Below are 54,486 nucleotides of genomic sequence, written 5' to 3' on the forward strand. Positions count from 1 at the left end.
GGCGAAGCCATAGAGACAGTGGAAGAGTGTGAGGCCCTCCAGGCCTGCGGCGTACACCTGATGCAGGGATTTTTCTTTGCCCAACCCCTCTTTGAGGGGTTGCCTGAAGTGACGTGGCGTTAGGCGCTTCCCAAACTTGTGCGATAAAGTTGGTGCATGCGTTTGAGTAAGGTTTTCGCTTTGGTAGTCTGTGCTCTTTCTGTAACTGCTGTGCGTGCGCAAGTGGGCGTATATCTCCTGGCGACTGGGCAGCATATGTCGAGCATTAACTACACGGACACGTTGAGTACGACAACGCCCCAGGCCACCGGAAGCGGACATATTTCGCCCTTGGGTTTTACGGGCGGTGTTTACTACGACTTCCACACCTTTGGTCCGATCCGGGTAGGCGCTGACCTGCGTGGTGGCATAACGTCGAGCCAGAAGAGCGCGCTTGGCGTGGAAAATGCCGCCGGCGGTCACGTAGGAACGGTGCTGGGCGGAGCCCGAGGCAGTTTGGCGACGCATATTGGGCCAGTGAAGGTCGACCCCTATGTTCAGGTCTCCTTCGGTCTGGTGCAGACCAACTACGGCATCTACACCCCTGTGGCCAACCAGGGAACGAACCGTCTGAACAACTTCGGTATGACGGGCTACCTTGGAGCGGATGTTCACCTGGCTCCCATCGCTTCCCTGCGCTTTGAGGGCGGATCGGGCGCTGTGCTCGCGGGATCGCGACCCAACAGCCTGAGTGGGCAGCGATACAGCGTCAGCTCCGGCGCAATTCCGCTGCAGACGTTCAGCATTGGGATTGTGTTCCATGGACGTCCACGGACCGATTAGGTCTTCACTTTCCTTCTGAGATCGGCGCCGCGCTCCAAGTGAGACCTCCTGACCGTACTTGAATTTGCATGCCTGACCACCTATACTGATTCATGCAGACGAACTTGCTGCCGCAGTAGGCGCGCCCTGAATGCACGGGCAGATGTGGCGGACGAGATGAGTGGGCGAAAGCCCACTTTTTATTTGCTCTAAAACGCACGAAAGGAGGCACGGCCATGGCCCTTGAACTCGACAAAATTCGCGATGCAGCCGACCGTGTCGCTGCCTCGCATCAGCTTGAAATCGTTGAGGTTTCCTTTACCGGTGCAGGCAAATTCAGCGCCCTGCAGATCTTCGTAGAGAAGAATGCCGAGGGACGCGCTGCCATGCTGCGCGAGGCGGAGACAGACGAGAGCAAAGCACTTCCCCGCGGTGTTCCCGTGGAAGCGCTTTCGGGCGTAACCCACCAGGATTGTGCGGCCTTTGCCACCGATTTCGGAACGCTTCTGGACGTGGAAGAGCTGGTTCCGGGAACGACCGAGTACACGCTGGAAGTCTCTTCTCCAGGCATTGAACGCAAGCTCTTCAAAACGGCCGACTACGAACGCTTCGCTGGCAGCCTGGTCACGCTGAAGACCTTCCAGGCGATCAACGGCACAAAGAACTTTACCGGGCGGATGACGTTTACGGACGGCACCGCCACCCTGGACCTTGCCGCCGTGAAGGCCAAGGGAAAGAAAAAAGGAACAAAGGCTGAGGCTCCGCAGACGGTTGAAATTCCCTTCAATGCCATCGAAAAAGCCCAGCTTGTGGCGGAAATTTAAACGCCGAAACCGGTTCTAGTAAGACGACACGCTCCACACAACTGAATAGAAGGTTTTGAGGTAACAGACCATGGCAAGCGCACTGTATCAAGCAATTGAATTGATGAGCCGGGACAAAGGGATTGACCCGCAGATCGTTGTGGGCGCGGTAGAAGACGCGATCGCACTGGCAACACGCAAGTTTTACAAAACGCAGGAGAATATGCGCGGCGAGTTCGACAAGGAGTCGGGCGAGATTCGCGCGTATGTCTATAAGACAGTCGTTGAAGGTGCGGAGCAGGTCGAGGACGCCGAGAACCAGCTCACGCTGGATCAGGCGAAAGAACTCGCTGGAGAAGTAGAAGTAGGCGCGGAACTGCGCTTCTACAAGGACACGTCGCCTTTGGGCCGCATCGCCGCCCAGATGGCAAAGCAGGTCATCTTCCAGAAGGTCCGCGAAGCCGAGCGCGACACGGTCTTCAACGAGTACAACCACCGCGTCGGCGAGATCCTGAACGCCACGGTGAAGCGCGTCGAGCCGATGGACGTCATCGTGGACCTGGACAAGGCCGAAGCCCGCATGCCGAAGCGCGAGCAGTCGCGCCTGGAGCAGTTCGCCGTCGGCGAGCGCATCCGTGTTGCTTTGATCCGTGTGGATCGTGCTGCCAAGGGACCGCAGGTGATCGTCAGCCGCGCCGCTCCTTCGCTCGTGCAAAATCTTTTCCAATCCGAGGTCCCGGAGATCTACGATGGCACCGTCATGATTCGTGCCATTGCTCGTGAAGCCGGAGAGCGTACCAAGATTGCCGTCGTCTCGCGCGACAAGGATGTCGATCCGGTCGGCGCCTGCGTGGGCATGAAGGGGATGCGCGTGCAGTCGATCATCCGCGAACTGCGCGGCGAAAAGATCGACATTATCGAGTTCTCCGAAGAGATTACGACCTTTGCCGAAAAGGCCCTGCAGCCTGCCAAGGTCGCCCGCGTGTCGATTACAGACCTCGCGGAGAAGCAGATCGAAGTGATTGTGGACGACACGCAACTCTCGCTCGCGATCGGGAAAAAAGGACAGAATGTTCGCCTTGCAGCCAAGCTCCTCGGCTGGAAGATCGACATCAAGAGCGAGGAAGAGAAGCGCCAGGAGGTCGAGCAGCAGATGTCGGCCATGCAGGGTGCGCCTCAGACTCCGATCGAACAGGTTACCGAACTGGGCGAGTCTGTTCTGGAGAAGCTGATCGCGGCGGGAATCACCACCGTGGAGAGCCTTGCGGACATGACGGCGGAAGAGCTGGAAGAGGTTCCCGGAATCGGCGAGAAGTCCGTCGAGAAGATTACGGTCGCGGTTCGCCACTACTTCGGTCAGTACGAAGAGGGTGAAGAGCGTCCGGCTGCTGCGGCAGAAGCCGCATCGACCGATGTTGCGCCTGCCGCGGAAGAAGCATCTGATGTCGAGACGGCCGAAGTGGATACGACCCTGGCCGAATCTGCAGACGAATCCTTGGAAGAGAACGCCGAGGATGAGGAGAGTTCCATGAGCAAGACACCGGAAGAGATCTTTGCGGCGGAGAACGCGGGTACGGGCAATGTCCCGATCGAAGTCGATGAGTCGACCGAGGACATCCTGGACGAGGAAGATCGCGCCTCCAACGAAGACGGATTTAGCGATGCGGACAACCGCGAGGGAGACATTGAACTGGACAACCAGACGATGGACGACCTGGTGGCTGAATCGCAGGAAATTTCAGACGAAACGATCGACTCGGATGAGCACGACCGTGGTTAGCCTGATCGCTAGCCACACCGTGCTTTCCGCTGGAAATAGTCCGTTAGTTGCATTTTCGGGCGATAATAAATTTATAGGCCTTCTAAACCTGCACCGCGGAGCCGCTATGACGCGTTGAGGGTGCAGGGGAACAAAACGAGGATTGATTGAGCAAAGTACGCATTAACGATCTGGCACGCGAGCTGGAAGTGAAGAGCAAATCCATTCTGGATGCTCTGACGGCTGTGGGCGTGGCAGAAAAAAAGACCCATTCGAGCTCCATTGAAGCCGGCGAAGCCGAGCTCGTGCGACGCCACATCACCGGTGGCTCGTCCAACTCTCGTTCGTCCTCCTCCGCCTCCGACACACGCGGACGGATCGATCTCTCCAAGGCCTCCAAACCGGGAGACATCGCGCGCGCTATCCTCGAGCGCAAACAGGCAGAAGCTGCAGGTGCCTCTGCACCTCCCTTTGCTCAGCGCCCTGTCGTAGCACGGCCTCCCGTGGTGGCTGTACCACCACCGTCCGCTCCGCCCGTCGCCGTAGCGCCAACGCCTGTGGTGGCAACTCCTCCTCCCTCTGCGCCTGTTGTGGCAAGGCCCGTAGTGACTCCTCCTGCGGCCCCCGCACCGCCTGTCGTTGTGGCTCACCCTGCTGCGCCAGTACCTCCGCCAGCTCCTGTCGTCGCTCCTCCGACACGCGCACCCAACACGCAGCCGGTCATGCCGACGCTGACGTTCTCCTCGGAGCGCACCTCGTCTGCACCGCAGACGACAGGTCGCCGCATCGTTCCGCAGACGCGCGCCGCTTCGCCGGTCATCGTTGCACCGGCACCTGCGATTGCCTCCCGCGTTCCGATGGGAACGGTCGTTGTGAAAGCGCCGGTTGCTCCTGCAGCTGGAACCGTTCCTCCGAAGCCGGTGGCAGCGACTCCCGTTCCGGAGCCTGTCGCAGAAGTGGCAGCTCCACCACCGCCGCCTCCCGTTGTGGACGCTCCGCCGGTGCGTCGCGTGATTATGCCGCAGACTGGCCCGCGTCCCGTTTACACAGCGCCCCCTGGAGCGGCACCTGTCGCTCCGCGTGGACGTCCCATCTTCCAGCGCCCCGGCGCAAGTGGCCCCGGCAGCACAGGTGGATATCAAGGCAATCGTGGACCGATGGGTCCCGGCGGTCCCAGCAGCGGCGCCGGCGGACCGATGGGTCCCGGCGGAGTTCGCCGTCCCATGCATCCCACACGCACTTATCCGGGTGGACCGCCTCCTGGAGCACCGGGTGCGCGTCCCTTCACGCCTGGCGGACGTCCCGGTTTCGGTGCACGCCCCGGATTTGGCGGACCGCCCCGTCCAGGTGGCGGCTTAGGCGCGCCTGGCGATATGGCCGGAGCTCCAAAGCCGGGTATGCGTCCAGCAGCACGCAAGGGCGCAGCAGGTAAGAAGCGTTACGAGAAGAGCAAGGAAGGCCCGATGAAGGGCTTTGCGCCACCGTCTCGTTTTGGTGGACCGCAGATTCCGCAGGGAGAAGTGCCGATCACGCGCACCATTACCGTGACCGAAGGCATCTCCGTAAAGGACCTTGCCGAGAAGTTGGAAGTACGCGGTAAAGATCTCATCGCCATGCTCCTGATGCGCGGCATTTTCGTCACCGTGAACCAGTCGCTCGACAACGAGCTGGTCAAGGGCATCGCCGCAGCATTCGGCGCGGACGCCCAGATCATCTCCGTCGAAGAGCAGCTTGAGAACGAAGCAATCGAGGGCCTGCTCGAAGACACTACCGGCATGATCGAGATCACGCGTCCCCCCGTCGTTACGGTCATGGGACACGTCGATCACGGCAAAACATCACTCCTCGATGCGATTCGCTCTACCGACGTCGCCAGCGGCGAAGCCGGCGGCATTACGCAGCACATCGGCGCGTACAAGGTGCACGTCACGAAGCCGGACTCTCCTGCCTTTGGCCGCGAGATCGTCTTCCTGGATACGCCTGGTCACGAAGCCTTCACGCGCATGCGTGCACGCGGAGCGAAGGTCACGGACATCGTCGTCGTGGTGGTTGCAGCGGATGACGGCGTGATGCCGCAGACGATTGAAGCCATCGATCACGCGAAGGCGGCGAATGTGCCGATCATCGTTGCGGTCAACAAGATCGACAAACCCGGTGCGGATCCGTCGCGCGTCAAGCAGCAGCTTGCCGAGCGTGGCCTGCAGTCGGAAGATCTCGGCGGCACCACGGTCTTCGTGGAAGTCTCCGCGAAGAAGCGCATCGGTCTCGATCTCCTGGAGGAGATGATCCTGCTCACAGCGGATCTCGCCAACCTGAGAGCGATCCCCGAGCGTCCCGCAGTCGGTACGGTCATTGAAGCCAAGCTGGATCGCGGTCGCGGTGCAGTCGCCTCCATCCTCGTACAGAACGGAACCCTGAAGACGGGCGACAGCTACATCGTCGGCAACACCTTCGGTAAGATCCGCGCCATGTTCGACGATCGCGGACGTCCGATCGAATCCGCTGGACCTTCGACCCCGGTCGAGATCCTCGGTCTCGAAGGCATCCCGGACGCCGGTGACACGTTCATCGTCATGAGCGATCGCGACAAGGCCAAGGGCATCGCACAGTACCGCAAGATGAAAGAGCGCGAGGCGCAGCTTGCCAAGAGCAGCCGCGTCTCTCTGGAAGGTCTTGCCGAACAGATCAAGCAGGCAGGCGTCAAGGACCTCAACATCATCCTCAAGGGCGATGTGCAGGGTTCGGTCGAAGTTCTGGCAGACAGCCTGCAGCGCATGTCGACCGAGAAGGTACGCGTTCGCGTTCTTCACTCGGGCGTCGGCGCCATCACGGAGTCGGATATCCTTCTCGCCTCTGCCTCGAACGCGGTCGTTATCGGCTTCAACGTTCGTCCGGAGCGCAAGGCACAGGAGCTCTCCGAAGCCGAGAACGTCGAGATTCGTCTGCACTCGATCATCTACGAGCTTCAGGACGAGATCACGAAGGCGATGCTTGGTCTGCTCGACCCCGTGTTCAAGGAAAACTACCTTGGCCGCGCGGAAGTGCTCAACGTCTTCAAGATCACGAAGGTCGGCCAGATCGCCGGTTCCATCGTTCGCGACGGCGTCATCCAGCGCAATGCGCAGATTCGCCTGATGCGCGATGGCGTGGAGATCTACAAGGGCAAGATCGCCAACCTGAAGCGCTTCAAGGAAGATGTGAAGGAAGTCACCAGCGGCATGGAGTGCGGTATCGACCTCGGCAGCTGGAAAGACATCCGCGTCGGGGACACGATCGATGCCTTCGCCACGGAGAAGATGGCGGACGATCTCGGAGGCAACACCGCCGAGATCAAGAAGGCAGCAGCCAAGGCTGCGGCGAAGGAAGCCGCAGACAAGGTCGCCGAAGATGCCGCCAAGGCCGCAAAAGAAGCAGCCGAGACGACCAACGCATAACGCTCTTCTCCAAATCAACGCAAGGCCGGGATCATCTCCCGGCCTTTTTGTTTGTGCGCTATTGATTCTTCAAAATGGCGATTTAATAGGTTCTAGATGAATGGCGTTTTGTAAGTGCCGATCGAAGCGCAGCTACAGGAGAAGCTAAACAGCGCGAAGCTGAATTATATCTAGATAGCGTTGCAATTCCCTATTCGGGAATCTTCAAAAAAATCATCGGTTATTAAGTTGTTCGCGCGTGTTGCTCATCATAAGCTCGGCAACTGAGTTACAAGAATCTCTTCGAGGATCTCCGATGCGTGTAGAACTGCAAATCACTTTTCTGTCTCTGATCTTTACAACAAGCGTCATAGCGCAGAGCACGTTGCCCGCCAGCGTAATGCCAAATTGGAAGTAACTCTCCTTCTATGAGAAAGCCACGCAGGATAAGTTGCGCACGCAAATACCATTTCGCTAACTGCAATGGGTGTGGAAAGCGACCGCTGCAACCAAAGGCGGAGATATAAATTAACGTCACCGCAATGGGAAGGAATCGAATAGATGACAAAGTACATGAAGCTTGCATGGCTGGCCTTGGCCCTCATGACTGCGGACACGGCCGCGACACAAACATATAACGGTACCGCATTCACTTTGGCCCCGCCCAGCGGTGTTGGTCCCGGCCAATTCATCAACGGGAACGGAGATGCCGCAACCTTCTCAACCGTCGATAACGAAATTGATAGCTGGTGGGGGTTAGGAATCAAGTCTCAGTGTTGTAGTAACTACGTTGGTTATGGGATTGTGTTTGATGCTCGGGCTGGTTCTATCTATACACAGGGCAACGTCGGGATCGGCACGACGACGCCTGGACTGTATCCATTATTCGTCAAGAATAGCGGTCACTGGCAGTTGCTAAATCTGCAAAACCCATCAACTTCCCCTGGTGCGGCTGTTATTCAATTTGATAGGAGTGCCGCAACGGCCAATCCGGCTGTTTGGACAGTCGGATACTCAGACTATAACGCCGGGGACTGGCCTCTTGGCTTTACCGTTATGGATGCCACCAGCGGCTCTAACCTGACAAGACTATTGATCAATGCATCAGGCAATGTTGGCATAGGCACGACGAGCCCTCAATATAAGTTATCCGTCAACGGCACGATTCAAGCGAAAGAAGTCCTCGTGAACACCGGATGGGCGGACTACGTGTTCCAACCGAATTATCGAGTCAGGCCATTAGCCGAAGTCGCGGCGTTTATTAAAGCGAATCACCATCTTCCGGATATCCCATCGGAGTCGGAAGTCAAAGAGAACGGCGTGAGCCTGGGCGACATGCAGGCGAAGCTCCTGGCAAAGATTGAAGAGCTGACGCTGCAGATGATTCAACTCGACAAGAAAAACAGGGCGCTCGCGAAAAAAGTGGCACAACTCAAAGGCCGTTAGGTCTCCAGATCCGGGAAGAACAGTGGAAAGGATTCGCGTCATGGAACATCTCTCATCCGCTTCACTTGTATGGATCAGGCGCTCTCGTCCGGGACTCTTGATCCTGGCTCTCGCCGTTTCGTGCATCCGTTGCTTTGGACAACTACCCGCCGATCTGGACCTACCGTCCGAGACGGTGACCTCCGGCTCTTCCGTGTTTCAAGCTTCAAATTCCATCACAAGCAGCGCCAGTTTTGTGGTGCAGGATTCGGCAACCGTCACTCTCACCGCAGGCAGTTCCATTCGAATTGAACCAGGATTTGACGCTATAGCCGGTACCGCACCCTTTACCTTTTTTGCAGTCATCGACCCAAACGTAGGCCAAGGGCCACCCGACGAAGGGAATGGACCGCCCAGTATCCCCTTTTCGTACACAGCACCAGACCACGCCCCCAGCTGTGACAACATCTCCGGCCAGTGGATCGATTCCGATAATGTTGGCAACTCTATCGGTTGGGATCTGAATCAGAGCGGCTCCTCTATCACCGGAACGCTTTCCTTTGACGACTATCGCGACTTTGGAGCGGGATTAACATATTGCGGTACGATAAACTACTCCGCGTCAGGTGTTTCCAATGGCAATTCCTACTCTCTGTCTGCCGTCAATCCCGTGCCATCCATCGATAGTTGCGGTCTTCCACTAGCTCCTTCGGAAACTGAAACGGTCACGCTGTCTGGTCAGGCCTGCGGCAGCGGAAATGGCGCATACACCATTGCAGGAGGCGGTCCCACGCAGGGCCTCTCCCGCGCCGCTCCTACTTCAGCCAGCGCGAGAAGTAAAAGAGTTATGAGTGCATCGGTGCGACCAGCCTTAACAAGTGGTGTCTCTACGTGGACGACCTACAGTCCGCGCTTCAATGTCTCTTATTCCACGTACATTCCCGTGGACCATATCGCTGGGCCTACACCCTGTTATGTCTACCCTGGTAACGGCCAGGAACCATTTCCGTATTGGCCTTTATATTATAAAGGCGATGCAAATCGTGGTACCTATCGCACCACCCAGGCGATCTTCGTTGTTCCGGACAAACAAGTCGATAATAACTTCTATGTGGATGCTGGCGCCACACGGAATTACAGCAGGGGGTCACCTGCAAATGGTCCGAATGCGAATCTCTCATCTGTTCCCGCCAGTCCCAATATCTATGACGGTCCCTATGTCGGTGCCGACGAAGACAACAAGCAGTATGATTGTCTACTTTGGAATGACAGAGGTAAGGCAAACCTCACCACGATGCAAACTCATAGCGTCTCATTTCCCGGAGGCCACCAAGCAGTAGTCACTTTAAGCGGATTGGGCCAAGATCCTCTTGAGCCCCAACTCGGTGGAATTAAGTGGAACGGGACTATTACATTGGACACCACTGACCCGAACAATCCAACGGCTCAGGCGGCAATATCCCATACATGTTACCCAGCACATATTGTGAAGGTTAATGGTGTAACAATTATCGATGACAACAAGGTTACAAATACCACAGGGAATCTATTCAAATGCTTAGCAGACCCGACCCACGCAACATGGAAAACTACGACTACGGGCGCTATCCCCGTACCAAGCCACTAGAACTTAGAAGACGACATCTTTCACGGAAAGCAGAAGATCTATGACAATTCTGAGGACCGTTGGTCTGTTCATACTATTCGCGATGTCGGCTTCTGCTCAGGAGACCCCGATGCATGAACGATATCGAAAGATACTCACCCAGCCGGGCGGAAACCTCGCCAAAATGGACGAAGTCTACGGCGATGTAAACGAAGTCACGGTTGGGGCATTATCGCAGGCTGAAGTCGGCACGATACTTCCTTTGGCCTTTCAGTGTGTCCACTCTCCGAATAGGGAGACCAGCGAAGCTGGATTCAACTTTCTTATCGGTGTAATGATTCGACTGGACAGTGCCAAATTATTGGCACCTTATATCGATGAGCTGGGAAAACTGTTAGATGAAAAAGACAATTCTCGGCGACAGCTAGTTTTTCTCATACTCGGAAGTCTGAACCCCAAACCCCCAGAAAAAGCGATCGAATACCTGAAGGCCAGTCTGGAGAACACTCGCAATTCCAACGAAGAAGCTTTAGCCATTGCGGCATGCTTGTTGAGAGCCGCCCCCACTGACGCTCCGACCGTGCATAGAGTATTAGCGTTTGTGTCGGCTCATCCCGACGCCGTTTTAACAAACGGTGTGATACGCCAGCTTGGGCTGAGCAGGATACGGCTTCCGGAGGCTGTGAACTTTATCTCGACCAATCTCGATCAAGAGGATGAAGGCTTTCGTGCCTCGGCTGTCGATGCCGCATCTCGGTTAGACAAGGAGACAAGAGCACAGATTTCTTCTCAGTTGAAACGGATTGCTTCCGATCCCAAAGAATCGCAGTATGTGCGTCAACAAGCAACAGAGGCTGTGAAGCCGTAGCCGAGCTTCCATGAAATTTATGAACCCAACACCCTCAGCCCGCATTATCAGCTCTCTCGAAGCATTAGGCATTTGTTGGTTGGTATCTTCTATAGCTCCCGGGCTATACAGTCTGGACGCCAGGGTAACATTTTATTTCTTTTTTGGAGCTTGCCCTTCTTTGCGACTGGCTGGGCATTGGTCGGCATACCCATGTTCATGTTGGGCAATAGGATCTTCAAAATTCCAAAGATAATTCTTGGTCTCGTCGGAGGAATTGCTGGAGCCTCTGTCACGCTACTCCCGACAGTGATCCTCTGGACGATTTCTTTAGGTAGAGAACATTTCAAATTGGACTGGGCTTACATGAGAGGCTGGCCGCTTTTTGGCGGCTGCATTGGGGCTGCAGGATTGATTCTTTACAGTTGGCGACTTGCACGAGCTATTCGGCAGACAAGGGCCAAGCTTAAAACTGATTGAGCTCGACGCTGAAATCAGTCCATACTGTACTTCACAAAGGCCTATGAGAACGATCAAGATTTTCGGTTTGCTTATGCTCTTCGCGATCTCGGCTTCTGCTCAGGAGACGTCGATGCATGAACGGTATCGCAAGATACTCAACCTGCTGGCCGGAAGCCTCACAAAAATGGACAAACTCTACGGACATGTAAACGAAATCACGGTTGGGGCATTGTCGCAGACGGAAGTAGGCGCGGTACTTCCTTTGGCCTTTCAGTGTGTTCACTCTCCAGATGATGAGATTGTCGAAGCTGGATACGACTTTCTCATCAGCGTAATGCTCCGATTTGATAGCGCCGGTTTATTAGGACCTTATATCGATGACTTAGGGAAACTCGCAGAGGAGAAAGATAACTCTCGGCGGCAACTCGTTCTTCTTATTCTCGGCAGCTTAAAACCGAAACTCCCGGAAAAGGCTATCGAATACCTTAAGGCCAATTTGGAGAGCACTCGCAATTCGAATCAGGAAACCTTGGTCATTGCGGCAAGTCTGCTGCAAGCGGCCCGCACTGACGCTCCGACCGTGCATAGAGTGCTTCTAGTGGTGTCCAGTCGCTCGGACGCCGACCTTACGAGCAGTGTGATACGCCAGCTTGGCTTGAGCAGAATTCGACTTCCGGAGGCTGTGAATTTTATCTCATCCAACCTCAATCAAGAGGATGAGTTCCTGCGCGCCTCAGCTGTTGATGCCGCATCTCGGCTGGATAAGGACACGAGAGCACAGTTTTCTTCGCAGCTAAACCGGATTGCTTCCGATCCCAAAGAAACACAGTATGTGCGTCAACAAGCAGCCGAAGCTCTGAAGCCATAACGCAGCTCCCTCCGATGAAGAATGCCCACTCCAACCTGCCATTACGCATCGCGATTTCGTTCGCAGCATTGGCAATCTGCTGGTATACATCCGCCGTTGCTGCAGGATTACGTTTTCAAGACCCCGGTATGACTGCTTTACTCTTTCTCTGGAGCCTACCGTTCTTCGCAGTTGGTTGGGTATTGGCGGGAATTCCTATGATCGCAATGGGCAATCGAATCCTCAGGATACACACGATACTTCTGGGTTTCGCAGGTGCCATTGCCGGGGCCTTCGCCATACTCATTCCATTTTTCGTCTCTGCCGTCATTGCGAATGGAACAATAAATTCTTCAGAATGGCGCTGGTCCTCCTTGGAAAGCTGGCCAGCTTTTGGTGCGGGAAACGGCACTTGTGCAGTAATTCTTTATCGTTGGATGCTCTCACGAGCTACTAAGCGAACAGAACCCAAACTTAGCACTGATTGAGTTCTCGTCGCTAGATTAGCGCGAACGCGCTGGAGATTGCCCTTGCTCAATAAGCGAATCCATCTGTACATAGTCAGCGCGCTGCTCAGCGCCCCGACCGCCCTTTTCGCTCAGATCTGCCCCGCGCCCCCTATCCCGATCTGGTCAGGCGAAGGGGGCGTTCCCACAGGCTATGGCAATCGAAAGGTCTTTCTCTCTCCGAACCAGCACAGCATAACTATTCCCTGGCCCAATCCGGACGGCACGGAAACAAAGCGAAGGTTTAACCTGCACAATGACATTGATCCCAATTTGCGCGTTCAAATCGAGGACACCTCCAGCGGCTTTCGATACACCTATCATCTCGAAAACGGAAAGCAGTCCAAAGATTCGTTGAACTCATTTAACCTCGCGATCTACCCGGACACCGAAACGCAGGCTGAGGCTGAGTTATGAAAGGGAGGGATTGCGATTTCAACGGTAAAAGAAAGGGCTGGACTCCCTGGAGCGCCTCCCGGGAGACTCGCTCTCTGGATGGAGCCTCTCGTGGGAGGCGTTGAGCACCCTCTGCCGCCTGGCGCGGCGACTAATTTCACGCTGGTAACGCGGGGCAGACCTGGATTCACGACGGCTGAGACAGAGCACTTTCCTCACCTCGATTTGACGGACGAATGGCCGGAGAATATTTTGTACGACCTCGGTGACGTGATCGGGCCCAGGTGCGTTGCCGATCATAGAATTACCCTGGGTCCGCGCTATGGCCCTGAGAACTCGGTAGCCCAAATTGCATCCGATTACATCGTCGGTATTCAGGAACTGGTCCGCACACATCGGCTTGAATCGAACTCACCCTTCCTCAAGGAAGTAATAGCGAGTTTGGATGCCATCGCCTCCGGCTCTTCCGCGCAGATCCCGATTACGCAAAAGGCACATTCCGAGATGGAAGCTGAGATTCTCAACGCCCTACAACTGTCCTTGCATGTCACTTACAAAGGTCCTCAATAGGCGTGCCGATCTCCACTCTTTTCCCGAGGTGCTATAACAAATCAAACCAAACAATCAGTGGAGATCCCTCGGATGGCCAAAGTTCCCCCCACGCCTCAGATAGACCGTCGTACGTTTCTGCACCGCTCTGGTGCGCTTGCCGGTCTGGGAGCTCTGGGACTTTCGGGTTGTGCCAGACAGGTACGCACTGCGGCCGCGCCTGCACTTCCCTTCTACGACGCCGTGGGTCCGATCCCGCCGATTCGCGCGCATGAAGATCGCATCTTCCGCATCACCGTCTGCCTGCGGCCCTTCCGCGCGGCGGGGCCTCGGTTGGATGCGGAATGGGTCGGCGACAAGTTCGTCGTCCACAACTACGGCCACGGCGGCAGCGGCTGGTCGCTCTCCTGGGGCTCGGGCGCCGTCGCAGTGCGCAAAGCTCTCGTCAACGGAGACAAGAACATCGCTGTGATCGGCTGTGGGGCCCTGGGCCTGACCTCCGCGACCCTGCTTCAGCGCGAAGGCGTGCGGGTCACCATTTATGCCAAGGAGAGGCCGCCCTTCGTGCGCTCCTCGCGCGCTACAGGGAGCTGGACGCCCGATTCGCGCATCGCGCTTGCCTCCGCCGCTTCAGCGGCCTTCCCGGCCGAGTGGGAGTCGATGGCGCGCGCTTCTTTCGCCATGTACCAGAGCTATCTCGGCATGCCCGGTAACCCCATCGAGTGGACCGACCGCTACGCTCTCTCGGATGAAGAAGGCGCTGTTCCGGGGCATTCGAGGACGACGGTTCCCGGTGCCGAGAAGCTCGATTTCGCCCGCTACCAGAACCGCATCCACGACCTGACGCCCGCGATGCAGCCTCTGCCGCCGGGAAGCCATCCCTTTCCTGTTCCCTTTGTCAGTCGCAACACTTCCCTCACCTTCAACGTGGCCGATTACTCGCGTCAGCTGCTCAATGACTTTCTGATTGCGGGCGGAAAGATCGAGACACAGGAGTTCCACTCACCGCAGGACCTCGCGGCATTACCACAGCGCACGTTCATCAACTGCACAGGCTACGGCGCGCGTGCTCTGTGGAGCGACGAATCCATCACGCCGGTGCGGGGCCAGATCGCGTGGTTGATCCCACAGGAGGGCGTCAACTACGGCCTGTATTACAAGGACCTCAACGTCCTCGGACGCCGCGATGGCATCGTGATTCAGGTCTCCGGGCAGGGCGAAGCGTCGGGTTGGAACGATACGAATGAGGCTCCTGACGTGGAAGAAGCGCACTCCGGAGTTCGTTCTCTGCAGGCGCTCTACCAGCGCATGGCGTCGATGCCTGCCAATCGTCGTGGCTGAGGATAGCGCGGCAACTCTCCGACATGAAAAGCACTCCTATCAACTGCGCGCGCGTCGCACGGTGAGCCCGCCGCTTGCATACACAAGGAGAATTTCCATGGGCTTGAGAGACGTATTGATTGATGAGTTGCGCGACCTGTACAGCGCTGAAAACCAGCTGGTAAAAGCACTCCCCAAAATGGCCAAGGGCGCGAAAGATCCGTCCCTGAAGGCTTCGCTTTCGAACCACCTCGAAGAGACCAAGGGCCAGGTTCTTCGCCTGCGTCAGGCCTTTGAGATCCTCGGCAAGAAAGCAACGGGCGAGCACTGCAACGGTATGGAAGGCCTGATTGAAGAGGGTCAGGACGCCCTGGAGAAGGACGAAGAGGGTGCAACGCTCGACGTCTGCATCATCGGCGCAGCCTCTCGCGTAGAGCACTACGAGATTGCTGGCTACACCGCTTCGATCGAGATCGCCAAGGCACTTGGCGAACGCGATGTCGTTGCGCTGCTGACAGAGACGCTCAACGAAGAACTCGTCGCTTCCAAGACCCTCCAGGGTGCGGGCAAGGTGCTGATCAAGCAGTCTGCCGCGGACTCCAAGGTCAATGAGGACGGAGACAAAAAGCCGAAGTCGGCCAAGGAAAAGACCTCCGACAAGAAGAGCAAGGAAGACGAGAAAAAGGCATCGCCCAGCATCAGATAGTCGACGATCGCAGTTATGGAAAAATCGGCCTTCGCCACCTCTGGCGGAGGCCGCTTTCTTTGGTGTAGGGTTTGAAAGCGCTCACAGGATTCAGAACGAGTCGCAAGGAGATTTCCGATGAAGAAGATTTTGCTCGCCACAGTTCTTGGTTGTTGCGCGTTAGGTGCAGCCGCGCAGACCATGTCCACGACACACATGACGCAGGAGAAAGACAAGCAGGGCGCAGCCCTTCCCAGTCCTCGCATGGAAACCTCCGCCATGCTGGGCAAAGCAAAGATCACCATCAGCTATGGCTCGCCCAGCATCAAGGGCCGCGAGATGAGCACGCTCGTTCCCACGGGAAAGATCTGGCGTCTTGGCGCAAATGAGGCCACATCCCTGACTTCTTCGGGAGATCTGATGATCGGAACCCAGCACGTCCCGGCGGGCAGCTACACCCTCTTCATCATGCCCACGGAGACCGGCTGGATGCTCGCCATCAACAAGCAGACGGGCCAGTGGGGCCTGACTTACGACGAATCGCAGGATCTTGGACGTACCCCATTGAAGTCCGCAACGCTGCCCTCATCCCAGGAGAAGCTCTCGATCAGCATCGAAGACATCAAGGGCGGCATGGGTCAGCTTCACATCAAGTGGGGCACGGTGAATGCTTCCACGATGATCATGGCGCACTAGTTCTAAGAAGGTTCGGAAACGACGGCGAGCGGACGAACGTCCCTCGCCGTTTTCTGTTTAACCCAGCGAAAGAAAAAGGCGATCACCAGCATCAGCGCAGCGCCCGACGAGTCCAGCAGAACATCGCTTACCAGTCCTGTCCGGTTGGGGAGGAAGGACTGATGTACTTCGTCTAGGGCGGCAACAAGCATCGTGTTGAGAAGCGCCATCTGCAAAGCCCACCGCCAGCGCTCACGCCAGGCCTCCCAGGCAAAGCGAGGTTGCCACGTGCGCAACCAGGCGCGAAGCCACGCCAGCCCCTGCGCCCCATAGCCGAGGAAGTGGCCGGTCTTACGGAGGTGGTGGTGAATATGGTCCCACTCTCTATTCGTTACAACGCCAAAGAGGGCCTGCCAGATGGGGCGCAGGATGCGTCCCGTATGGTCGCCGCCAAAGCTCGCCGTCGACTCGCGCACGATAACAAGCAGCATCACTACAACCGGCCACCAGGTCGATACGAGGAAGCGTCTTCGCGACGGGGATTTTGCAGGGATAGGCATTCATTTCAGAGTAACCTGAAAGGCTTAAAAGCAGATCCCTTAGCGAAGGGATCTGCTTTACAAAAGAGGCGCACCCGAAGGTGCGCCTCTTCCGAAACAAGAAACGACTACGCTGCGGGCTCTTCGCCCAGCTCGCCGCCGCCATTTGCTTCCATCTGCTTCTGCAGTTCTTCGCGCTTCTTCGTGCGAGCATCTGCCTGCTTCTGGCGCTTCTCATCCAGTTCGGTCTCGGCTCCGAGGAGCTCAATGAAGGCCTTCTCGCCGCCATCGCCCTTGCGGAAGCCAGAGCGCGTGATGCGCAGGTAGCCGCCGTTGCGGTCGGTGTAACGGGGAGCGACCACAGCGAACAGACGCGTAACAGATTCCGGCGTCATCATGAACGCCAGTGCCTGACGGCGCGCATGTACGTCGCCGCGCTTGCCCAGAGTAATCATCTTCTCAACCAGGGGCCGTACTGCCTTGGCCTTGGTCACGGTGGTTTCGACGCGATCCTCGATCAGAACCGAGGTGACCAGGTTGCGCAGCAAAGCGCGACGGTGGCTGGGATTACGTCCGAGTTTGAATCCTGCATTGCGATGCCGCATGGCGTGTTCTCTCTTTAACTCAAAATTTCTGACTACTTAAAGCTTCGTGGCGGAGCAGACTTTCGCAGCCCGCTCCGCACACGTTTAGAAGTTTTCCGTCTCTGCCGCGCCGTCGAGTTCGAGGTCGTCTTCCACGTCATCGTCGTCTTCGTCGTCAAAGTTGCCGAAGCTGGCAGCAAGCGTCGCTGCCGGCAGAATGGAGGTCGGTCCGGGAACAGGGTTGCCGCTCTCGTCGATCTTCATGCCAAGCGAGAGACCCATCTGAGCAAGGATTTCCTTGATCTCGTTCAGGCTCTTGCGACCAAAGTTCTTGGTCTTCAGCATTTCGGCTTCGGTCTTCTGGATCAGCTCGCCGATGGTCGCGATGTTGGCGTTCTTCAGGCAGTTGTAACTGCGTACCGAAAGCTCCAACTCTTCGACCGAGCGGTTCAGGTTATCGTTGCGCATCGCCGGACCATCGTGCGAGCCATCCAGACCAGCTTCCATCTCCTCTTCAAAGTTGATGAAGATGGTCATATGGTCCTTGAGCAGCTTGGCCGAGAGGCCGAGGGCGTCCGCAGGAAGCACGGTGCCGTTCGTCCAGATCTCGATGGTCAACTTGTCGTAGTCGGTGATCTGACCGAGACGCGCTGCGTCCACGGTGTAGTTCACCTTACGCACAGGCGAGTGAACGGAGTCGACCGGAATGAATCCGATGCCGAGATCCGGATCAAAGTTCTTGTCTGCGGAGACATAGCCACGGCCGCGCTTCAAGCGCATCTCCATGTCCATCTTTCCACCCTCGGACACGGTCGCGATGTACACGTCCTTGTCGAGAATCTCTACATCGCCGTCAGCCTCGATCATGCCGGAGGTGACAACACCAGGCTGGTCGACGCGCAGGTACAGCGCCTTCGGGCCTTCGCCATTCAGTTTGAACGGGATCTGTTTCAGGTTCAGGATGATGTCGGTCGCATCTTCAACTACGCCAGTGATCGACTGAAACTCGTGCAGTACACCTTCGAGACGGACAGCTGTTACAGCTGCGCCTTCGATGGAAGAAAGCAGTGTGCGACGAAGACCGTTGCCGATCGTCGTTCCGAACCCGCGCTCGAACGGCTGCGCGCTGAACTTGCCATACTTCTCGGTGAGCGTTTCGCCCTCAACTGCAAGGCGCTTCGGTTTTTGAAAACCTCTCCAGAGCATTGTTCTTTTCCCTTTCCCTCTGCCCGTGCACATCTGCGAAGCATTCTGCAGAGGCCGAACTTCGGTCCGTACGGTTGGTGTTGCTCATGCTGCGAGCACAAGCCAGCGGGACAATACCCGCTGACTCGCTCGCTTACAAAATCGTTTACTTCGAGTACAGTTCGACGATCAGCTGCTCGTTGACCGGGAGCTGGATATCTTCGCGCTTCGGGAAGGCAATGACCTTACCGGAGTAGTTATCACGATCGATCTCAAGCCAGGTCGGCGTGCTCTGGGCAGCGGCGAAATCCTTCGCGCCCTCGGCAATCGTCAGCTTCTTCGACTTCTCACGGAGCTCGATGACATCTCCAACCTTCACCTGGAAGGAAGGAATGTTCACCTTGCGGCCGTTCACATTCACATGCCCGTGACGTACGACCTGACGCGACTGACGGCGTGCGATCGCAAATCCAAGACGGTAAACCACGTTATCCAGACGTGTCTCAAGCTGCTGCAGAAGCAGTTCGCCCGTGACACCGGTGCGGTTGGAAGCCTTCTCGTAGTACGCGCGGAACTGGGTCTCCAGCGTGAAGTAGATGCGCTTGGCCTTCTGCTTCTCGCGGAGCTGCAGGCCGTAGCCTACGATCTTCTTGGCGCGTGCCTGACCGTGCTGGCCCGGCGGGAAGTTGCGCTTTTCAATGGCGCATTTGTCTGAGAAGCAACGTGTTCCCTTGAGAAAAAGCTTAACGCCATCGCGCCGGCAAAGACGGCAGACAGCTCCTGTATAACGTGCCATTTCATACTCTCCAAAACTTCAGGTGACGATCGTTTTACGCGGGCATCCGCTTCATCACGATCCGTGTAGTTGTTAGTTTTGAGTTTCTAGTTGTTAGCCACGAACGACTAACAACTAGAAACTAATAACTCAAAACTCCAAAAAACTTATACGCGACGGCGCTTGGGCGGACGGCAACCGTTGTGCGGGATCGGCGTGACGTCACGGATGGACCGGACATCAAGACCGGCGGCAGCCAGTGCACGTACCGCGGACTCACGGCCCGAACCAGGACCGGAGACGCGCACGTCGACCGAACGGAGGCCGTGGTCGCGAGCTGCAGTCGCGGCGTTGACCGCTGCCTGCTGCGCCGCGAAGGGCGTTCCCTTACGCGACCCGCGGAAGCCGAGCGAACCCGAGCTCTTCCAGCTCAGCGTGTTGCCGGTCTGGTCCGTGATGGTCACAATGGTGTTGTTGAAGGTCGCCTGTACGAATACGAGGCCGTAAGGAACGTTCTTCCGTTCCCGCTTCTTGAACTTCTTGTTCTTGCCGGCCTTGCCGGTCTTAGCCTGCTGATTCTGCTGCTTCGCCATTACTTGGTCGCCTTCTTCTTTCCGGCAACGGTGCCCTTACGCGGGCCCTTCCGTGTGCGCGCATTGGTGTGCGTGCGCTGTCCGCGCACAGGCAGGTTGCGGCGATGCCGCAGACCACGGTAGCTCTGGATCTCGATCAAGCGCTTGATGTTCAAGGAGATATCCTTGCGCAGATCGCCTTCGATGCCACCCTCCGCCTCAATCACCTGGCGAATCTTGTTCAGTTCGTCCTCATCGAGCGTCTGCATCTTGCGAATCGGATCGATGTCCGCCTTCTTCAAGATGCTGAGCGCGCGAGGATCGCCAATTCCGAAAATGTACGTGAGCGCGATTTTTGCCTGCTTGTTGTTCGGCAGATCGACGCCAGCAATTCTTGCCATCTCTCATCTTCTTTCATGCTCCTGGCGCTGTCGCCAGAGGAGCGGTTGAGCAGAGTTCCCGGGGTTCATCGCAAGCCTTGACTTCGGCTAACTCGCCCTTTGTGTGCCTTCTCTTTCCTGAGAAGGCTGGGTTCCGCTTTGGTTAGTGCCAACTGCAAACAACCAGAGATTAACCCTGGCGCTGCTTATGCTTGGCGTTCTCGCAGATCACACGCACCACACCGCGGCGGTGAACGATCTTGCACTTGTCACAGATCTTCTTTACAGATGCACGAACCTTCATTGCTACAACCCTCAGTTCTTCTTACTTGCTACTTACCACCGATTACTTATAGCGGTAAGTAATGCGCCCGCGGTTCAAGTCATACGGGCTCAATTCAATGGCGACGCGATCGCCAGGAAGGATACGGATGAAGTTCTTGCGCATGCGTCCTGAGACATGGGCCAGCACCTGATGCTTGTTCTCCATCTCGACCTTGAACATCGCATTCGGCAGCGTTTCAACCACCACTGCCATGACTTCAATTGCATCTTCCTTCGACAAACGCTCTCCTCGTAACTTCTACTGCCAAAACCGTTGCGAAACCTTATCGCGTAAGAACCAGAGGACCGTCTTCCGTCACCGCAACCGTATGCTCAAAGTGGGCGCTCCAGCTGCCGTCCACGGTCACTGCGGTCCAACCATCTCCCAGAACCTTCACCTCGGGACGTCCGGCATTGATCATCGGCTCAATCGCCAACACCATGCCCGCCCTCAGCTTTGTACCTTTACCGCGCTTGCCATAGTTCGGAACCTGGGGATCTTCGTGCATCTTCTTGCCAATGCCGTGTCCCACGAACTCCCGCACTACGCCAAACCCTTCCGCCTCACAAAACTCCTGCACCGCAGCGCCGATATCGCCAAGCGTCTGGCCTACCTTCACCTCTTGAATCGCCTGCTCCAGCGACTGCTTCGTCACTTCCAGCAGTTTGCGTGTCGCCGCGCTGGTCTTGCCTACCGCGTGCGTGACTGCCGCATCGGAGTAGTAGCCATCCAGAATCACACCGCAGTCCACGCTCACAATATCGCCATCTTTCAGCTGCTTGCTTGCCGAAGGAATACCGTGAATCACTTCATTGTTCACCGAGGTGCACAGGCACGCCGGGTAGTCCATATATCCCTTGAAAGCAGGTTTTCCGCCCAGCTCGGCGATCTTCCGCTCCGCAATCTTCTCTAAATCCATCGTCGAAACGCCCGGCTTCACTGCCTGCCGAACCGCCTCATGAACCTGGCTGAGAACCTCACCGCTGCGACGCATCTTCTGGATTTCCTGAGGAGTCTTGATCGCAATCGCCATGCTGTTCTTTCGCCGTCTTTCTTCCTGCTACTTCATTTCTTCCGCAACCGCGCAATGGCGGCCACGATGTCGCCGGTTACCGCTTCAACTTCACGGTCCCCGTCGACGACTTCAAATCGACCCAGTGTGCGGTAGTGCTCGATCACCGGAGCCGTCTGCGCATGGAATACCTTCATGCGCTCGGCAAACTTCTCTTCCGTATCGTCTGCCCGCTGTTCGAGGGCCGCACCTTCCACATCGCAGACCCCGTCAACCTTCGGCGGAGAGGAAAATACGTTGTAGATGCTTTTGCACACGGGACAGGTCCTGCGTCCCGTAATACGGCCCAGCAATTGAGTATATCCAACTTCCATGCTTACTGCAACGACCGGAAGGCCTCCGACCCGCGCCAGATGCTCATCCAGCCAGTCTGCCTGCGGTAAAGTCCGGGGAAATCCGTCCAGGATGTACCCGCGACCGCAATCTGACTGCGAAAGCCGATCCGCCACCATAGCATTCACCAGGTCGTCCGGCACCAGGTGGCCGCTGGCGACCAGCTCCCCAAACTCAACACCCAGCGGCGTTTTTGCCGCGATGTTGGCCCGGATGATGTCGCCCGTCGAAATCTGGGGAATTCCCCAGGCTTCCATGAGAATCTGCGCCTGCGTCCCCTTGCCGACACCGGGGGCGCCCAAAAGGAGAACCGGCCCGGGGACGAAATCCTTCCCCATGGCCGGCTTCTGTTCTTTAGCTTCCAACGTCACCAGTTACCAGCTCCGACGGCCACGTACACGGCCGCTCTTCGGCGAGAAGCCGTCGTAATGCCGCATGATCAGCTGCGACTCGATCTGGTTCGCCGTATCCATCGCAACACCCACGACGATCAACAGCGAGGTTCCGCCGAAGTAAAAGTTCACTCCGAGACCATTCGTGATCCAACTCGGCAGATGGTCGAAGACCGGACCGATCAGCCAGAGATGGTTCAAATGCACACCGGAGATGAGCATCGTCGGGATCAAGGTGATGATGATCAGGTAGAGCGCACCCAGAAGCGTGATGCGGGTAAGAATGTCGTTCAGGTAGTCGCTGGTACGACGGCCTGGACGAATTCCGGGGATAAAGCCGCCGTACTTCCGCATGTTGTCTGCAATATCATCCGGACGGAAGACGATGGAGATATAGAAGTATGCAAAGAAGATAATCGCAACGAACTGCACCAGTTCGTACCACGGCTCACCGGGACGAAGGCCCTCGGTCAGCTTGCGGAAGAACGTAATGTTCTGGACCCACTGGGCGTTGGCAAAGAGCAGCGGAGCTGAGAGGATCGAACTTGCGAAGATGACCGGCATCACACCGCCGGAGTTCACCTTCAGCGGAAGATGCGTGCTCTGTCCGCCCATCATGCGGCGGCCAACGATGCGCTTCGCATACTGCACCGGAATCCGGCGCTCAGAACGCTCGACAAAGACAATAAACGCTACGACCGCGATCATAAGAGCAACGAGGATTGCAATGGCAACCGGGGTAAATCCACCCCATGCGCCGTCGCGTGCCTTCTCCCACAGATCCTGAATGCCGCGCGGCAGGCCGACGACGATACCCGTAAAGATCAGCAGCGACATACCGTTGCCGATACCGCGCTCTGTAATCTGCTCACCCAGCCACATAATGAAGGCCGTACCCGTGGTCAGCGTCAGCACGCAGAGGAAGATGAACTTGCCCGAGCTGATCGTGACCATCGGAGCGCCGGTGGCGCTCTTGGTCAGGGTCAGGGCGATGGCGAAAGACTGCACGATCGCAAGCAACACCGTGACATAGCGTGTCCACTGGGTGATCTTGCGGCGACCGACTTCGCCTTCCTTCTGCAGTTTGGCCAGTGGCTCGTAGATGACCGTCAGCAGCTGGAAGATGATCGACGCCGTGATGTACGGCATGATGCCCAGGGCGAAGACCGTCAACTTACGCAGGTTGCCGCCCGTGAACATATCCATCAGACCGAGCGAGGATCCTGCCATCTGCTGGAAGTACTGCGCCAGCATCTCAGGGTTGATACCCGGTGTAGGGATGTGGCCGCCAAGACGATAGACGGCCAGCATGGCAAGCGTGAAAAGCACGCGATTGCGCAGGTCGGGGATGCGGAAGATGTTGAGAAACTTGTCGAACATGAGAGAGGATGTTCCTTTGGACGTGCCTGGCTGACTCTTCTACACTTGCCGCAAAGGGCCGGGCACCAGGCCCGACCCATCACGAAAATCCACGCGGGAGAAATCCAGTTTACGCGGTCTCTGCCGTCTCTGCAGCTACCGGAGCGCCGACGATGATAATTTTTCCGCCCGCCTTCTCGATAGCAGCCTGAGCAGCCTTCGAAGCCTTATGCGCGTGCACGGTCACAGCGGTCGTAATTTCGCCGTTTGCCAGCACCTTGACCAGGCCGTTGCGCTTCTTCAGGATGCCGAGCTGCTGCAACTTCTCGAGCGTGAGCTCTTCGTTGCTGGTCGCTGCGATCAGGCTGATGCGGTCCAGACCAAGGACGAGGTACTCCTGGCGGAAGATGTTGGTAAATCCACGCTTGGGCATACGACGGTGAAGGGGCATCTGGCCGCCTTCGAAACCGCGCATCGCGCGCGAACCCGAGCGCGAACGCTGTCCATCGTGTCCACGGGTGGAGGTCTTACCCATACCCGAACCCATACCGCGGCCGACGCGCTTTTTGTTGCTATTCGCACCCTTAGGTGCGTGAAGGTTAGAGAGATTCAGTGCCATTGTGTTTCCTCGCTCACGCCGGATCGCTCCGACTCGCATATTTTTTGGCTGGAAAGATTTCCAGCGATCGCGCCGCCCGAAGGCAGCGCTCATAGTTCAACTACTCGACGATACGGACCAGGTGCGGAATCACGTTGATCATGCCGCGGATCGAGGGTGTATCCTCACGCTCCACGATCTGATTCAGACGCGTAAATCCGAGGCCCTTGACCACCAGCTTGTGCTTCACCGGGGTTGCAATCTTCGAGCGGAAGTACTGGATCTTGATCTTGCCGACGTTCTCTGCCATAACTTTTCTCCAGGGTCCCGAAAGCTAACGGGAGCGAAAACTTTTTAGAGCTCTTCGACGGTCTTGCCACGCAGAGCAGCAACTTCAGCCTTGTCGCGCAGCTGGATCAGGGCGTCAAATGTCGCCTTGATCACGTTGTGCGGGTTGGCCGAGCCGAGCGACTTCGTGAGCACGTTCTGCACACCGGCAGAGGTCATCACCGCGCGCACAGCGCCGCCGGCGATCACGCCCGTACCTTCAGGAGCGGGCTTCAACAGCACCTGGCCCGAACCGTAGTGGCCGAGAACCTGATGCGGAATCGTCGTCGCCGTGAGGTTGATCTTGAAGAGGTTCTTCTTCGCGGATTCGATGCCCTTGCGGATTGCCTGGGGCACTTCCTTCGCCTTGCCGGAGCCGTAGCCCACAATGCCCTGCTCCGCATCGCCGAGAACGACGAGCGCGGCAAACGACATGTTCTTACCGCCCTTAACAACCTTGGTCACGCGATTGATCGCAACGACCTGGTCCTTCAGGTTCAGCTTGTTCGCATCGATCTTTTTCTGAAACGCCATCTTGTGTTTCCTTCCGGGCCGCCAGGCCCTCAAATCCCAATATCTACTCGAACTCGCTTAAAACTCGAGACCGGCTTCGCGAGCCGCGTCCGCCAGGGCCTTGATGCGACCGTGATACAGATAGCCGCCGCGATCGAAGACCACCTTCTTGATGCCCTTTTCCTGCGCGCGCTCTGCGATCAGCTTGCCAACGGCCTTCGCTGCATCGATGTTGCCGCCAGAGGTCTTCTCTTCGCCCTTCTTCACGATCGTGGACGCTGCTACGATCGTCGCGCCAGTGGCGTCGTCGATCAGCTGCGTGTAGATGTGGTTGAGCGAGCGATAGACGTTGAGGCGGGGACGCTGTTCTGTTCCTGAAACCTTGGCACGAACGCGCTTGTGGACGCGCTGGCGAACTGTATTCCGTTTGATCTTCGTAAGCATGGTGTCTCTCTTTTCCTAGTAGCGGGGCCAGCCTCTGGCCCCGTTCGGTTTCAAATTCTTTCCGTCGACGACTTACTTGGAACCCGTCTTGCCGACCTTCTTCTTCAACTTCTCGCCCGTGTACCGTACACCCTTGTTCTTGTACGGGTCCGGCTTACGCAGCGAACGCATATCGGCGGCAACCTGGCCGACCTTCTGGCGATCGATGCCTGCGATGCTGAGGTGCGTCTGCTTCGGATCGATCGTCACTTCAATGCCCGTGGGCAAAGGAAACTCAATCGGATGCGAGTAGCCGAGCGTGAAGACAACCAGGTCCTTGCCCTTCAACTCCGCACGGTATCCGATACCGACGATGTCCAGGTCCTTCGTCCAACCCGTCGTCACACCGGCAACGGCGTTGTAGACGAGCGAACGTGCCAGGCCGTGAATTGCAGCCTGAGAGTCATTGTCGCGCTCCGCGTGCAGGAAGCCGTCCTTCTCCACCAGGCGGATGCCGGTCGGGAGAAGTGCGTTCGTCTTGCCCTTCGGTCCGGTCACTTCAACGATATTTCCGTTGACCGTGTACTTTACGCCGCCCGCAAGCGAGATCGGTTTTTTTCCAATACGTGACATCGTTTCAATCCTTGTCGGCTTGCGAGTCCCGGTGTGATCGCTCACCCGTTCCACTGCAGCCAGCGGAAACCCTTCCGCTTACTTCAAAACTTCATCCGGCAGCAACGCGCCGGCCACACACTATCGCATCAGCAAGACGCGCGAAGCGCTTCCCGCCGTGCGCGCAGCACTACCAGACGTGGGCCAGAACTTCGCCGCCAACGTTTTCCTTGCGAGCGGTACGGCCGGTCATCACACCCTTGGGGGTGGTCATGATCGAGATGCCGAGTCCACCCTGTACGCGACGGATCTCGTCCTTGCCGATGTACACACGGCAGCCGGGACGCGAGATGCGCTTCAGGTCGCGGATCGCGGCTTCGTTGTTCGCGCCGTACTTCAGGTACACGCGGAGGACCTTCTTGCCGTCTTCTTCGGTAGCCTTGTAGTTCGAGATGTAACCCTCTTCCTTCAGAATGCGGGCGATCTCGGCCTTCAGGTTCGAGGCGGGAACGTCCATCTTCTGGTGGCGGGCACGCATCGCATTGCGAATACGCGTCAGGAAATCTCCTACTGGGTCGGTCAGATTCATTCTCTCTCCTTCATTCCTCGTTCGCTCGCGGTGTCTCCGCAAGAACCAGCAGGAATGTTGTGGTGCCCGCTCGCTAGGAGCGAACACCGAAATCGTTTTGCGCCGAAGCGCGGAAGGCAGTGCTTACCAGGACGACTTGACGACGCCTGGAATCTCGCCCTTGAGCGCGAGACCACGGAAGCAAAGACGGCATACGCCGAACTTGCGTAGGTAGGCGCGAGGACGTCCGCACAGCTGGCAGCGGTTGTGCTGGCGGCACTTGAACTTCGGCTTCTTTGCGTCTTTTACAGCTTTTGCAGTCGTTGACATAGTCTCTTCAGTTCCTCTGCGCGCAGAGCGCGCTCTTACGAAAGTTTATGCAGCCCGGAACGGCATGCCGAAGTGCTTCAACATCACGCGGGCCGAGTTGTCATCGGTCGCAGAGGTCACGATCGTCACGTTCATACCCTTCAACTTCTCCACCTTCGAGTAATCGATCTCGGGGAAGATGAGCTGATCGCGCAGACCGAGCGTGTAGTTGCCGCGGCCGTCAAAGCTCTTGGCGGATACTCCCTTGAAATCGCGAACGCGGGGCAGAGCCACCGCAATCAGGCGATCCAGGAACTCGTACATCGCGTCGCCGCGGAGAGTCACCATGGCGCCAATCGACTGGCCTTCACGGACCTTGAACTGGGCGATGGACTTCTTCGCCTTGGTCAGGACCGGCTTCTGTCCGGTGATCTGGGCCAGATCGCTGACGAGAGGGTCGATGATCTTGTTGTTCTGGGTGGCTTCGCCGAGACCCATGTTGATCACGATCTTCTCGAGACGGGGAACCGCCATTGTGTTCTTCAGGTCGAGATCCTTCTGGATCGCTGCCTTCAGTTCGCTGTTATATCGTTCCTTCAAACGTGCTGCCATGATCTTGATCTCTTTCTCCACGGTCGTCGGAGTGGATACCGTTACGTGGGGTGAACCGTTATTACTTACAAAAAATCTAGTTGTTCCGCGCGCAGCGTATCGCTGTCCGCGCAGGACCTACTTCTTCTTCGGTGCCAAGGTCTCGCCGGTGGTCTTGGCGTAGCGCTCACGCTTGCCATCTTCCAGGACGCGGAAACCAACGCGGGTCGCCTTGCCGTTCGAATCGATCAACATCACATTCGACATGTGCACGGCAGTCTCCTGTTCGGCGATGCCGCCCTTGATGTTCTTCTGCGGATTCGGCTTAACATGCTTCTTCACGATGCCGACCTGCTCGACCAGAACACGGCCCTTATCGTTGAGCACGCGCAGGACGCGGCCCTTCTTGCCTTTGTCTTTGCCGGCGGTCACGATGACCGTGTCGTTGCGCTGAATGTACATAATTCTTCCTTCTTCCTGATCGCGCGGGATTGCTTACACACGAACCTCGGCGTAAACCTGCGCCGGTTCAGGTAAATTCTTTCGATTGCCCTGCAGATCACATCCTCATGTACTCACCGTCCGAAGCCGGGGTCTACGCAAGAACCAAACCTGATAAGTGTACATCAAAGCCGCCGATGGTTCCACCGGCAGCCCTAAAACCAGCCAAAACTAGATAACTTCCGGCGCCAGCGACACGATCTTGAGGAACTTCTTGTCGCGCAGCTCGCGGGCCACGGGTCCGAAGACACGCGTTCCAACCGGCTCGCCCGAGTCGTTGATCACGACGGCGGCGTTCTGGTCGAAGCGGATGTACGTGCCATCGCGACGGCGGTATTCCTTGCGGGTACGGACGATCACGGCCTTTACGACCTTGCCCTTCTTGACCGTGCCATCGGGGGAAGCTTCCTTGACGGCAGCCGTGACTACATCGCCCAGGCCAGCCTTTTTACCCAGACCGCCACCAAGCGGCAGGATCACCTGCAGACGACGTGCGCCGGAGTTGTCGGCTACGTCGAGGATCGTTCTCATCTGAACGGACATTGTCGTATCTCCAAAAATCTCTTACATCAAGTGCGGCTCTCGCGAGCCAGCCATTAAGCCTTGGTCGCAGCCTTCGCGTCCGGCAGCGTGTTCAACGAGGAGCGGCGGACGATCTCGTCCAGCGTCCAGCGCTTCAGCTTGCTCAGTGGGCGGCTTTCGCGGATGCGAACCTGGTCGCCTACGCGAGCCGAGTTCTGTTCGTCATGCGCGTAGAACTTCTTGTTGCTCTTCACAACGCGCTTGTACTTGGGATGGGCCTTGCGCATCTCTACCGAGACGACAATGGTCTTGTCCATCTTGGTGGAAACAACTTCGCCCACCTTCTCGTTGCGGCGCGCCGGAGCTTCACCCTGGGGGGTGGCCACTGTTGCTGTCTTTGTCTCTACAGTTGTCTCTGCCATGGGTTAGCCCTTCTTCGCTTTCTTCTTGGTGGTGGGTGCATCGGTCTCCGTGGGAGCCTTTGCAATACCCAACCGGCGCTGGCTTTCAAGCGTCTTGATGCGCGCTACGTCCTTGCGCAGTCCACGAATGTTCTTCACGCCTTCGTTGTTTCCGAGGCCCTGCTGAAACCGCAGGCGGAAGAGCTGCTCTGCAGCCTTCGCCTCTTCGGTCTTCAACTCACCGTCGCTCAAGTTCTGGATCTTATCGAGTGCCATCTCTAGTCTCTTCCTTCAAACCGTCATCTAGCGCATGCCGTTGCCGGCGGCGCGGGCTGCTTACTTCGCAGCCACAACCTTCACATCATGCCGCTGCACGAAAATCGTACGCAACGGAAGCTTGTTCGACGCCAACCGCATCGCTTCACGCGCAATCTCGGGCGTCACGCCTTCCATCTCGAAGAGCAGCTTGCCGGGGCGAACTACCGCAACCCAATGATCGAGAGCACCCTTACCGGATCCCATTCGAACTTCGGCTGGCTTCTTCGTGATCGGCTTGTCCGGGAAAATCCGCAGCCAGACCTTGCCGCCACGCTTGATGAATCGTGTCATCGCAATACGGCTCGCTTCGATCTGACGATCGGTGATATAGCCGCACTCCAGAACCTTAAGACCGTAGTCTCCAAAAGCCAACTCAGAGCCGCGCCAGGCCTTGCCGCGCATCTTGCCCTTCTGCTGCTTCCGGTACTTTACCTTCTTTGGCATCAACATAGTTTTGCTCTCCCGCGCCGGGCCTGGATCTCACCTTCGGAAAGGTGAAACCCGTCTCCCGCGCTCAATCAATTCTTAATCTCACTCTTAGCCGATCTCACAACTAAGAACTGGAAACTCGCAACTAAAAACTCGACAACGGCTTAGAACGCACCCGTGGTCGTAACGACGTCGCGGCGCTTCTTCTGCTCGTAGATCTCGCCCTTGTACACCCAGGTCTTCACACCGATGATGCCGAAGGTGGTGTGTGCCTCGGAGAATCCGTAGTCGATGTCGGCGCGCAGCGTGTGCAGCGGCAGACGTCCCTGCAGATACCACTCCGAACGCGCAATCTCGTTTCCGTTTAGACGGCCCGAAACGCGTACCTTGATGCCCTTGCAACCGAAGCGCAGAGCGGAGTCCACAGACTTACGCATGGCGCGACGGAACGAAACACGCTTCTCGAGCTGCAGGGCGATGTTCTCGCTCACCAGCTGAGCATCGAGCTCCGGCTTGTTCACTTCGAGGATGTCGATGAAGACTTCGCGCGAAGTGCGCTTCTGAATGTCGGCCTTGAGCTTGTCGATCTCTGCGCCCTTGCGGCCGATGATGATACCCGGACGCGCGGTCTTGATGATCAGACGAAGCTTGTTGCCTGGACGCTCGATCTCGACGGACGAAACACCGGCAGCCTTCAGCTTCTCGCGAAGCTCGGCCTTCAGCTTGACGTCCTCGACGAGGAGCTTGTCAAATCCGCGCTCTACGAACCAGCGCGACTTCCACGGCTTGTTGACGCCGAGGCGAAACCCATACGGATGGACTTTCTGTCCCATAAATTTCCTCTCACTCCAAACCCACCAGCCCTTGTCCGCGGACGAGGCACTCATCGGGTCATTAAACCTCGCCGCTCTATCCGAGCCCGAGGGTGTGTGCTTCCGGTACCGCCAAACTTACTTTGCTGCTACTGCTTTCTTCGCAGGAGCCTTCTTTGCAGGGGCTTTCTTTGCTGCAGCCGCCTTCTTGGCAGCAGGCTTGGTGCCTGCCGTCGCCGAAGCGGTTGCGTCCGTGCCGTCCACCTTCGGGGTCGTGTGCTTTTCAGCAACGGTCACGATGATGTGCGCGAGTCTGCGCTGGTAGCGGAACGCACGGCCCATGGGGGCAGGGCGGATACGCTTCAGACGCGGACCTTCGTTGGCTACGGCCATCTTGACGTAGAGGTTGTCGACGTCAAGGTCAAAACCCTGCTCTTCGCTCAGGTAGCTTGCGTTGTGAACCGCCGAACGCAAGGCCTTCTCCACAATGGGTGCAATGCGCTTCTTGGAGAACATCATCGTGGTCAGCGCGGTTTCCACGCGAAGACCCTTGATCATATCCAGAACCAGCTTTGCCTTCTGCGGGCTGACGCGCTGGAAGCGCGCCTCGGCACGGAACTCCCGCGCCTGCCCTGCTATCGTCTTTTCGGCCTTCTTTGCCATAATTTCTTCCTTCACGCCTCGGTCATAGCCGAGGTGAACTCAATGCCCAGCCGTTTGCCGGGTAAACCGTTTACTTCGACTTCGCCGAGCTCTCGGCCTTCGCCGCGTGGCCCTTGAAGGTACGCGTCGCAGAGAACTCGCCCAGCTTGTGGCCGACCATGTTCTCAGTCACGTACACCGGAACAAACTTGCGGCCGTTGTGGACAGCGATCGTGTGACCAACGAACTCGGGGAAAATCGTCGAGCGGCGCGACCACGTGCTGATCACCTTCTTGGTATTCGCCTCATTCAACGCAGCCACCTTGGAAAGCAGATGCTCGTCGATGAATGGGCCCTTCTTCGTAGAACGTGCCATGTCTTAGCTCCAGATCCTGTCGATTACTTGCTGCGGCGGTTGACGATGAATACGTCGGTCCGCTTGTTGTTACGGGTCTTGTATCCACGCGTTGGCTGGCCCCACGGAGTCACTGGGTGACGTCCGCCGGAGGTCTTACCTTCACCACCACCATGTGGGTGATCCACAGGGTTCATCGACACACCACGGTTGGCGGGACGAATACCGCGCCAGCGGCTTGCGCCTGCCTTGCCCAGCGTAATGTTCTCGTGCTCCGTATTGCCGACCTGGCCAATCGTCGCCATGCACTCCACGAGCACCTTGCGGGTCTCGCCGGAGGGCAGCTTCAGAAGAGCGTAATCGCCTTCCTTCGCCACCAACTGGGCGCTCGATCCAGCCGAACGCACCATCTGTGCGCCCTTGCCGGGACGAAGCTCAACGTTGTGCACGGTCGTCCCGGCGGGGATGTTCTTGAGCGGCAACGCATTGCCTACAAGAATGTCCGCTTCCGGTCCGCTCATGATCTCCTGGCCCACCTTCAACCCAACGGGCTGAATGATGTAGCGCTTCTCACCATCGGCATAGTGCACGAGGGCGATACGCGAGCTACGGTTTGGGTCATACTCAACGGTTGCAACGGTAGCCGGAATGCCGTACTTCTCACGCTTGAAGTCGATGATGCGCAGCTTCTGCTTGTGTCCACCACCGTGGTGGCGCATCGTCATCGTTCCGGTCGAGTTACGTCCACCCGTACGCGGCTTGCTCGTGAGCAATGGCTTGTGGGGCTTGTCCGTTGTGATGTCGTCGTTCACCAGACGCGCCTGGAAGCGCAACGTCGGTGTTATCGGTCTGAATGTTCTAATCGGCATCGCTTTATTTCCTTGCCTCTCCGCATAGCTTTTACAGCGCGCGGCTCTCTCAAATCTTCAAATCAATCGACTCAGCTCTTACCCTGGACAGAAGCAGCTGACTCGCTGACTTGCTGACCTGCTGACTCGCTGCGACTTACTACAGGTTCGTCGCATACTCCGGCATCTTCTCGCCGGCCTTCAGGCGGACATACGCCTTCTTCCAGTCGGGGCGATAGCCGGTAAACTTGCCGCGGCGGCGTTCCTTGCCTACGACGTTCGTTGTGCGAACGCTCGAAACCTTCGTCTTGAAGAGAGTCTCGACCGCCTGCTTTACTTCGGTCTTGGTCGCATCGTGCGCGACTTCAAACACCAGCGTGTTCTGCGAATCCTTGATGCCAATACCCTTTTCAGTGATCAGGGGGCGGCGGATTACGTTATAAAGAGTCGGCATTACGCAACCTCCTTCTCAGCAGCCAGCCCGTGCTTGCGCTTGCTGACGTTCTTCTTCAACATCTCCTGGATCGCTTCAAAAGCGTCCTTCGAGAAGATGGCGTGCTCATAACGGAGCAGATCATAAGGGTGAACTTCCGAGCTGAGCACCAGTTCCACACCGTCCAGATTGCGCGATCCGAAGAAAGCGTTCTCTGTCAGCTTGTGGCCACTCTCGACCAGCAGGGCCGTCTTCTTGGCATCCAGCTTGTCCAGCGCCTGGCGGTAGAGCTTGGTCTTCGGCTCTGCAGCGGCAAGGCTCTCAACAACAGTCAGCTTGCCGTCGGCCAGCTTCGAAGCGAGCGCCGAGCGCAATGCGCCCATGAGCTTCTTCTTCGGGAACTGGTAATCGTAGCTGCGGGGCTGAGGTCCGTGGACCGTTCCACCACCACGCCAGATAGGCGAGCGGATCGAGCCAACGCGCGCGCGGCCGGTACCCTTCTGCTTCCACAGCTTCTTGCCCGCACCGGACACAAGCTTCTTGTTCTTCGTTGCAGCCGTTCCCTGGCGCAGCGATGCACGATAGTGCTTCACTGCCTCCCAAAGGAGGGCCTCATTGACTTCAACTCCGAAGACCTCATCGGCAAGTTCAACCTCGCCGACGCGCTCTCCGTTGAAGTTCACTACATTGATCTTTGCCATCTCATATCCTTCGGCCCCGTACCATTGCGGCGGCCATTCTTTGAAATCGATATTCACCTTGCAGACAAGCCTGAATCAGACTCCGCAACCAGTGGTACTACTTACGAGCAACTACTTCTTTTTGGAAGGAGCTGCCTTCTTGGAAGCCTTCAGCGGATCGACCGTTCCCGAACCACCGAACCCACGACGCTCACGCGGCGGAGCCTTGGCACGAGAGACGAGAACCACACCATCACGCGGTCCCGGGACTGCGCCTTCGACCATGATGAGGTTGTCCTCAAGGTCGATGCCGCGGATCCGCAGGTTGCGAACGGTAATCTGTGCTGCGCCCATGTGGCCCGGCATACGCTGGCCAGGAAACACGCGGCTGGGAAAGCTGGATGCGCCGATCGAACCCTGCACCTGGAACATATGTCCATGCGACTTGGGTCCGCCGCCGAAACCGTGACGACGAATAACGCCAGCGAAACCGCGGCCCTTCGAAGTTCCGATCACGTCAACAAACTTTGCATTTTCGAAGATGTCGATCAGAACGCGATCGCCCGACTTCACAGCCTCTTCGCCTTCGGCGGAAGCTTCGAACGGGACTTCGCGGATGATCTTGACCGGAGGCACGCTGCTCTTGGCAAAGTGACCCGTCATCGCCTTGTTGATCTTGCTTGCCTTGACGAACTCAACGAGACCGATCTGGGCGGCTTCGTAGCCATCCTTCTGCATCGTCTTGAGCTGTGTGATCACGCAAGGTCCAGCCTTGATGACCGTGATCGGGTGAACATCACCGCGCTCGTCAAATACCTGTGTCATGCCGATCTTGCGACCGAGAATTCCTGTGACTGCCATTTCTTCCTCTCCTCATCATGCTCAACGCGTGAGCACTGCCGGTCTTACCCGAAAATCTAATTACTGATAACTGACAACAAAAAAACTTGAAACTACTTGGTGACCGTTTTGATCTCTACGTCTACGCCAGCGGGAAGATCGAGCTTCATGAGCGCATCTACCGTCTGCTGCGTCGGCTCGAGGATATCGATCAGGCGCTTGTGCGTGCGGATCTCGAAGGCCTCGCGGCTCTTCTTGTCCACGTGCGGGGAGCGAAGAACGCAGTACTTGTTCTTCATCGTGGGGAGCGGAATGGGTCCCGCAACCTGTGCGCCCGTGCGCTTTGCCGTCTCAACGATCTCGCCCGTGGATGTATCCAGAACGCGATAGTCGTATGCCTTCAGGCGAATCCGGATTCTCTGCTGTCCAGCCATAATGTCTCTCTTCTTTCGTACTACTAAAGATCTTGGTTTCTGTGCTGCGGTTCGTAACGAACCGCAGCCTCACACTGATAACTTGCGACTTACAACTTGAAACTACTTACTTGATGATCTCGGAGATGGTACCGGCTCCGACGGTACGTCCACCCTCACGGATGGCGAAGCGCAGACCCTTTTCCATCGCCACCGGCGTGTGCAGCGTGATCTCCAGCGAGATGTTGTCGCCCGGCATCACCATCTCTGTACCTGCTGGCAGCTTTGCCGATCCCGTCACGTCCGTGGTCCGGAAGTAGAACTGGGGACGGTAGCCGTCGAAGAACGGGGTATGACGTCCGCCCTCTTCCTTCGAAAGAACATAGATCTCGCCCTTGAACGTCGTGTGCGGCGTGATCGATCCCGGCTTGGCCAACACCATGCCGCGCTCCACATCTTCCTTCGCGATACCGCGTAGAAGAAGACCAGCGTTATCGCCCGCAAGACCCTCGTCCAACTGCTTCTTGAACATCTCAACGCCCGTCACAACCGTCTGGCGCGTCTCGCGGAAGCCAACGATCTCCGCAGGTCCACCCACGTTGATGCGGCCACGCTCGATACGGCCCGTCACCACAGTTCCGCGGCCGGAGATCGAGAAGATATCTTCGATCGGCATCAGGAACGGCAGGTCCACGAGACGGTCAGGCTGGGGAACGTTCGCGTCCACAGCGGCCATCAGCTCGTCTACGGAGGCTTCCCACTGCGCTTCGCCGTTCAGAGCGCCGAGGGCAGAGCCGCGGATCACGGGAACGTCGTCGCCAGGGAAGTCATACTTGCTCAGAAGCTCGCGCACTTCCATCTCGACCAGGTCGATCAGCTCCGTGTCTTCCACAGCATCGCACTTGTTCAGGAACACAACGATGTACGGTACGCCTACCTGGCGCGCCAGGAGAACGTGCTCCTTGGTCTGGGGCATCGGTCCGTCGGTCGCTGCCACCACGAGGATCGCGCCGTCCATCTGCGCTGCGCCCGTGATCATGTTCTTGATGTAATCGGCGTGGCCCGGGCAGTCGACGTGGGCATAGTGACGGTTCGCCGTCTCATACTCCACGTGCGAGGTCGCAATCGTAATGCCGCGCTCGCGCTCTTCCGGTGCGTTGTCAATCGTGTCGAACGAACGGAAGCTGTTCTTCGGGTTGTGCTTCGACAATACCTTCGTGATCGCCGCCGTCAACGTCGTCTTGCCATGATCAATATGACCAATCGTTCCTACGTTTACGTGCGGCTTAGACCGGTCAAACTTTTCCTTCGCCATGTTGCTCTCCGTTACTTCAAAATCGGTTACTGAAAATCTTTAATTGATTCGCGCCGAAGGCTTCCGCCCGTCCGGCGAGGACTATCGTTCTTTGCCCTGGACCTTCGCGATGATCTCTTCCGAGACCGAGCGAGGCGCTTCTTCGTAGCGGCTGAACTGCATCGAGTAGTTTGCGCGACCCTGCGTGGACGACCGCATGTGGGTAGCGTAGCCGAACATCTCGCTGAGCGGAACGTTCGCCTTGATCACCTGCGAACCTCCGACCATCTCCATGCCTTCAATGCGTCCGCGGCGCGAGTTCAGATCGCCGATGATCGTTCCCATGTACTCTTCGGGGACGGTCACTTCAACGCTCATCACAGGCTCCAGAAGAACCGGCTTCGCTTTGCGCGCAGCTTCCTTGAACGCCATCGAACCGGCGATTTTGAACGCCATTTCGTTGGAATCGACATCGTGATACGAACCGTCGTAGAGGCTGACCTTGATATCGACCATTTCGTAGCCCGCCAGAATGCCGCCCTGCATGGCTTCCTGGATGCCCTGGTCGATCGGCTTCACGTATTCCTTCGGAATCGCTCCGCCCTTGGTGTCGTTGGTGAACTCGTAACCCTTGCCTGGCTCGTTCGGCTCGATGCGAATCTTCGCGTGGCCGTAGTTACCAGAACCACCCGACTGGCGGATGTACTTGCCTTCCGCGTCGGAGTTCGTGCGGATCGTCTCGCGGTACGCCACCTGGGGCTTACCAACGTTCGCTTCCACCTTGTACTCGCGCATCATGCGGTCGACGATGATCTCGAGATGAAGCTCGCCCATGCCCGAGATGATGGTCTGATTCGAATCCGGATCCGTGTGAACACGGAAGGTAGGATCTTCCTGCGCCAGCTTCGAGAGAGCCATGCCCATCTTTTCCTGATCGGCCTTGGTCTTCGGTTCTACCGCAACCGCGATGACGGGCTTCGGGAAGTCGATGGACTCGAGAACGACAGGATCCTTCTCAGAGCAGATGGTGTCACCTGTGACCAGATTCTTGAGACCGACAGCTGCGCAGATATCGCCCGCCATGATCTCGGTAATCTCTTCACGCTTGTTCGCATGCATCTTGAGCAGGCGACCGATGCGCTCCGTCTTACGCGTACGCGGATTCAGAACGGAGTCTCCGGTCTTCAGCACGCCCGAGTAGATACGGATGAAGATCAGCTGACCCACGAAGGGATCGGTCATGATCTTGAACCCGAGAGCCGAGAGAGGCTCCTTATCGTCCGCCTTGCGGATGATCTCCACTTCCATGTCCTCGGGATCGTGACCGATCATCGGAGGAATGTCGAGCGGGCTCGGCAGGTAGTCAACGACTGCATCGAGCAGCGTCTGTACACCCTTGTTCTTGAAAGACGAACCGCAGAGAACCGGGAAGATATGCATGCCGATCGTTGCCTTACGAATCGCAGACTTCAACTCTGCAACCGTCGGCTCCTGGCCATCCAGATACTTCTCCATCAGCGCATCGTCCTGATCGGCAACCGCTTCGATCAGAATGTTCCGGAACTCGACTGCCTTGTCCTTCAGGTCCGCGGGAATCTCTTCCACAGAGTACTTCGCGCCCATGGTCTCGTCGTGCCAGAGAATGGCCTTCATCTCCACCAGGTCGACCACGCCGGCAAACTTCGCCTCTGCTCCGATCGCGAGCTGGATCATGACAGCCTTCGCGCCGAGACGATCCTTGATCGTCTGCGTCGCGTACTCTGCATCGCCACCGTTCTTGTCCATCTTGTTGATGAAGCAGATACGGGGAACCTTGTACTTGTCCGCCTGACGCCACACCGTCTCCGACTGGGGCTGCACACCAGCAACCGCGTCGAAGCATGCGACCGCACCGTCGAGCACACGGAGCGAACGCTCCACCTCAGCGGTGAAGTCCACGTGGCCCGGGGTGTCGATGATGTTGATCAGGATGCCGTTCCAGGTGCAGGTCGTCGCGGCGGAGGTAATCGTAATGCCGCGCTCCTGCTCCTGCTCCATCCAATCCATGGTGGCAGTGCCCTCGTGCACCTCTCCGATACGGTGATTGACGCCCGTATAGAAAAGAATGCGCTCGGTCGTCGTCGTCTTGCCGGCGTCGATGTGAGCCATGATGCCAATGTTGCGACATTTATTGAGAGGTACTGTGCGAGCCACGGTCTTTTATCTCTTCTGCGAACTTCCGTCCGCGGTTGCAAAACCCATTCACTGCTTACTACAAACTTGAGCCCGAACTACCAGCGGTAGTGAGCAAATGCCTTGTTCGCTTCGGCCATACGATGAACGTCTTCCTTCTTCTTCATCGCGGCGCCACGGCCATTGGCAGCATCCAGAAGCTCAGCCGTCAACTTCTCGACCATGCCCTTCTCGCCACGGCTACGTCCGTAGCTCACCAGCCAGCGGATCGCGAGCGACGTACGACGCTCCGGGTTCACTTCGATCGGCACCTGGTAGTTCGCACCACCGACACGGCGGCTCTTCACTTCCAGCAGGGGCTTCACGTTCTCAACAGCCTTCTTGAAAAGCTTCAAAGCATCGTCGCCGCCACCCTTGGCTTCGAGATTCTTCATGCTCTCGTAGAAGATGCCCTGGGCGGTCGACTTCTTGCCGCCCCACATCATCGAGTTCACAAACTTGGTCACGAGGGTCGACTGGTACACCGGATCCGGTGAAACCTCACGCTTGGCGATATAACCTTTTCTTGGCATTGCTCTCTCTTCTCGTCTTCCTCCAGCGCCGTAAACATCTCAAGCATCTGGACCTGAAAAATTCGTGATTCTTTAGCGACTAAGAAACTGCGAACTACTTGGTTGCAGCCTTAGGACGCTTTGCACCGTACTTGGAGCGGCTCTGCAGACGCTTTGCAACGCCTACCGAATCCAGCGTTCCGCGAACGATGTGATAGCGAACGCCCGGCAGATCCTTCACACGGCCGCCGCGGATGAGCACGATCGAGTGCTCCTGCAGGTTGTGGCCTTCGCCCGGGATGTAGCTGGTCACTTCAATGCCGTTCGTCAGGCGAACACGTGCGACCTTACGGAGGGCCGAGTTCGGCTTCTTCGGTGTCTGCGTGTACACGCGGGTGCAAACTCCACGGCGCTGGGGCGATCCCTGCAATGCCGGGCTGGCCGTCTTATAGTTCGGCGCAGTCCGACCCTTCTTCACAAGCTGATGAAACGTAGGCACAGTAGAACTCCTCAGATACCAATTCGAACTTCTCAAAACTCATGCCGCGTCAACAAAACGCACTTCAGCCAACCGCACACGCGGCAAGAGCGCGCTCTTGACCTGAAGGTCGCGCACTCCGGCGAAGTACATCCTGCTTCGCGTCTGTACTCACAGCACATCCACGCCCAAAAGCGTGACTACACTGCAAACAACTCACAACCAGACGAACAAAACAGTCGACGGTGGCCGAACTCCCTACGCAACACAGCAGAGAACGCTACGCGCTCTCTCACCAAATTGCCCAGGTGACGACTCCGTTTCGCTGTTCCGGCCCACATAGCCCATCCAGGGTGGAGGGTGTCGCAGGCTCGAACGAAAGGCCGCTGCTTCTAACTTCAGACCAACTCCGAAAAGCCGATCCAACAGCGGTCGTACTCTCTATCCAGTCTAGCGGAAATCGCCAAAATCTGCGACCCGCCGGGGCTTTTCTCTGCCCTGTTCGCACTGCCAAACTGCGCAATACGACCTGGATACATACGGAACCCTCTAACTGTACCAATCTGCCGTTGAAACGTCAACGATTTCGGGCTTATTTCGAATTCTTCTGAACTACTAAAGAGTGGGCCACACGGGAGAACCACATCCTTCTTTCTCCTGCCATACCTCTCAGCGCCAGCACAGGAAGCCAGATACGCCAAAAGCCGCCAGTCCGTAAGATTTGGAGAAACACCACCTGCCGACCTCCTTCTTATAGACTTTCCCTAATCCAAACAGGATCTGCGTCTTCCCACGATAAATCCCGTCCAACCAGAAGACGTGCCCTGCAAGCCACCCAGAAGAGAAGCTGTTTCCCTCTCTGGAGCGTCCACTGAATGCCGGTTAGTCCGAACTTATGAGGAACGCCCGTCTATGCGCAGTCTCTGCAGCCTTGTTTTTTGCTTGAGCTTTTTCGTGCCGCAGATTTCAGCCCAACAGATCGTCAACGCGGTGCTTATCGATGCTCCCGCTCCTCAGTCCACCGCCCTGCCTTCCCCCACTCCCAGCCAATTGATCGGGACCGTCACCTCCGCCGAGGGAGGAGACATCGCAGGCGCGCAGATCATTCTTACCGGCCCCGCTCTGCCTTCTTACTCTGCCGTAACCGACAGTGATGGGTTCTTCAAACTCCCGGCCATTGCTCCAGGCACCTACACCATCACCATTACGGCCACGGGATTCAGCCCCTGGACCCATGCCGGCGTCGTCGTTCAACCCGGCAAAGACGTAGATCTCCCCAGCATCCAGTTGAAAATTGCCACGGTCTATACCTCGGTCGACGCTCTCTCTCAGCACGAAGTAGCCGTCGAGCAGCTTAAGGTCGAAGAACACCAGCGCGTCCTTGGCGTGATCCCCAACTTCTTCGTCACCTTCGAAAAAAATCCTGCTCCACTCTCCACCGGACAGAAGTACCATCTGGCCTGGCGCACGGCCATCGACCCGGTCACCTTCGGCTTCACCGCCATCGCTGCGGGGGTTGAACAGGCAAATAACACCTTCTCCGGCTTCGGCACCGGCCCCGCCGGGTATGGCAAGCGCTTCGGCGCGGCCACGGGAGACACTTTCAGCGCCACCTTTTTCGGTGGGGCCGTTTATCCTTCGCTCTTCCACCAAGACCCGCGCTACTTCTACAAAGGCACCGGAACCATCAAGAAGCGCGCGATGTACGCCATCGCCAGCGCCGTCCTTTGCAAAAGCGATAGCGGCAAATGGCAGCCAAACTATTCCTTCATCGCGGGTAACTTCACTGCCGCAGGCCTTTCCAACGCCTATTACCCAGCCAGTAACCGAGGAGCGGGGCTCACCCTTACCAACGCCGCACTGGCCACAGCATCGGCCTCGATCGGTGCCCTTTTCGAAGAGTTCCTCCTCGCCCGGATCACCACCAAACACAAGCCCTGATTCTTATCCGCGAAACTGCACATGTATGGGCTTCCGGTTTGTGCGCTTCCTTAGATATCAGTTTGTGCGCTCTGCGCGACCCCACCCTTTCGCGATAAAGCCGCGAAAGGATGGGGCACAGATTTTGGTGGGCTTCCCTGTTGTTTTAATTCTAGCAACTTGGAGTGGGCAAATCGGCAGATTTAGATGGCCTATATTGCTTTTGCTTTCAATCGTTTGCGAAGGCTACTTGGACGCGGGGGCTTGACAGGAATTTGCGTCGACCCTGGCAAAGCAGATCCCTTCGCTACGCTACAGGATGACAAAGAAGTACAGCTTCTACCCGTGCAACACCTGTGGCGTCGGCTCGGCAAGCATCGGAACCACCAACCCCATCACTGTCCCGACAATCTCCTCCGACGCCACACGCGCCGGCGTACTCAACCACTCCTTGGCCGCACCATAGATGGCCCAGCTCACGGCGGTCGCCACCATCTCCGGTGACGCGCCCTGCGGCGGATGCCGCTGCAATCCCTCAAGAAGCATCTTCCGCACCACCGCAATCACGGCCGCTTCCATGTGCGGCTCCATCTGCCTCTGCCGCTCACACCTGGTCGGCCTTGACGCGACATAATCGCAGACGCCCAGCACAATCGCACGGAGCGCGCTGGCGCAGGTCCCGTCAAAGACCACGCCGCGCTGGTCCAACAGCTCTTGAAACTGTGTTCCGACCATGCACTCCAGCAAGGCGAACTTGTCTGGATAGTGGTCATAGAACGTGGCCCGGTTCACCGCTGCGGCTTCGGCGATGTCCTGCACGGAGATCTTCTCGAACTCCCGCTCATCGAGCAGCTTCCCCAACGCTTGCTGGAGCGACAGGCGCGTCCGTCGGATGCGTGGATCCACGAGTTCAGCAGCCTTATCGCTCATCAAGCCTCCGTTAAAAGATACGCCGTGCGGGAATAAAACGACAGACGTCGGTTTTTATGAATCAACACCTGTTGTTTAGACATCGATTCATCATTAGGAGATTCACTCATGTCCACTCTGCTTCATCTCGACTCAAGCCCCCTCGGCGAGGCCTCCATCTCGCGCCACCTCTCCAACGAATTCGTCCAGAACTGGAAGAAGGCAAACCCGAACGGAAAAATCATTCGCCGCGATACCACTACCTCAGCCATTCCTCCCGTCACAGCAGCCTATGTTGCAGCCATATACACGCCAGCCGACTCCCTTACATCAGAGCAGAAACAGCTCCTCTCCCTTTCGGACACCCTGATCTCCGAACTCGAAGAGGCGAACGAGTATGTCCTGGGCGTGCCCATGCACAACTTCTCCATCCCCTCTACCCTCAAACTCTGGATTGACCAGATCGCCCGCGTCAACCGCACCTTCTCCTACGCCACAGGCACTCCTGTGGGCCTCCTCACCGGCAAAAAGGCCACTTTCCTTCTCGCCTCCGGCGGAAATTACGACGCTGGCACCGCCATGGAATCCCTCAATCACGCTGAACCTTATCTCCGCACCATCTTTGGTTTCCTGGGAGTTACAGAGGTCCATTTCGTTAATGCAGGCGGAGCCGCTGCTCTGAACTACGGGGCCGACCGCGCCACCTTCCTTGCACCGCACGTCGAATCCATTCGCGCCCGTTTCTAACCCGCAAAATACAGAGGCTCTTTCCGCAGGAGAGGGCCTCACAAAGTGCATCCAACCGGAGATGATCGACCGTCTCGACCACCTCGTTCTCACTGTTGCCAGTATCTCCTCTACGCTTGACTTCTATCATCGTGCGCTGCGCTTCGAACCGCGTGAGAAAGACGGCCGCTGGAGCCTCCACTTCGGCAGGCAAAAGATCAATCTTCACCAGCAGAACCACACCTTCGACCCTAAAGCCGCACACCCCACCCCTGGCTCCGCCGACCTCTGCTTTATCGCGACCCAGTCGTTGGAACAAATCATGCGGCGCCTGGCAGAAGAGAAGATTTCCACAGAAGAAGGTCCTGTCGCCCGGACAGGCGCGCTCGGGCCGATGACCTCCATCTACTTCCGTGACCCCGACCGCAATCTCATCGAAATCTCCGTCTACGACAAAACTTTCTGAGCGCTTCTAGCGTCTGCCTGTTCAGTCCGATCCTGATACGCTTACCCTCAATCCCATGCACAGACACCTTGCCGCTCTTCTTTTCTTTGCCGGTGCAGTTTCCGCCCAGAGCGCACCTAATCCACGTATCGCCGCTCTCATTACTGATCTGGCAAAGACGCGCACACCGCAGCAGGTCGCACTCTCGCCCGACGGCAAGCTCCTGGCCTGGACGGGTGACTCTAATCTGCATCTGATTATGACCGCTGCGCTCGATCAGGACCGCGTTCTCTCTCCGGACACGGCCTCGAAACCCGGCAACACTGCGACCAGCGCCTGTAAAAGCAGCCACCCTACATGGTCCGCAGATTCAACGCAGCTTGCCTTCCTGTCCGATTGTGATTTGCACGGCGCAAAATCCCCTCAGTCTCAACTCTGGATCTTCACGCCAGCCACGAATGGGGTTCGCCAGCTCACACACCTCACCGGCAATCTGGACGAACCGCAGTTCTCGCCCGACGGCAAGACCATCGCCTTCCTCTTCGTTTCGAACGCCACCCGCAGCGCAGGTGCAACCGATGCCATGCAGCCAGCCATCGGTGTCATTGGGCAGGACAACATCGAAGTGCAAACCGTCAAAACAGTAGAAGTCGCCACCGGATACGTTCCCAAAAACAATCTCACCGATCTTCATATTTACGAGTTTTCCTGGTCACCCGATTCGAGTCGAATCGTGTACACCGCAGCCCCCTCGCCCGGAGAAAATAACTGGTGGGTCGCGCGCCTTTATGCCGTAGGGATCGACGCCTCGAAGCCTGAGTTCAAGGCGAAAGAGTCTCTGCTGGAACCGCAGATGCTCGTGGACCCCAATACCATTCCCGGTCCGCTCCATGGACTGCAGATCACCCTGCCCCGCTTTTCTCCCGATGGCAAAAACATCGCCTTCCTCGGTGGCCTAATGTCCGACTTCGGTTCTAACGGCGGCGACCTCTACATCACCTCGTCCGAAGGCAAAGACACGCATCCCTTTACCGAAGGCCGCAAAGCCTCCATCGCCTGGTTCCAGTGGGTTGGCGCTGATCACGTTCTCATCAGCGAACACGAACGAGGCAAAGTCCACGTAGCCATCCTTGGTACCAGCGGGCATCAGATGCCCTTTACCTCGCAGAACTTTGATGGCACTCTCGGTTCCGGTGCCAGTGTCCTCTCGCTCTCCGTCTCACCTTCGACCCGTAACGTCGCGTTCTTCGCCAGTTCGTTTGAAAAGGCCCCGGAAGTCTACTTCGGTTCGCCCGGCAACCTACATCAGGTGACCCATCTCAACGACACACTTAAGCCATCGTGGGGCAAATCCGAATCTATCGAATACACCAACGATGGATTCAATCTGCAGGGCTTCCTTCTCTACCCCGCCCACTACGATCCGGCGAAGAAATACGGCCTCATTACCTACGTTCACGGCGGTCCCTCGGGGGCAAATGCTTCGATGTGGCCGACCGCCGCCTTTGGCCCAGCGCCCTTCTCCGCGCTGGATTATTTTGTCTTTCTCCCCAATCCCCGTGGCTCGTTTGGGCAGGGCGAGACCTTTACCCAGGCCAACCGCAGAGATTTCGGGTACGGCGATCTTCGCGACATCCTCGCAGGTCTTGACCTTCTCGAAAAGAAGCTCCCCATCGACCCCACCCGCGAGGGTATTACCGGCTGGTCTTATGGCGGATACATGACCATGTTCGCCGTGACACAGACGCATCGTTTCCACGCCGCCGTCGCAGGTGCAGGCGTTTCCAACTGGCTGAGCTACTATGGCGAAAACTCCATCGACCAATGGATGACACCGTTCTTCGGCGACACCGTCTATAACGACCCTGCGGTCTACGCCAAAAGTTCGCCGATCACCTTTGTTAAAGAGGCGCGCACCCCCACGCTCATCGTCGTCGGAGACCGCGACGGAGAGTGCCCGGCGCCCCAGTCCTTCGAGTTCTGGCATGCGCTCCGCGCACAGAAAGTGCCCACGGAACTCGTCGTTTATCCCAACGAAGGTCATCACTTTCGGGAAGAAGCGCATCGCGTCGACGTGCTCACGCGCGCCCTCAACTGGTTCAATACCCAGATGCCTGCACAGGGCCCTACAGGGGCCTTAGCCCGCTAACTGCGCTTTCCTCCGTGCGTCTAATTTGCAAGCCCCATCCGCACCCTCTACACTTGAAGGTCAGAGCTTTCTCTCTGAAAAAATCTTGCAGTTTGCTGTACCGTGCATGCCTTCCGGCCTGTACGGGGAGGTCTGATGCGCCGTTTCGTTTCACTCTTAGTCGTTCTGCTCTTCACTGTCCCCGTCGGCATTTCGCTCTCCGGTTGCGGCAAAACCGCCACCAATCAGTTCTGCGAGGGCAGCTCGGGTATCCGCCTCGGCCAGGTGACCAGCATCACCCTCACGCCGCAGTACTTCGGTGTGAGTCTCAGCTCCGGCCAGATAACGAACTTGACTACGCCGACTGCCATCGACTGCAAAGGCACCACTGTTTCGATCAGCGCCTATAAATATGCGAGCTCCAATCCTTCACTCGTAGATATCAATCCGACCACAGGCGCCCTCTGCGCTGGTATCTGGAACCGGAACACACCCGGCGGCACAGCCGACTACACCTTTTGCACCGCGAACACGCTTCCCGCCCCGAAAGACGCCCTCAGCGCCGTCACCTCTCTTGTTACGGCTTCGGGGGGCGGCGCGACCTCCAACAGCATCACGGTGTATGTACATCCTGCCATCGCGAGCATCATTATCGGTACTCCCGAGGCCAGTTGCACAAACGACACCAACATTTCGACCTTTTGCTGCCCAATTACCAGCACCACCGTCACCGCTACGCCTTACGACGCCACCACCTGCGTCTCGCAGAATGACACACGTCAGATCGTAGCGCGCGCTTTTGACAACAGCGGAAACAACATTACCTGCCAGGTCGGTCACCCCACGTTCTCGGCCGTCACCGCTGGGCTCGTCACGTTCGACCAGAACGGTGTAGCAACCGCCCAGCTTCCTGGATCGACCATAGTGCAGGCAAATATCGCCTCCTCCACCTCGAATGCAGGCTTCTTCTCCACCTGCCCTCCCGCGAGTATTAGCGTCACTACTCCAAATACCAATACTTCCACCGGAACTGTCGCGATTACGCCCAATACTGCGGAGCCCATCACAGCGACCGTCATCGATACGAAGGGTGTTACCATCTCCGGTCTCCCCCTGACCTATACCTCCACCACGCCGACCACGATTGCAGCATCGACTACCGGAATCCTCGCGACCTTCCCGTCCGCGACTGCGGTCAACGCGTTCTGCACACCGCCGACCTGCAATCCTTCGCCCTATACCAACATCGGCCTGCTCGGAAACGGCAAGCCGGTTGTCTCTAATACCATTCAGGCGACGGCCTCTGGACTCAACAGCACGCTGCTTTACATTGCGAGCACCCAGAGCCAATACATCACAACCGTCGACTTCACCAACACCACGATTGGCGCTCCTGTCCGCCTCCCCTACGTTCCCAACTCGATGGTTCTCTCGGAAGACGGTACCTCCATCTACTTCGGTTCGGACACGGAGTTGATGTCCTTCTCCACCTCGACCCTTGGCATCACCAAGGAAGACATCTCCGCGAAGGGACGCGTCCTTGCTGTCGCTCCGGACAACAGCTCGGTCGTCCTCACTGATCCGACGCGCAACACGGTCACTCTCTATACCCCTTCCAGTAGCGCAACCGTCACGAGCTTCCAGGGCATCGGTCTGCGCGCAGAGTATTCGCCGGATGCGCAGGCAGCCTACATCACCACTTCCACCAACCACCTTCTGGTCTACAGCGTGAATACGGGCTGGCATGACTACGACATGTCCGCTACCGGTGCAAACGACGTCGCCGTCACCGTACCCTCGGTCGGTGCTTATATCGGTGGGAACTCCGCGATCACTGGCCGCTCGTACTGCGCCAACACGACGGTGACCCCGGTCGACTACTACCCAGTCGCAGGACAGGTCGGTGCAGCAGCCGATCGCGTTGCCGCCACGAACGACTCCAGACACATCCTTGGCCTGAGCAGCGCCGCAGGCGGTGTCCCTGTTCTCAATGACGTCAATCTCACGAATGGAAGCGGCACACTTCCCATCGGCCAATGCCCCTCCAGCGGAGTCGGTGCGACGTTCGCCAACACTCTCAATACCGTCACGTTGAGCAGCATCAACGCCGGTGCCTGCACCACGCTGGCAGCCCTCACCACCCCCTATCCCATTTGCGGAAACGTGATCCCTTCGTCGGATTCCGTGGTGGCCTTCGTCACCTATCCAGCGTCCTCCACGGCCTCCACCACCGGAACGCTGCTTCCGACGTATAAGCCTGCAACCAGCGGCCCCGGCGCACTCTCCTATGTAACCCTTGCCGACGGAGCCACGGCCCCCGTAGCAGGCGTCTTCTCCTCCGACAACGGCACATTCTACGTCGGCACCGCGGGAGACAACCTGGTACACCTCATCGCGCGCAGCACGCTGACCGACAGCAAGCAGATCAATCCCAAGCTGCCTGCGGCCTCCGGCGGCAGTGGCTTCGCTACACCGAACCTGCTGGCTCAGAAGCCGCGTGCCACCACGTAGGATCCCGAACTCCGAACAACAAAAAGCCCGCTCTCACCGAGCGGGCTTTTTGCTTTACCGATGGTTGACCTGTATGCCTAAGTGGCCCAAGAGCTAAGGCTGAGGCGATAGTTCATAGACAGTAGTCCCATCCACGCAATAAATATTGTTATTTGGATCCACGGTAATAAGGCCGGCAAAGCCCGTTGCAATTACGGATTGACTGAAGGTGCCATCGTTGGATCGAGTTAGCTTCAATACGGTCGAGCTAGTGGAATCGGCAATGAAAATGTTACCTTCGGAATCAGACGCTATATCTGCCGCATTTGCAGAAATTACTGGACTGCTGCGGACTACTGGAATGACTGACTGAATATAACTGCCATTTGAAAAAGTATCCTCAAGTAGCCTAAGTCCGCCGTTGAAGAGCCAGAGGCTATACACGGTGCCATCCGGTCCAGTGGCAAGGCGAGGATGTGAGCCCAAAGTAGAACCAGGAACGATTGTAGCTTGGCGTTGCTTGTATGCAAGTATCTGGCCACCGTTCACATTGGCAATTGCGCCATAGATTGTCGAGTTATCTTTCGACACTGCGATTCCTGAATAAGTGCCCGAACTTGAACTTGCTACGAGAAGACCAGGAAATTCGTCAATAGCCCCCCCCAGCGACAGAAACACTTGAATGACTTGAATAATAGAGGTTTCCAATGCCATCTACGGCAACATCGTCATACGCCACAGTAGTGGAGGAGAGGACTGCGCTGTAAGTATATGACCCTGCGGACCGAACTGCTTTATATACTGCCGATTGATTAGGAACTGATTCGATTTCATTTTGATTGAAGTAAATATTGCCGCCCGCATCCGCGCCGATCGAGGTTGCACCGAGACCAAAGTTCGGCAGACCGATTAGAGGAAACTGCTGAATGGTGTAGCTTTGAGCGAATGAAGTTGAACAGAAAGCGGACGCTACGAGGAATGTAATAAGAGCTACGAAGTAATGGAAGTTAGCAATCGAATTGGTGTGATGTCTTTTTAGAAAAGCTCTATGCCTTGGTGCGTGCGATTCTATCGCAGCGACTTGCACTATGAACTTTCTGCTGCGTGAAAGTGAGATCGTGCCGAATTGCTTATGGTCAGAAGTGCGCAACGCCATTTGCATGTAAGCTCCTTATCCGAATGGTGATCTTGTTTTGCGTCGCTATGCTTACATGCGGACGACCTGGAAGACAATCAACTGCAAGTGAATATTTAGCAGCGTCCCGTTTTGAAACTTCACAAGTCAAAGTGGCCGAACTGTAGCACATGTAGCCACCTTCCTTCCATGCGCAAACTTTCCCCGGCCCAAAGGCTATCCTTGACTACTACTAAAATCAGGAAGAGGACGTTCCAATGTTGACAGTTTCACCCTGGATTGAGCGCAGCTTTCAATTTGAAAGCCCAAGATCGATGTACCCCAACCTCGTGGAAAGAATTCGTGGGGGCCCGGCCCGGGCGGAGGATGCCGTAAAGGATGTGCCTGCCTCCCTGCTCGTCGAACGGATGGGAACTGCCTGGTCCATTCAGGAAAATATTGGACACCTGGTGGATATTGAGCCCCTCATGGCAGGGCGGTTGGATGACTTTATCAGTGGTGTCTCACAACTTAGGGCATGGGAAGAGACCAACAGAGCTACCTGGCAAGCAAATCACAATGACAGGCCCATTCAGGAACTTTTGGATGGATTTCGTGATGCGAGATCGAGGCTGGTAGAGCGCTTCGATACTTTTGACGACTCTCTGATCGAAAGGACCGCGTTTCATCCGCGTCTCAAGCGGCCGATGCGCGTTATCGATCTCGTGTATTTCATCGCAGAGCACGACGACTATCATCTTGCAAAGATCTCGGCGGTAAAGCGACATGGGCTGGCTCTACAAGCGATTGCGCAGTAATTTCCAGCGGCAGGCGTCTGTGACGAACTTACCCACCCTTTCGCGATAAAGCCGCGAAAGAATGAGCAAATCATCCTTTTGCAGTCATCTACGCTTCGTTTTAGAGCCTGGAAATGAAGTATCCGAAGAGCGAGAGCAGAAGCGCGAACCCCAGAAACGCGACCTTCTGGCGCTCCAAGTACTTCACTCTTCCCGAAGTCATCTCCGGCAGCAGCGGTACACCCATCGCCAACCCACAGACGAAACCGCCGATATGTGCGCTGTTGTCGATGCGGACCACATCGAAGAAGATCGACGCCAGCCCGATCGCCAGGTTCAGACCCGCAAACTGGATCACGCTCTTCCGCAGGGCCCTCAGTTCCATCCAGGGAATGCCCGGACGGCCGCCACGGCTCTCGGAGAGTCGCTTGTTCGACAGCAGCACAATCAGGATCCCGGCGATGCCAAAGACCGCGCCGGAGGCTCCGGCGCCTACCTGCCCATGCTGCTTCCAGATCACGTCCCACGCAATCGACAAAAGATTTCCCGCCGCGCCGCTCAGCAGGTACACGCTGATCATGCCAAAGAAGCCCAGGAGCGGCTCACCCAGCAGACCGAGGTTCCACAGGCACCACATGTTTGTCGCCAGGTGAATCAGACCAACATGGACAAACATGGCGGAGATGATCCGCCACCACTGCCCATGCACGATCACCAGGTCGGAGTTATTCGCCCCAAAGCGAATCAGGTCCGCAAGCGAAGGAAGCCGCAGATCGGCGCCGCGATACCCCATCCACAGAAAGACTGCAATATTGATCCCAAGCAGCAGGTACGTTGCAGGCGAAAGCTTTACGCCTGCAAAGCGCGATCTCCGCGCAGGGAGTTCCACCACCGGAGCACCCGTGGGATACGCAGGTTCGCCCGGACGGGCGGGCTCCATCGAAAAGTTTTCGGAAGAATTCATCAGAAGTTCAGTATGTCAGATAAGAGGAACGTTCAACGTGACCGGCGTTACAGGCCACGTCCGTTACGAACCTGCTTTACCGTGCCAGAAATAACCGTAGGGGCAGGGGTCGCAATCGCCACGAGGATCCACATCAGCAGCGAGAAGAGGAGGCCACCGACAGCTGCCATCTGCAGCGTCAGAGCGAACGAGACATCGCGATAGTGCAACGCGGCGACCCTCATCTGTCCAAACGGCCCGCGATGGATCACGGCAGTCGCCAGAAGGAAGACCACGATGGAAACCGAAGAGATCACCATCAACGTCACGTCGATGGTGCGATGAAGCCGCTGTCGGCTTCTGCAGCGGGCGCAATCCGCGAAGTGCTGTACATAATCCGTACGCATCTCCGGCGAAACGCCCGAGATGTCGTATCGCCAGCCCGACAAAATATCGCCAATCACCGGGTCCGTGCATCCGCCTGTCGCATCGGAGCCATGGAGCACTGGGTGCTCGTTCGGGATAGGTGTCGCATTCATCATGTGTCGATTCGCTTATCTTACTCTTTTGCCGCCCAAATCAGGCATCAATAGATTGGACGTTAAATCCTGGCCAAACGGTTCAAAACCCTACAGGCAGAGCGGTTGCATCGGCTCTGCCTGCTGTGCCAGAAGGATCTTGTTCCCCAGCAGGCTCAAACGGTCGCCGATGGCCTGTTCCGCCGCCAGACGCGCCATTTCGGGAAGGTTGTTGCTTTCCGAAAGATGCGCCAGGATGACATAGGCCGCTCCACCGTCATAATCTCGTGTCAGAAACTCCGCCGTTGCGGTATTCGAAAGATGCCCCACCCGGGAGAGGACACGCTGTTTCACGCTCCACGGATACGGCCCGTCCCGCAGCATTTCGAGATCGTGGTTGCTCTCCAGCAGCAGCGCGTCACAGTTTTTCAGTGCCATCTTCACATTCTGGGGTACATAGCCCAGATCCGTCGCGAAACCCAGGCGGATGCCCTCCGCTTCGAAGACAAACCCGCAGGGGTCTGCCGCGTCATGGGGAATGGTGAAGGGGAGAATGTCGATGTCGCCAATCGCCAGATGTGATCCCGCGCGGAAGTACTCCACGACGGGCAAATAGCTCGGGTTGTCCTTTACGCTCTTCTTCACCGCCGGCGCGTCTGCCTCGTCGCAGAGATCCTCGGCGGCTGCGGCGGCCAGCTTGACCGCGTTGTGCTCTTCGGAGGCCTTGTCGGCTTCGCTGGAACCTTCGCTCATGCTCTCAGCGGAAGGTACAAAAAAATGCTCGTCTGGAGCTTCATTCGGGGCTCCGCACGCATTCGCCGCATACGAACGAACCAACTCTTCGTCGCGGAGAGCCATCTCGGCCTTGCGCTGTTCCAGCCACTGCGCATACGTCGTTCGTTTCTGCGGCGTCACCTGTCGCACCCACGCACGATGCGTCGCTTCGGTGAAGTACACAGGGATGCCGAACTTGCGCGCCAGCACCGGTAGACCGGCTACGTGATCCGCATGCTCATGGGTGATCAGGATGGCGTCCAGCGTCTCGGGATTCTCACCGACCATCGCCATGCGCCGCATCAGTTCGCGACAGCTCAATCCCGCGTCCACGAGGATGCGCGTCCCCGACGAAGACACTACGGCGCTGTTGCCCTTCGACCCCGACGCCAGCACCGTCATTCGCATCATTGCTCAAGGATACGCTTCGGCACTGTGGAATCCAGCGTTTTGTACCACCCACGGCACCCCACGCCAGGAGGCGTCTAGCCTTTGGGTTTCAAGGGAGCCAGGAAGTTCACCGTGCTCTTCATCACAACCTTGTCATTCTGATTCAGTACCAGCGTGTAGATGGTCACCAGTCCCAATTCGGGACGCGACTTTGACACACGCAGGCCCACGACCTCGGTGTCGGTCCGCAGCACATCGTTCGGACGCACCGGCTCCGTCCAGCGGATCTCTTCCACGCCTGCGCCGATCATGCCGCCGACGACCGTGATGGTCTCCACGCGCATGCGCATGACCAGGGCCGCCGTCAGCCAGCCACTCGCGGCCTGTCCCTGGAAGAACGTGCTCTTTCCTGCTGCTTCGTCCAGGTGGAAGGGCTGGGGATCGTACTTCTGCGCGAACTCCGTAATCTCGTGCGCCGTAACCTTCACGCCTCCATTGGAATGAAACTTCTGCCCCAGTTGAAAGTCGTCGAAGTACATTTCTTTCGCGGCCATGCCCATCTCCTGAACGCGCTTCTGGAAGAAGCACGAGAGTTGAATCTATCAGAGCAGACCTAGCTCTTAGAAGCCTACGCGTACCAGGACGACCGTCGTATTGTCTCCACCACCCGCGTCATTCGCGGCCTGGACCAACTTCTCCGCTGCTGTCTCCAGAGATGCATCATTAAGCTCCAAGAGCTCCGCGATCTCCTTCTCCGAGAGATCGCGCGTCAGGCCATCCGAGGCGAGAAGGTACACATCGCCTTCAAGACCTTCGGCGCGGAGAAGGTCAGCCTCTACCTCGGCAGCCGTCCCTACGGCGCGCGTGATTACATTCCGCATGGGTGAAGCGGCAGCCTCTTCTTCGGACATCTCGCCCAGGCGTACCTGCTCGCCTACAAGGGAATGGTCTTCCGTCAGCAGCTCCAACGTGCTGCCACGAAATCGGTAGCAACGCGAGTCGCCTATGTGCGTAATCGCCAAGGGAATGGTGTTTGCCTTAGCCGGTACGTTCACACCAACCGAGAGCGCAACCAGAGTCGTTCCCATGCCGCGCAAACGCGGGTTGTCCTGCGCGTACGCATAGACTTCGCGGTTCGCCACAAGAGCAGCGTTGGCGATCACCGATCCCCTATCGGGACCGCCCCGATGGGCCTCGCGCAGAAAGATCTGCACCGCCATGTGCGCAGCCAACTCACCCGCTGCAGCACCGCCCATGCCATCGCAGACGACGAAGAGACCGCCTTCGACCTCCGCGCCCACAGCGTCCTGGTTTGTGTGACGCACGAGGCCCACATGCGTCTGCATCGCCCACTCGATCCGTACTTTTCGCTTTGTCGCCAAATGCACTCCAGAATCGTAGAACTACCGAACGATACACGAATCGGGTACATCCTCTCACTTCCGTTACCCGGCCCCGCTCCAATGCGATACGCTCATCCACATGCCCTCGAAACGCTCCGCACTTGGTCAGGTCGTTCACGCGGAGAACCTTGGCTTCCTGCAAACGCTCCCCAGCGAGAGCGTCGACCTCATCTATATCGACCCGCCCTTCAATACGGGCCGCGTCCAGAAGCGTACGCGCATGAAGACCGTCCGCGACGAAGCGGGCGACCGCACCGGCTTTGGCGGTGCGCGCTACCGTACCGAGAAGCTCGCCGAGGCCGCGGCCTACGAAGACACCTTTGACGACTTTCTCGGTTTCATTCGGCCGCGTCTGGAGGAGGCCTATCGCATCCTGAAACCGCACGGCGCACTCTTCTTTCACATCGACCCGCGCGAAAGCCACTACTGCAAAGTCATGCTGGACCAGATCTTCACACGCCCTTGTTTTCAGAACGAGATCATCTGGGCGTACGACTACGGCGCGCGCTCCACCAAGCGCTGGCCCGGCAAGCACGACACCATCCTCTGGTATACCAAGCACCCGACGAAGTACACCTTCAACCTCGCTGCCTGCGACCGGATTGAGTACATGGCTCCTACGCTGGTAGGCGCGGAAAAAGCTGCGCGGGGTAAGACGCCTACGGACGTCTGGTGGCACACGATCGTCT

66 protein-coding genes (2 of these 66 running past the window's edge) are annotated in these 54,486 nt (G+C 57.3%); 22 read left to right on the forward strand and 44 right to left on the reverse strand.

Going from position 1 to position 54,486, the window contains the following annotated elements:
- From ACIPR4_RS15875 to ACIPR4_RS15945, 15 genes are all read left to right on the forward strand, one after another.
- On the forward strand, positions 1 to 123 hold the end of the coding sequence (locus tag ACIPR4_RS15875) for an EAL domain-containing protein (RefSeq protein ID WP_222829240.1). The gene continues 567 nt to the left of window position 1, outside the view; 123 of the gene's 690 nt are visible here — the last part of the coding sequence; its start codon lies off the left edge, out of view; its stop codon occupies positions 121 to 123.
- A 132-nt stretch (positions 124 to 255) separates the two neighbouring features.
- Positions 256 to 822, forward strand: a complete 567-nt coding sequence (locus tag ACIPR4_RS15880) for a hypothetical protein (RefSeq protein WP_041586139.1) — start codon at positions 256 to 258, stop codon at positions 820 to 822.
- Positions 823 to 1,037: 215 nt separating this feature from the next.
- Positions 1,038 to 1,625 (forward strand): ribosome maturation factor RimP, encoded by a 588-nt coding sequence (locus tag ACIPR4_RS15885; RefSeq protein ID WP_013569681.1) that lies wholly within the window; start codon positions 1,038 to 1,040, stop codon positions 1,623 to 1,625.
- A 70-nt stretch (positions 1,626 to 1,695) separates the two neighbouring features.
- Positions 1,696 to 3,384, forward strand: coding sequence for a transcription termination factor NusA (nusA, locus tag ACIPR4_RS15890; protein WP_013569682.1), 1,689 nt, complete (start codon positions 1,696 to 1,698; stop codon positions 3,382 to 3,384).
- A gap of 146 nt (positions 3,385 to 3,530) precedes the next feature.
- Positions 3,531 to 6,797, forward strand: coding sequence for a translation initiation factor IF-2 (infB, locus tag ACIPR4_RS15895; protein WP_013569683.1), 3,267 nt, complete (start codon positions 3,531 to 3,533; stop codon positions 6,795 to 6,797).
- Positions 6,798 to 7,337: 540 nt separating this feature from the next.
- The gene (locus ACIPR4_RS15900; RefSeq protein WP_013569684.1) at positions 7,338 to 8,222 is read left to right on the forward strand and encodes a tail fiber protein; all 885 of its coding nucleotides are present in this window, start codon (positions 7,338 to 7,340) and stop codon (positions 8,220 to 8,222) included.
- 40 nt (positions 8,223 to 8,262) lie between these two features.
- Positions 8,263 to 9,828 carry a 3-coathanger stack domain-containing protein gene (locus tag ACIPR4_RS15905; protein WP_013569685.1) on the forward strand — a complete coding sequence of 522 codons (1,566 nt, stop codon included), beginning with the start codon at positions 8,263 to 8,265 and terminating at the stop codon, positions 9,826 to 9,828.
- Between the two features lie 109 nt (positions 9,829 to 9,937).
- Complete coding sequence (locus ACIPR4_RS15910) at positions 9,938 to 10,675, forward strand: HEAT repeat domain-containing protein (RefSeq protein WP_013569686.1); 738 nt, start codon at positions 9,938 to 9,940, stop codon at positions 10,673 to 10,675.
- Positions 10,676 to 11,177: 502 nt separating this feature from the next.
- Entirely contained in the window at positions 11,178 to 11,984 is an 807-nt protein-coding gene (locus ACIPR4_RS15920; RefSeq protein ID WP_041586142.1) for a HEAT repeat domain-containing protein, read from the forward strand.
- Between the two features lie 14 nt (positions 11,985 to 11,998).
- Positions 11,999 to 12,451, forward strand: coding sequence for a hypothetical protein (locus ACIPR4_RS22580; protein WP_144312458.1), 453 nt, complete (start codon positions 11,999 to 12,001; stop codon positions 12,449 to 12,451).
- Between the two features lie 42 nt (positions 12,452 to 12,493).
- A complete protein-coding gene (locus tag ACIPR4_RS22815; RefSeq protein ID WP_013569688.1) occupies positions 12,494 to 12,886 on the forward strand; it encodes a hypothetical protein in 393 nt (130 codons plus the stop codon).
- Between the two features lie 78 nt (positions 12,887 to 12,964).
- Positions 12,965 to 13,435, forward strand: a complete 471-nt coding sequence (locus ACIPR4_RS15930; RefSeq protein WP_013569689.1) for a hypothetical protein — start codon at positions 12,965 to 12,967, stop codon at positions 13,433 to 13,435.
- Positions 13,436 to 13,507: 72 nt separating this feature from the next.
- Positions 13,508 to 14,755, forward strand: coding sequence for an FAD-dependent oxidoreductase (locus tag ACIPR4_RS15935; RefSeq protein WP_013569690.1), 1,248 nt, complete (start codon positions 13,508 to 13,510; stop codon positions 14,753 to 14,755).
- Positions 14,756 to 14,852: 97 nt separating this feature from the next.
- Entirely contained in the window at positions 14,853 to 15,440 is a 588-nt protein-coding gene (locus ACIPR4_RS15940) for a YciE/YciF ferroxidase family protein (protein ID WP_013569691.1), read from the forward strand.
- A 117-nt stretch (positions 15,441 to 15,557) separates the two neighbouring features.
- Complete coding sequence (locus ACIPR4_RS15945; RefSeq protein ID WP_013569692.1) at positions 15,558 to 16,115, forward strand: DUF2911 domain-containing protein; 558 nt, start codon at positions 15,558 to 15,560, stop codon at positions 16,113 to 16,115.
- Positions 16,116 to 16,117: 2 nt separating this feature from the next.
- Here ACIPR4_RS15945 and ACIPR4_RS15950 read toward each other — a convergent pair whose 3' ends face one another.
- The 36 genes from ACIPR4_RS15950 to rpsL form a co-directional block, all read right to left on the reverse strand.
- Positions 16,118 to 16,654 carry a VanZ family protein gene (locus ACIPR4_RS15950; RefSeq protein ID WP_144312459.1) on the reverse strand — a complete coding sequence of 179 codons (537 nt, stop codon included), beginning with the start codon at positions 16,652 to 16,654 and terminating at the stop codon, positions 16,118 to 16,120.
- A 107-nt stretch (positions 16,655 to 16,761) separates the two neighbouring features.
- A complete protein-coding gene (gene rplQ, locus ACIPR4_RS15955) occupies positions 16,762 to 17,238 on the reverse strand; it encodes a 50S ribosomal protein L17 (protein WP_013569694.1) in 477 nt (158 codons plus the stop codon).
- 84 nt (positions 17,239 to 17,322) lie between these two features.
- Positions 17,323 to 18,423, reverse strand: a complete 1,101-nt coding sequence (locus ACIPR4_RS15960) for a DNA-directed RNA polymerase subunit alpha (protein ID WP_013569695.1) — start codon at positions 18,421 to 18,423, stop codon at positions 17,323 to 17,325.
- A 145-nt stretch (positions 18,424 to 18,568) separates the two neighbouring features.
- Complete coding sequence (gene rpsD, locus ACIPR4_RS15965) at positions 18,569 to 19,198, reverse strand: 30S ribosomal protein S4 (protein ID WP_013569696.1); 630 nt, start codon at positions 19,196 to 19,198, stop codon at positions 18,569 to 18,571.
- A gap of 146 nt (positions 19,199 to 19,344) precedes the next feature.
- A complete protein-coding gene (gene rpsK, locus ACIPR4_RS15970; protein ID WP_013569697.1) occupies positions 19,345 to 19,770 on the reverse strand; it encodes a 30S ribosomal protein S11 in 426 nt (141 codons plus the stop codon).
- Positions 19,770 to 20,150, reverse strand: a complete 381-nt coding sequence (gene rpsM, locus ACIPR4_RS15975) for a 30S ribosomal protein S13 (protein WP_013569698.1) — start codon at positions 20,148 to 20,150, stop codon at positions 19,770 to 19,772. The genes rpsK and rpsM overlap by 1 nt, the downstream gene beginning before the upstream one ends.
- A 169-nt stretch (positions 20,151 to 20,319) precedes the next feature.
- Positions 20,320 to 20,433, reverse strand: a complete 114-nt coding sequence (rpmJ, locus tag ACIPR4_RS15980; RefSeq protein ID WP_013569699.1) for a 50S ribosomal protein L36 — start codon at positions 20,431 to 20,433, stop codon at positions 20,320 to 20,322.
- A gap of 42 nt (positions 20,434 to 20,475) precedes the next feature.
- Entirely contained in the window at positions 20,476 to 20,694 is a 219-nt protein-coding gene (gene infA, locus ACIPR4_RS15985; protein ID WP_013569700.1) for a translation initiation factor IF-1, read from the reverse strand.
- A gap of 43 nt (positions 20,695 to 20,737) precedes the next feature.
- Positions 20,738 to 21,487 carry a type I methionyl aminopeptidase gene (map, locus tag ACIPR4_RS15990; RefSeq protein WP_013569701.1) on the reverse strand — a complete coding sequence of 250 codons (750 nt, stop codon included), beginning with the start codon at positions 21,485 to 21,487 and terminating at the stop codon, positions 20,738 to 20,740.
- Between the two features lie 32 nt (positions 21,488 to 21,519).
- Positions 21,520 to 22,197, reverse strand: a complete 678-nt coding sequence (locus ACIPR4_RS15995; RefSeq protein ID WP_041586875.1) for an adenylate kinase — start codon at positions 22,195 to 22,197, stop codon at positions 21,520 to 21,522.
- A gap of 36 nt (positions 22,198 to 22,233) precedes the next feature.
- On the reverse strand, positions 22,234 to 23,631 hold the full coding sequence (secY, locus tag ACIPR4_RS16000) for a preprotein translocase subunit SecY (RefSeq protein WP_013569703.1): 1,398 nt from the start codon (positions 23,629 to 23,631) through the stop codon (positions 22,234 to 22,236).
- A 109-nt stretch (positions 23,632 to 23,740) separates the two neighbouring features.
- Positions 23,741 to 24,229, reverse strand: a complete 489-nt coding sequence (gene rplO / locus ACIPR4_RS16005) for a 50S ribosomal protein L15 (RefSeq protein WP_013569704.1) — start codon at positions 24,227 to 24,229, stop codon at positions 23,741 to 23,743.
- 100 nt (positions 24,230 to 24,329) lie between these two features.
- Positions 24,330 to 24,518, reverse strand: coding sequence for a 50S ribosomal protein L30 (gene rpmD, locus ACIPR4_RS16010; RefSeq protein WP_013569705.1), 189 nt, complete (start codon positions 24,516 to 24,518; stop codon positions 24,330 to 24,332).
- Between the two features lie 44 nt (positions 24,519 to 24,562).
- On the reverse strand, positions 24,563 to 25,069 hold the full coding sequence (rpsE, locus tag ACIPR4_RS16015) for a 30S ribosomal protein S5 (RefSeq protein ID WP_013569706.1): 507 nt from the start codon (positions 25,067 to 25,069) through the stop codon (positions 24,563 to 24,565).
- A 57-nt stretch (positions 25,070 to 25,126) separates the two neighbouring features.
- Positions 25,127 to 25,492, reverse strand: coding sequence for a 50S ribosomal protein L18 (rplR, locus tag ACIPR4_RS16020; protein WP_013569707.1), 366 nt, complete (start codon positions 25,490 to 25,492; stop codon positions 25,127 to 25,129).
- Positions 25,493 to 25,564: 72 nt separating this feature from the next.
- Positions 25,565 to 26,104, reverse strand: coding sequence for a 50S ribosomal protein L6 (rplF, locus tag ACIPR4_RS16025; RefSeq protein WP_013569708.1), 540 nt, complete (start codon positions 26,102 to 26,104; stop codon positions 25,565 to 25,567).
- A gap of 169 nt (positions 26,105 to 26,273) precedes the next feature.
- Complete coding sequence (gene rpsH / locus ACIPR4_RS16030) at positions 26,274 to 26,672, reverse strand: 30S ribosomal protein S8 (RefSeq protein WP_013569709.1); 399 nt, start codon at positions 26,670 to 26,672, stop codon at positions 26,274 to 26,276.
- Between the two features lie 123 nt (positions 26,673 to 26,795).
- Positions 26,796 to 26,981: a type Z 30S ribosomal protein S14 gene (locus tag ACIPR4_RS16035; RefSeq protein WP_013569710.1), complete on the reverse strand. Its 186-nt coding sequence runs from the start codon at positions 26,979 to 26,981 to the stop codon at positions 26,796 to 26,798.
- A gap of 45 nt (positions 26,982 to 27,026) precedes the next feature.
- On the reverse strand, positions 27,027 to 27,572 hold the full coding sequence (rplE, locus tag ACIPR4_RS16040; protein ID WP_013569711.1) for a 50S ribosomal protein L5: 546 nt from the start codon (positions 27,570 to 27,572) through the stop codon (positions 27,027 to 27,029).
- A 117-nt stretch (positions 27,573 to 27,689) separates the two neighbouring features.
- On the reverse strand, positions 27,690 to 28,013 hold the full coding sequence (gene rplX, locus ACIPR4_RS16045; RefSeq protein ID WP_013569712.1) for a 50S ribosomal protein L24: 324 nt from the start codon (positions 28,011 to 28,013) through the stop codon (positions 27,690 to 27,692).
- Between the two features lie 210 nt (positions 28,014 to 28,223).
- The gene (gene rplN, locus ACIPR4_RS16050; RefSeq protein ID WP_013569713.1) at positions 28,224 to 28,595 is read right to left on the reverse strand and encodes a 50S ribosomal protein L14; all 372 of its coding nucleotides are present in this window, start codon (positions 28,593 to 28,595) and stop codon (positions 28,224 to 28,226) included.
- Between the two features lie 53 nt (positions 28,596 to 28,648).
- A complete protein-coding gene (gene rpsQ / locus ACIPR4_RS16055; protein WP_013569714.1) occupies positions 28,649 to 28,996 on the reverse strand; it encodes a 30S ribosomal protein S17 in 348 nt (115 codons plus the stop codon).
- Positions 28,997 to 28,999: 3 nt separating this feature from the next.
- Positions 29,000 to 29,251: a 50S ribosomal protein L29 gene (gene rpmC, locus ACIPR4_RS16060; protein WP_013569715.1), complete on the reverse strand. Its 252-nt coding sequence runs from the start codon at positions 29,249 to 29,251 to the stop codon at positions 29,000 to 29,002.
- 60 nt (positions 29,252 to 29,311) lie between these two features.
- Positions 29,312 to 29,743, reverse strand: coding sequence for a 50S ribosomal protein L16 (gene rplP / locus ACIPR4_RS16065; RefSeq protein ID WP_013569716.1), 432 nt, complete (start codon positions 29,741 to 29,743; stop codon positions 29,312 to 29,314).
- Positions 29,744 to 29,886: 143 nt separating this feature from the next.
- Positions 29,887 to 30,555, reverse strand: a complete 669-nt coding sequence (rpsC, locus tag ACIPR4_RS16070) for a 30S ribosomal protein S3 (protein ID WP_013569717.1) — start codon at positions 30,553 to 30,555, stop codon at positions 29,887 to 29,889.
- A gap of 117 nt (positions 30,556 to 30,672) precedes the next feature.
- On the reverse strand, positions 30,673 to 31,197 hold the full coding sequence (gene rplV / locus ACIPR4_RS16075; RefSeq protein WP_013569718.1) for a 50S ribosomal protein L22: 525 nt from the start codon (positions 31,195 to 31,197) through the stop codon (positions 30,673 to 30,675).
- A gap of 70 nt (positions 31,198 to 31,267) precedes the next feature.
- Positions 31,268 to 31,552 (reverse strand): 30S ribosomal protein S19, encoded by a 285-nt coding sequence (gene rpsS, locus ACIPR4_RS16080; RefSeq protein WP_013569719.1) that lies wholly within the window; start codon positions 31,550 to 31,552, stop codon positions 31,268 to 31,270.
- Between the two features lie 23 nt (positions 31,553 to 31,575).
- Positions 31,576 to 32,400 carry a 50S ribosomal protein L2 gene (gene rplB / locus ACIPR4_RS16085; protein ID WP_013569720.1) on the reverse strand — a complete coding sequence of 275 codons (825 nt, stop codon included), beginning with the start codon at positions 32,398 to 32,400 and terminating at the stop codon, positions 31,576 to 31,578.
- A 139-nt stretch (positions 32,401 to 32,539) separates the two neighbouring features.
- Entirely contained in the window at positions 32,540 to 32,833 is a 294-nt protein-coding gene (locus ACIPR4_RS16090) for a 50S ribosomal protein L23 (protein WP_013569721.1), read from the reverse strand.
- A complete protein-coding gene (gene rplD, locus ACIPR4_RS16095; RefSeq protein WP_013569722.1) occupies positions 32,833 to 33,513 on the reverse strand; it encodes a 50S ribosomal protein L4 in 681 nt (226 codons plus the stop codon). The genes ACIPR4_RS16090 and rplD overlap by 1 nt, the downstream gene beginning before the upstream one ends.
- A gap of 111 nt (positions 33,514 to 33,624) precedes the next feature.
- Entirely contained in the window at positions 33,625 to 34,353 is a 729-nt protein-coding gene (gene rplC, locus ACIPR4_RS16100) for a 50S ribosomal protein L3 (protein WP_013569723.1), read from the reverse strand.
- A gap of 92 nt (positions 34,354 to 34,445) precedes the next feature.
- The gene (gene rpsJ, locus ACIPR4_RS16105; protein WP_013569724.1) at positions 34,446 to 34,766 is read right to left on the reverse strand and encodes a 30S ribosomal protein S10; all 321 of its coding nucleotides are present in this window, start codon (positions 34,764 to 34,766) and stop codon (positions 34,446 to 34,448) included.
- Between the two features lie 106 nt (positions 34,767 to 34,872).
- The gene (gene tuf, locus ACIPR4_RS16110) at positions 34,873 to 36,060 is read right to left on the reverse strand and encodes an elongation factor Tu (protein WP_013569725.1); all 1,188 of its coding nucleotides are present in this window, start codon (positions 36,058 to 36,060) and stop codon (positions 34,873 to 34,875) included.
- 81 nt (positions 36,061 to 36,141) lie between these two features.
- The gene (gene fusA, locus ACIPR4_RS16115; protein ID WP_013569726.1) at positions 36,142 to 38,232 is read right to left on the reverse strand and encodes an elongation factor G; all 2,091 of its coding nucleotides are present in this window, start codon (positions 38,230 to 38,232) and stop codon (positions 36,142 to 36,144) included.
- A 77-nt stretch (positions 38,233 to 38,309) separates the two neighbouring features.
- Complete coding sequence (gene rpsG / locus ACIPR4_RS16120; protein ID WP_013569727.1) at positions 38,310 to 38,783, reverse strand: 30S ribosomal protein S7; 474 nt, start codon at positions 38,781 to 38,783, stop codon at positions 38,310 to 38,312.
- Between the two features lie 94 nt (positions 38,784 to 38,877).
- Entirely contained in the window at positions 38,878 to 39,261 is a 384-nt protein-coding gene (rpsL, locus tag ACIPR4_RS16125; protein WP_013569728.1) for a 30S ribosomal protein S12, read from the reverse strand.
- A 933-nt stretch (positions 39,262 to 40,194) separates the two neighbouring features.
- Here rpsL and ACIPR4_RS16130 point away from each other — a divergent pair.
- A complete protein-coding gene (locus tag ACIPR4_RS16130; RefSeq protein WP_187290198.1) occupies positions 40,195 to 41,181 on the forward strand; it encodes a carboxypeptidase-like regulatory domain-containing protein in 987 nt (328 codons plus the stop codon).
- Positions 41,182 to 41,499: 318 nt separating this feature from the next.
- On the opposite strand, the gene ACIPR4_RS16135 is transcribed toward ACIPR4_RS16130, so the two are convergent.
- On the reverse strand, positions 41,500 to 42,090 hold the full coding sequence (locus ACIPR4_RS16135) for a TetR/AcrR family transcriptional regulator (protein ID WP_013569731.1): 591 nt from the start codon (positions 42,088 to 42,090) through the stop codon (positions 41,500 to 41,502).
- A 108-nt stretch (positions 42,091 to 42,198) separates the two neighbouring features.
- Between ACIPR4_RS16135 and ACIPR4_RS16140 the strand changes: the two genes are divergently transcribed.
- The 4 genes from ACIPR4_RS16140 (at position 42,199) to ACIPR4_RS16155 (ending at position 47,879) form a co-directional block, all read left to right on the forward strand.
- Complete coding sequence (locus ACIPR4_RS16140) at positions 42,199 to 42,816, forward strand: FMN-dependent NADH-azoreductase (protein ID WP_013569732.1); 618 nt, start codon at positions 42,199 to 42,201, stop codon at positions 42,814 to 42,816.
- A 61-nt stretch (positions 42,817 to 42,877) separates the two neighbouring features.
- On the forward strand, positions 42,878 to 43,261 hold the full coding sequence (locus ACIPR4_RS16145; protein WP_013569733.1) for a VOC family protein: 384 nt from the start codon (positions 42,878 to 42,880) through the stop codon (positions 43,259 to 43,261).
- Positions 43,262 to 43,316: 55 nt separating this feature from the next.
- Positions 43,317 to 45,389 (forward strand): S9 family peptidase, encoded by a 2,073-nt coding sequence (locus ACIPR4_RS16150; protein WP_013569734.1) that lies wholly within the window; start codon positions 43,317 to 43,319, stop codon positions 45,387 to 45,389.
- 135 nt (positions 45,390 to 45,524) lie between these two features.
- Entirely contained in the window at positions 45,525 to 47,879 is a 2,355-nt protein-coding gene (locus ACIPR4_RS16155) for a hypothetical protein (protein WP_013569735.1), read from the forward strand.
- 93 nt (positions 47,880 to 47,972) lie between these two features.
- On the opposite strand, the gene ACIPR4_RS22585 is transcribed toward ACIPR4_RS16155, so the two are convergent.
- Positions 47,973 to 48,572: an NHL repeat-containing protein gene (locus tag ACIPR4_RS22585; protein WP_144312460.1), complete on the reverse strand. Its 600-nt coding sequence runs from the start codon at positions 48,570 to 48,572 to the stop codon at positions 47,973 to 47,975.
- Complete coding sequence (locus ACIPR4_RS22820; RefSeq protein WP_013569737.1) at positions 48,508 to 49,020, reverse strand: hypothetical protein; 513 nt, start codon at positions 49,018 to 49,020, stop codon at positions 48,508 to 48,510. Before ACIPR4_RS22820 ends, ACIPR4_RS22585 begins: the two co-directional genes overlap by 65 nt.
- Before the next feature lie 230 nt (positions 49,021 to 49,250).
- Between ACIPR4_RS22820 and ACIPR4_RS16160 the strand changes: the two genes are divergently transcribed.
- A complete protein-coding gene (locus tag ACIPR4_RS16160; RefSeq protein WP_013569738.1) occupies positions 49,251 to 49,790 on the forward strand; it encodes a DinB family protein in 540 nt (179 codons plus the stop codon).
- Between the two features lie 100 nt (positions 49,791 to 49,890).
- Here ACIPR4_RS16160 and ACIPR4_RS16165 read toward each other — a convergent pair whose 3' ends face one another.
- The 5 genes from ACIPR4_RS16165 to ACIPR4_RS16185 all read right to left on the reverse strand — a co-directional run bounded on the left by ACIPR4_RS16165 (position 49,891) and on the right by ACIPR4_RS16185 (position 53,776).
- The gene (locus tag ACIPR4_RS16165) at positions 49,891 to 50,733 is read right to left on the reverse strand and encodes a rhomboid family intramembrane serine protease (RefSeq protein WP_013569739.1); all 843 of its coding nucleotides are present in this window, start codon (positions 50,731 to 50,733) and stop codon (positions 49,891 to 49,893) included.
- Between the two features lie 47 nt (positions 50,734 to 50,780).
- Entirely contained in the window at positions 50,781 to 51,254 is a 474-nt protein-coding gene (locus ACIPR4_RS16170; protein WP_013569740.1) for a hypothetical protein, read from the reverse strand.
- Positions 51,255 to 51,341: 87 nt separating this feature from the next.
- On the reverse strand, positions 51,342 to 52,415 hold the full coding sequence (locus ACIPR4_RS16175) for an MBL fold metallo-hydrolase (protein ID WP_041586143.1): 1,074 nt from the start codon (positions 52,413 to 52,415) through the stop codon (positions 51,342 to 51,344).
- 74 nt (positions 52,416 to 52,489) lie between these two features.
- On the reverse strand, positions 52,490 to 52,954 hold the full coding sequence (locus ACIPR4_RS16180) for a MaoC family dehydratase (RefSeq protein ID WP_342612299.1): 465 nt from the start codon (positions 52,952 to 52,954) through the stop codon (positions 52,490 to 52,492).
- Positions 52,955 to 53,014: 60 nt separating this feature from the next.
- Positions 53,015 to 53,776 (reverse strand): PP2C family protein-serine/threonine phosphatase, encoded by a 762-nt coding sequence (locus tag ACIPR4_RS16185; protein ID WP_245536363.1) that lies wholly within the window; start codon positions 53,774 to 53,776, stop codon positions 53,015 to 53,017.
- 100 nt (positions 53,777 to 53,876) lie between these two features.
- On the opposite strand from ACIPR4_RS16185, the gene ACIPR4_RS16190 reads away from it, so the two are divergent.
- Positions 53,877 to 54,486, forward strand: the 5' portion of a protein-coding gene (locus ACIPR4_RS16190) for a DNA-methyltransferase (protein WP_013569744.1). 227 nt of this gene lie beyond the right edge of the window; the window shows 610 of its 837 coding nt (coding positions 1-610); the start codon lies at positions 53,877 to 53,879; the stop codon falls past the right edge of the window.

This window comes from Terriglobus saanensis SP1PR4 (assembly GCF_000179915.2).
GTDB classification, from domain to species: Bacteria; Acidobacteriota; Terriglobia; order Terriglobales; family Acidobacteriaceae; genus Terriglobus; species Terriglobus saanensis.

What these genes read in the sequence shown, in the direction of transcription:
- rpsD (WP_013569696.1), bottom strand. Translation starts at nt 19,198, where the DNA reads ATGGCACGTTATACAGGAGCTGTCTGCCGTCTTTGCCGGCGCGATGGC.
- ACIPR4_RS22580 (WP_144312458.1), top strand. Translation starts at nt 11,999, where the DNA reads ATGAAGAATGCCCACTCCAACCTGCCATTACGCATCGCGATTTCGTTC.
- rpsE (WP_013569706.1), bottom strand. Translation starts at nt 25,069, where the DNA reads ATGGCGTTTCAGAAAAAGATCGATGCGAACAAGCTGAACCTGAAGGAC.
- rpsJ (WP_013569724.1), bottom strand. Translation starts at nt 34,766, where the DNA reads ATGGCTGGACAGCAGAGAATCCGGATTCGCCTGAAGGCATACGACTAT.
- ACIPR4_RS15945 (WP_013569692.1), top strand. Translation starts at nt 15,558, where the DNA reads ATGAAGAAGATTTTGCTCGCCACAGTTCTTGGTTGTTGCGCGTTAGGT.
- ACIPR4_RS16155 (WP_013569735.1), top strand. Translation starts at nt 45,525, where the DNA reads ATGCGCCGTTTCGTTTCACTCTTAGTCGTTCTGCTCTTCACTGTCCCC.
- ACIPR4_RS15960 (WP_013569695.1), bottom strand. Translation starts at nt 18,423, where the DNA reads ATGCTCTGGAGAGGTTTTCAAAAACCGAAGCGCCTTGCAGTTGAGGGC.
- rplF (WP_013569708.1), bottom strand. Translation starts at nt 26,104, where the DNA reads ATGTCACGTATTGGAAAAAAACCGATCTCGCTTGCGGGCGGCGTAAAG.
- ACIPR4_RS15940 (WP_013569691.1), top strand. Translation starts at nt 14,853, where the DNA reads ATGGGCTTGAGAGACGTATTGATTGATGAGTTGCGCGACCTGTACAGC.
- ACIPR4_RS15950 (WP_144312459.1), bottom strand. Translation starts at nt 16,654, where the DNA reads ATGCCTATCCCTGCAAAATCCCCGTCGCGAAGACGCTTCCTCGTATCG.
- rplE (WP_013569711.1), bottom strand. Translation starts at nt 27,572, where the DNA reads ATGGCAGCACGTTTGAAGGAACGATATAACAGCGAACTGAAGGCAGCG.
- ACIPR4_RS15880 (WP_041586139.1), top strand. Translation starts at nt 256, where the DNA reads ATGTCGAGCATTAACTACACGGACACGTTGAGTACGACAACGCCCCAG.
- rplO (WP_013569704.1), bottom strand. Translation starts at nt 24,229, where the DNA reads ATGGCACTGAATCTCTCTAACCTTCACGCACCTAAGGGTGCGAATAGC.
- ACIPR4_RS15935 (WP_013569690.1), top strand. Translation starts at nt 13,508, where the DNA reads ATGGCCAAAGTTCCCCCCACGCCTCAGATAGACCGTCGTACGTTTCTG.
- ACIPR4_RS16170 (WP_013569740.1), bottom strand. Translation starts at nt 51,254, where the DNA reads ATGATGAATGCGACACCTATCCCGAACGAGCACCCAGTGCTCCATGGC.
- rplN (WP_013569713.1), bottom strand. Translation starts at nt 28,595, where the DNA reads ATGTCCGTTCAGATGAGAACGATCCTCGACGTAGCCGACAACTCCGGC.
- ACIPR4_RS15900 (WP_013569684.1), top strand. Translation starts at nt 7,338, where the DNA reads ATGACAAAGTACATGAAGCTTGCATGGCTGGCCTTGGCCCTCATGACT.
- rpsM (WP_013569698.1), bottom strand. Translation starts at nt 20,150, where the DNA reads ATGGCAAGAATTGCTGGCGTCGATCTGCCGAACAACAAGCAGGCAAAA.
- nusA (WP_013569682.1), top strand. Translation starts at nt 1,696, where the DNA reads ATGGCAAGCGCACTGTATCAAGCAATTGAATTGATGAGCCGGGACAAA.
- ACIPR4_RS16180 (WP_342612299.1), bottom strand. Translation starts at nt 52,954, where the DNA reads ATGGGCATGGCCGCGAAAGAAATGTACTTCGACGACTTTCAACTGGGG.
- ACIPR4_RS15930 (WP_013569689.1), top strand. Translation starts at nt 12,965, where the DNA reads ATGGAGCCTCTCGTGGGAGGCGTTGAGCACCCTCTGCCGCCTGGCGCG.
- ACIPR4_RS16150 (WP_013569734.1), top strand. Translation starts at nt 43,317, where the DNA reads ATGCACAGACACCTTGCCGCTCTTCTTTTCTTTGCCGGTGCAGTTTCC.
- ACIPR4_RS16145 (WP_013569733.1), top strand. Translation starts at nt 42,878, where the DNA reads ATGATCGACCGTCTCGACCACCTCGTTCTCACTGTTGCCAGTATCTCC.
- rpmJ (WP_013569699.1), bottom strand. Translation starts at nt 20,433, where the DNA reads ATGAAGGTTCGTGCATCTGTAAAGAAGATCTGTGACAAGTGCAAGATC.
- rpsC (WP_013569717.1), bottom strand. Translation starts at nt 30,555, where the DNA reads ATGGGACAGAAAGTCCATCCGTATGGGTTTCGCCTCGGCGTCAACAAG.
- ACIPR4_RS16135 (WP_013569731.1), bottom strand. Translation starts at nt 42,090, where the DNA reads ATGAGCGATAAGGCTGCTGAACTCGTGGATCCACGCATCCGACGGACG.
- rplQ (WP_013569694.1), bottom strand. Translation starts at nt 17,238, where the DNA reads ATGCGGCATCGCAATGCAGGATTCAAACTCGGACGTAATCCCAGCCAC.
- ACIPR4_RS16160 (WP_013569738.1), top strand. Translation starts at nt 49,251, where the DNA reads ATGTTGACAGTTTCACCCTGGATTGAGCGCAGCTTTCAATTTGAAAGC.
- rplX (WP_013569712.1), bottom strand. Translation starts at nt 28,013, where the DNA reads ATGTACATTCAGCGCAACGACACGGTCATCGTGACCGCCGGCAAAGAC.
- rpsK (WP_013569697.1), bottom strand. Translation starts at nt 19,770, where the DNA reads ATGGCGAAGCAGCAGAATCAGCAGGCTAAGACCGGCAAGGCCGGCAAG.
- rpmD (WP_013569705.1), bottom strand. Translation starts at nt 24,518, where the DNA reads ATGGCAGAGAACGTCGGCAAGATCAAGATCCAGTACTTCCGCTCGAAG.
- ACIPR4_RS16090 (WP_013569721.1), bottom strand. Translation starts at nt 32,833, where the DNA reads ATGCCGACTCTTTATAACGTAATCCGCCGCCCCCTGATCACTGAAAAG.
- rplC (WP_013569723.1), bottom strand. Translation starts at nt 34,353, where the DNA reads ATGGCAGTCACAGGAATTCTCGGTCGCAAGATCGGCATGACACAGGTA.
- tuf (WP_013569725.1), bottom strand. Translation starts at nt 36,060, where the DNA reads ATGGCGAAGGAAAAGTTTGACCGGTCTAAGCCGCACGTAAACGTAGGA.
- ACIPR4_RS15995 (WP_041586875.1), bottom strand. Translation starts at nt 22,197, where the DNA reads ATGGGGAAGGATTTCGTCCCCGGGCCGGTTCTCCTTTTGGGCGCCCCC.
- rplP (WP_013569716.1), bottom strand. Translation starts at nt 29,743, where the DNA reads ATGTTGATGCCAAAGAAGGTAAAGTACCGGAAGCAGCAGAAGGGCAAG.
- map (WP_013569701.1), bottom strand. Translation starts at nt 21,487, where the DNA reads ATGGCGATTGCGATCAAGACTCCTCAGGAAATCCAGAAGATGCGTCGC.
- secY (WP_013569703.1), bottom strand. Translation starts at nt 23,631, where the DNA reads ATGTTCGACAAGTTTCTCAACATCTTCCGCATCCCCGACCTGCGCAAT.
- ACIPR4_RS15905 (WP_013569685.1), top strand. Translation starts at nt 8,263, where the DNA reads ATGGAACATCTCTCATCCGCTTCACTTGTATGGATCAGGCGCTCTCGT.
- ACIPR4_RS15920 (WP_041586142.1), top strand. Translation starts at nt 11,178, where the DNA reads ATGAGAACGATCAAGATTTTCGGTTTGCTTATGCTCTTCGCGATCTCG.
- ACIPR4_RS15910 (WP_013569686.1), top strand. Translation starts at nt 9,938, where the DNA reads ATGCATGAACGATATCGAAAGATACTCACCCAGCCGGGCGGAAACCTC.
- rpsG (WP_013569727.1), bottom strand. Translation starts at nt 38,783, where the DNA reads ATGCCAAGAAAAGGTTATATCGCCAAGCGTGAGGTTTCACCGGATCCG.
- ACIPR4_RS22820 (WP_013569737.1), bottom strand. Translation starts at nt 49,020, where the DNA reads ATGCAAATGGCGTTGCGCACTTCTGACCATAAGCAATTCGGCACGATC.
- rplR (WP_013569707.1), bottom strand. Translation starts at nt 25,492, where the DNA reads ATGCTTACGAAGATCAAACGGAATACAGTTCGCCAGCGCGTCCACAAG.
- rplD (WP_013569722.1), bottom strand. Translation starts at nt 33,513, where the DNA reads ATGGCAAAGATCAATGTAGTGAACTTCAACGGAGAGCGCGTCGGCGAG.
- rplV (WP_013569718.1), bottom strand. Translation starts at nt 31,197, where the DNA reads ATGGCAAAGAAGGCCGAAAAGACGATAGCAGGGCAGGCGCGGGAGTTC.
- rpmC (WP_013569715.1), bottom strand. Translation starts at nt 29,251, where the DNA reads ATGGCACTCGATAAGATCCAGAACTTGAGCGACGGTGAGTTGAAGACC.
- ACIPR4_RS15885 (WP_013569681.1), top strand. Translation starts at nt 1,038, where the DNA reads ATGGCCCTTGAACTCGACAAAATTCGCGATGCAGCCGACCGTGTCGCT.
- ACIPR4_RS22585 (WP_144312460.1), bottom strand. Translation starts at nt 48,572, where the DNA reads ATGGCATTGGAAACCTCTATTATTCAAGTCATTCAAGTGTTTCTGTCG.
- ACIPR4_RS16140 (WP_013569732.1), top strand. Translation starts at nt 42,199, where the DNA reads ATGTCCACTCTGCTTCATCTCGACTCAAGCCCCCTCGGCGAGGCCTCC.
- rpsH (WP_013569709.1), bottom strand. Translation starts at nt 26,672, where the DNA reads ATGAATCTGACCGACCCAGTAGGAGATTTCCTGACGCGTATTCGCAAT.
- ACIPR4_RS16175 (WP_041586143.1), bottom strand. Translation starts at nt 52,415, where the DNA reads ATGATGCGAATGACGGTGCTGGCGTCGGGGTCGAAGGGCAACAGCGCC.
- rpsQ (WP_013569714.1), bottom strand. Translation starts at nt 28,996, where the DNA reads ATGGCAGAGACAACTGTAGAGACAAAGACAGCAACAGTGGCCACCCCC.
- rplB (WP_013569720.1), bottom strand. Translation starts at nt 32,400, where the DNA reads ATGCCGATTAGAACATTCAGACCGATAACACCGACGTTGCGCTTCCAG.
- ACIPR4_RS16165 (WP_013569739.1), bottom strand. Translation starts at nt 50,733, where the DNA reads ATGAATTCTTCCGAAAACTTTTCGATGGAGCCCGCCCGTCCGGGCGAA.
- ACIPR4_RS16035 (WP_013569710.1), bottom strand. Translation starts at nt 26,981, where the DNA reads ATGTCAACGACTGCAAAAGCTGTAAAAGACGCAAAGAAGCCGAAGTTC.
- rpsS (WP_013569719.1), bottom strand. Translation starts at nt 31,552, where the DNA reads ATGGCACGTTCTACGAAGAAGGGCCCATTCATCGACGAGCATCTGCTT.